This window comes from Pseudomonas sp. BF-R-01, from assembly GCF_019946615.1.
Lineage (GTDB): Bacteria > Pseudomonadota > Gammaproteobacteria > Pseudomonadales > Pseudomonadaceae > Aquipseudomonas > Aquipseudomonas migulae.
Map to the genome: position 1 here is coordinate 1 of NZ_JAGYFX010000044.1, position 51,608 is coordinate 51,608.

Annotated in this window: 48 protein-coding genes; 21 read left to right on the forward strand and 27 right to left on the reverse strand. The window is 61.3% G+C overall.

The window, feature by feature from the left end; translation table 11 throughout:
• Positions 1–78 precede the first annotated feature (78 nt).
• Complete coding sequence (locus KGB27_RS17315) at positions 79–951, reverse strand: LysR family transcriptional regulator (protein WP_008040483.1); 873 nt, start codon at positions 949–951, stop codon at positions 79–81.
• Positions 952–1,219: 268 nt separating this feature from the next.
• Between KGB27_RS17315 and KGB27_RS17320 the strand changes: the two genes are divergently transcribed.
• The gene (locus tag KGB27_RS17320) at positions 1,220–2,545 is read left to right on the forward strand and encodes an MFS transporter (protein ID WP_008029615.1); all 1,326 of its coding nucleotides are present in this window, start codon (positions 1,220–1,222) and stop codon (positions 2,543–2,545) included.
• A 4-nt stretch (positions 2,546–2,549) separates the two neighbouring features.
• Positions 2,550–3,947, forward strand: a complete 1,398-nt coding sequence (locus KGB27_RS17325) for an FAD-dependent oxidoreductase (RefSeq protein WP_223555496.1) — start codon at positions 2,550–2,552, stop codon at positions 3,945–3,947.
• Here KGB27_RS17325 and KGB27_RS17330 read toward each other — a convergent pair whose 3' ends face one another.
• Positions 3,948–5,276: a type VI secretion system Vgr family protein gene (locus KGB27_RS17330; RefSeq protein ID WP_223555471.1), complete on the reverse strand. Its 1,329-nt coding sequence runs from the start codon at positions 5,274–5,276 to the stop codon at positions 3,948–3,950.
• Positions 5,277–5,495: 219 nt separating this feature from the next.
• Between KGB27_RS17330 and KGB27_RS17335 the strand changes: the two genes are divergently transcribed.
• A complete protein-coding gene (locus tag KGB27_RS17335; RefSeq protein ID WP_008029612.1) occupies positions 5,496–6,200 on the forward strand; it encodes a YebC/PmpR family DNA-binding transcriptional regulator in 705 nt (234 codons plus the stop codon).
• 108 nt (positions 6,201–6,308) lie between these two features.
• On the opposite strand, the gene KGB27_RS17340 is transcribed toward KGB27_RS17335, so the two are convergent.
• Both KGB27_RS17340 and zapE read right to left on the reverse strand, forming a co-directional pair.
• Positions 6,309–7,610, reverse strand: a complete 1,302-nt coding sequence (locus KGB27_RS17340) for a protein kinase (protein WP_223450990.1) — start codon at positions 7,608–7,610, stop codon at positions 6,309–6,311.
• Between the two features lie 233 nt (positions 7,611–7,843).
• Complete coding sequence (zapE, locus tag KGB27_RS17345) at positions 7,844–8,974, reverse strand: cell division protein ZapE (RefSeq protein WP_032832538.1); 1,131 nt, start codon at positions 8,972–8,974, stop codon at positions 7,844–7,846.
• Positions 8,975–9,290: 316 nt separating this feature from the next.
• Between zapE and KGB27_RS17350 the strand changes: the two genes are divergently transcribed.
• The 7 genes from KGB27_RS17350 to KGB27_RS17380 all read left to right on the forward strand — a co-directional run bounded on the left by KGB27_RS17350 (position 9,291) and on the right by KGB27_RS17380 (position 15,687).
• On the forward strand, positions 9,291–9,779 hold the full coding sequence (locus KGB27_RS17350; protein ID WP_263290097.1) for a spore coat U domain-containing protein: 489 nt from the start codon (positions 9,291–9,293) through the stop codon (positions 9,777–9,779).
• Positions 9,780–9,885: 106 nt separating this feature from the next.
• The gene (locus KGB27_RS17355) at positions 9,886–10,410 is read left to right on the forward strand and encodes a spore coat U domain-containing protein (protein ID WP_008029609.1); all 525 of its coding nucleotides are present in this window, start codon (positions 9,886–9,888) and stop codon (positions 10,408–10,410) included.
• A gap of 20 nt (positions 10,411–10,430) precedes the next feature.
• Complete coding sequence (locus KGB27_RS17360) at positions 10,431–10,964, forward strand: spore coat U domain-containing protein (protein WP_008040468.1); 534 nt, start codon at positions 10,431–10,433, stop codon at positions 10,962–10,964.
• 4 nt (positions 10,965–10,968) lie between these two features.
• On the forward strand, positions 10,969–11,469 hold the full coding sequence (locus KGB27_RS17365) for a spore coat U domain-containing protein (protein WP_032832536.1): 501 nt from the start codon (positions 10,969–10,971) through the stop codon (positions 11,467–11,469).
• 44 nt (positions 11,470–11,513) lie between these two features.
• On the forward strand, positions 11,514–12,302 hold the full coding sequence (locus KGB27_RS17370) for a molecular chaperone (protein ID WP_008040464.1): 789 nt from the start codon (positions 11,514–11,516) through the stop codon (positions 12,300–12,302).
• A 53-nt stretch (positions 12,303–12,355) separates the two neighbouring features.
• The gene (locus tag KGB27_RS17375; protein ID WP_223555475.1) at positions 12,356–14,716 is read left to right on the forward strand and encodes a fimbria/pilus outer membrane usher protein; all 2,361 of its coding nucleotides are present in this window, start codon (positions 12,356–12,358) and stop codon (positions 14,714–14,716) included.
• A complete protein-coding gene (locus KGB27_RS17380; RefSeq protein ID WP_223555478.1) occupies positions 14,713–15,687 on the forward strand; it encodes a spore coat protein U domain-containing protein in 975 nt (324 codons plus the stop codon). Before KGB27_RS17375 ends, KGB27_RS17380 begins: the two co-directional genes overlap by 4 nt.
• Positions 15,688–15,822: 135 nt before the next feature.
• On the opposite strand, the gene KGB27_RS17385 is transcribed toward KGB27_RS17380, so the two are convergent.
• The 7 genes from KGB27_RS17385 to KGB27_RS17415 all read right to left on the reverse strand — a co-directional run bounded on the left by KGB27_RS17385 (position 15,823) and on the right by KGB27_RS17415 (position 23,823).
• Positions 15,823–16,869: an ABC transporter substrate-binding protein gene (locus KGB27_RS17385; protein ID WP_008029601.1), complete on the reverse strand. Its 1,047-nt coding sequence runs from the start codon at positions 16,867–16,869 to the stop codon at positions 15,823–15,825.
• An 18-nt stretch (positions 16,870–16,887) separates the two neighbouring features.
• Positions 16,888–18,003: an NAD(P)/FAD-dependent oxidoreductase gene (locus KGB27_RS17390; protein ID WP_223555480.1), complete on the reverse strand. Its 1,116-nt coding sequence runs from the start codon at positions 18,001–18,003 to the stop codon at positions 16,888–16,890.
• Entirely contained in the window at positions 18,000–19,355 is a 1,356-nt protein-coding gene (locus tag KGB27_RS17395) for an NAD(P)/FAD-dependent oxidoreductase (protein WP_207285989.1), read from the reverse strand. The genes KGB27_RS17390 and KGB27_RS17395 overlap by 4 nt, the downstream gene beginning before the upstream one ends.
• A gap of 1,483 nt (positions 19,356–20,838) precedes the next feature.
• A complete protein-coding gene (locus KGB27_RS17400; RefSeq protein ID WP_008041223.1) occupies positions 20,839–21,129 on the reverse strand; it encodes a (2Fe-2S)-binding protein in 291 nt (96 codons plus the stop codon).
• 7 nt (positions 21,130–21,136) lie between these two features.
• On the reverse strand, positions 21,137–21,931 hold the full coding sequence (locus KGB27_RS17405; RefSeq protein ID WP_223555482.1) for an ABC transporter permease: 795 nt from the start codon (positions 21,929–21,931) through the stop codon (positions 21,137–21,139).
• A 6-nt stretch (positions 21,932–21,937) separates the two neighbouring features.
• The gene (locus KGB27_RS17410) at positions 21,938–22,807 is read right to left on the reverse strand and encodes an ABC transporter permease (protein WP_008041222.1); all 870 of its coding nucleotides are present in this window, start codon (positions 22,805–22,807) and stop codon (positions 21,938–21,940) included.
• Complete coding sequence (locus KGB27_RS17415) at positions 22,804–23,823, reverse strand: ABC transporter ATP-binding protein (RefSeq protein WP_008041220.1); 1,020 nt, start codon at positions 23,821–23,823, stop codon at positions 22,804–22,806. Before KGB27_RS17415 ends, KGB27_RS17410 begins: the two co-directional genes overlap by 4 nt.
• A 242-nt stretch (positions 23,824–24,065) precedes the next feature.
• Between KGB27_RS17415 and KGB27_RS17420 the strand changes: the two genes are divergently transcribed.
• Entirely contained in the window at positions 24,066–24,902 is an 837-nt protein-coding gene (locus KGB27_RS17420; protein ID WP_008031920.1) for an IclR family transcriptional regulator, read from the forward strand.
• Between the two features lie 53 nt (positions 24,903–24,955).
• Here the strand turns inward: KGB27_RS17420 and KGB27_RS17425 are convergent, their stop codons facing one another.
• Together KGB27_RS17425 and KGB27_RS17430 are read right to left on the reverse strand one after the other, a co-directional pair.
• Positions 24,956–25,708: an anti-sigma factor family protein gene (locus KGB27_RS17425; protein ID WP_223555484.1), complete on the reverse strand. Its 753-nt coding sequence runs from the start codon at positions 25,706–25,708 to the stop codon at positions 24,956–24,958.
• Entirely contained in the window at positions 25,705–26,211 is a 507-nt protein-coding gene (locus KGB27_RS17430; RefSeq protein WP_032832617.1) for a sigma-70 family RNA polymerase sigma factor, read from the reverse strand. Before KGB27_RS17430 ends, KGB27_RS17425 begins: the two co-directional genes overlap by 4 nt.
• A gap of 158 nt (positions 26,212–26,369) precedes the next feature.
• On the opposite strand from KGB27_RS17430, the gene KGB27_RS17435 reads away from it, so the two are divergent.
• Both KGB27_RS17435 and KGB27_RS17440 read left to right on the forward strand, forming a co-directional pair.
• Complete coding sequence (locus tag KGB27_RS17435; protein WP_192229207.1) at positions 26,370–27,455, forward strand: catalase family peroxidase; 1,086 nt, start codon at positions 26,370–26,372, stop codon at positions 27,453–27,455.
• Positions 27,452–27,997, forward strand: a complete 546-nt coding sequence (locus KGB27_RS17440; RefSeq protein ID WP_207285992.1) for a cytochrome b — start codon at positions 27,452–27,454, stop codon at positions 27,995–27,997. Before KGB27_RS17435 ends, KGB27_RS17440 begins: the two co-directional genes overlap by 4 nt.
• A 117-nt stretch (positions 27,998–28,114) precedes the next feature.
• On the opposite strand, the gene KGB27_RS17445 is transcribed toward KGB27_RS17440, so the two are convergent.
• Positions 28,115–29,266 carry a M14-type cytosolic carboxypeptidase gene (locus KGB27_RS17445; RefSeq protein ID WP_223555486.1) on the reverse strand — a complete coding sequence of 384 codons (1,152 nt, stop codon included), beginning with the start codon at positions 29,264–29,266 and terminating at the stop codon, positions 28,115–28,117.
• 486 nt (positions 29,267–29,752) lie between these two features.
• The gene (locus KGB27_RS17450) at positions 29,753–30,094 is read right to left on the reverse strand and encodes a DUF6124 family protein (protein ID WP_223555498.1); all 342 of its coding nucleotides are present in this window, start codon (positions 30,092–30,094) and stop codon (positions 29,753–29,755) included.
• 130 nt (positions 30,095–30,224) lie between these two features.
• Between KGB27_RS17450 and KGB27_RS17455 the strand changes: the two genes are divergently transcribed.
• Positions 30,225–30,872 (forward strand): LexA family protein, encoded by a 648-nt coding sequence (locus tag KGB27_RS17455; protein WP_192229209.1) that lies wholly within the window; start codon positions 30,225–30,227, stop codon positions 30,870–30,872.
• A gap of 39 nt (positions 30,873–30,911) precedes the next feature.
• On the opposite strand, the gene KGB27_RS17460 is transcribed toward KGB27_RS17455, so the two are convergent.
• From KGB27_RS17460 to KGB27_RS17475, 4 genes are all read right to left on the reverse strand, one after another.
• Positions 30,912–32,861, reverse strand: coding sequence for an acetyl/propionyl/methylcrotonyl-CoA carboxylase subunit alpha (locus tag KGB27_RS17460; RefSeq protein ID WP_223555488.1), 1,950 nt, complete (start codon positions 32,859–32,861; stop codon positions 30,912–30,914).
• Positions 32,861–33,676, reverse strand: a complete 816-nt coding sequence (locus KGB27_RS17465; protein ID WP_008041207.1) for a gamma-carboxygeranoyl-CoA hydratase — start codon at positions 33,674–33,676, stop codon at positions 32,861–32,863. The genes KGB27_RS17460 and KGB27_RS17465 overlap by 1 nt, the downstream gene beginning before the upstream one ends.
• 135 nt (positions 33,677–33,811) lie before the next feature.
• Positions 33,812–35,419, reverse strand: a complete 1,608-nt coding sequence (locus tag KGB27_RS17470) for a carboxyl transferase domain-containing protein (RefSeq protein WP_192229211.1) — start codon at positions 35,417–35,419, stop codon at positions 33,812–33,814.
• Between the two features lie 12 nt (positions 35,420–35,431).
• Positions 35,432–36,595, reverse strand: a complete 1,164-nt coding sequence (locus KGB27_RS17475) for an isovaleryl-CoA dehydrogenase (protein ID WP_008031893.1) — start codon at positions 36,593–36,595, stop codon at positions 35,432–35,434.
• A gap of 295 nt (positions 36,596–36,890) precedes the next feature.
• Between KGB27_RS17475 and KGB27_RS17480 the strand changes: the two genes are divergently transcribed.
• A complete protein-coding gene (locus KGB27_RS17480; protein ID WP_008041200.1) occupies positions 36,891–38,588 on the forward strand; it encodes an AMP-binding protein in 1,698 nt (565 codons plus the stop codon).
• A gap of 58 nt (positions 38,589–38,646) precedes the next feature.
• On the opposite strand, the gene KGB27_RS17485 is transcribed toward KGB27_RS17480, so the two are convergent.
• From KGB27_RS17485 to KGB27_RS17500, 4 genes are all read right to left on the reverse strand, one after another.
• Positions 38,647–38,847 carry a hypothetical protein gene (locus KGB27_RS17485; protein WP_032828949.1) on the reverse strand — a complete coding sequence of 67 codons (201 nt, stop codon included), beginning with the start codon at positions 38,845–38,847 and terminating at the stop codon, positions 38,647–38,649.
• 419 nt (positions 38,848–39,266) lie between these two features.
• Positions 39,267–40,166 (reverse strand): hydroxymethylglutaryl-CoA lyase, encoded by a 900-nt coding sequence (locus tag KGB27_RS17490; RefSeq protein WP_192229214.1) that lies wholly within the window; start codon positions 40,164–40,166, stop codon positions 39,267–39,269.
• A gap of 147 nt (positions 40,167–40,313) precedes the next feature.
• The gene (locus KGB27_RS17495; protein ID WP_008041195.1) at positions 40,314–40,715 is read right to left on the reverse strand and encodes a MerR family transcriptional regulator; all 402 of its coding nucleotides are present in this window, start codon (positions 40,713–40,715) and stop codon (positions 40,314–40,316) included.
• 196 nt (positions 40,716–40,911) lie between these two features.
• Positions 40,912–41,841: a LysR family transcriptional regulator gene (locus tag KGB27_RS17500; RefSeq protein ID WP_008031887.1), complete on the reverse strand. Its 930-nt coding sequence runs from the start codon at positions 41,839–41,841 to the stop codon at positions 40,912–40,914.
• A 152-nt stretch (positions 41,842–41,993) separates the two neighbouring features.
• On the opposite strand from KGB27_RS17500, the gene KGB27_RS17505 reads away from it, so the two are divergent.
• Positions 41,994–43,220: an acyl-CoA dehydrogenase gene (locus tag KGB27_RS17505; RefSeq protein ID WP_192229216.1), complete on the forward strand. Its 1,227-nt coding sequence runs from the start codon at positions 41,994–41,996 to the stop codon at positions 43,218–43,220.
• A gap of 113 nt (positions 43,221–43,333) precedes the next feature.
• Here KGB27_RS17505 and KGB27_RS17510 read toward each other — a convergent pair whose 3' ends face one another.
• Positions 43,334–44,140 (reverse strand): TatD family hydrolase, encoded by an 807-nt coding sequence (locus tag KGB27_RS17510; RefSeq protein WP_192419003.1) that lies wholly within the window; start codon positions 44,138–44,140, stop codon positions 43,334–43,336.
• Positions 44,141–44,375: 235 nt separating this feature from the next.
• Between KGB27_RS17510 and KGB27_RS17515 the strand changes: the two genes are divergently transcribed.
• From KGB27_RS17515 to KGB27_RS17525, 3 genes are all read left to right on the forward strand, one after another.
• Entirely contained in the window at positions 44,376–45,797 is a 1,422-nt protein-coding gene (locus KGB27_RS17515) for a transglycosylase SLT domain-containing protein (protein ID WP_223555490.1), read from the forward strand.
• Between the two features lie 105 nt (positions 45,798–45,902).
• A complete protein-coding gene (locus KGB27_RS17520; protein ID WP_008031879.1) occupies positions 45,903–46,337 on the forward strand; it encodes a DoxX family protein in 435 nt (144 codons plus the stop codon).
• Between the two features lie 247 nt (positions 46,338–46,584).
• On the forward strand, positions 46,585–46,893 hold the full coding sequence (locus KGB27_RS17525) for a class I SAM-dependent methyltransferase (RefSeq protein WP_223437624.1): 309 nt from the start codon (positions 46,585–46,587) through the stop codon (positions 46,891–46,893).
• A 3-nt stretch (positions 46,894–46,896) separates the two neighbouring features.
• Here KGB27_RS17525 and greB read toward each other — a convergent pair whose 3' ends face one another.
• The 3 genes from greB to KGB27_RS17540 are packed head-to-tail and all read right to left on the reverse strand — an operon-like array spanning position 46,897 to position 50,616.
• Entirely contained in the window at positions 46,897–47,394 is a 498-nt protein-coding gene (gene greB / locus KGB27_RS17530; protein WP_008031876.1) for a transcription elongation factor GreB, read from the reverse strand.
• 34 nt (positions 47,395–47,428) lie between these two features.
• The gene (locus tag KGB27_RS17535; protein WP_223555493.1) at positions 47,429–49,933 is read right to left on the reverse strand and encodes an ABC transporter permease; all 2,505 of its coding nucleotides are present in this window, start codon (positions 49,931–49,933) and stop codon (positions 47,429–47,431) included.
• Positions 49,933–50,616, reverse strand: coding sequence for an ABC transporter ATP-binding protein (locus tag KGB27_RS17540; RefSeq protein ID WP_008041184.1), 684 nt, complete (start codon positions 50,614–50,616; stop codon positions 49,933–49,935). The genes KGB27_RS17535 and KGB27_RS17540 overlap by 1 nt, the downstream gene beginning before the upstream one ends.
• A gap of 10 nt (positions 50,617–50,626) precedes the next feature.
• Here KGB27_RS17540 and KGB27_RS17545 point away from each other — a divergent pair, with 10 nt between their 5' ends.
• A complete protein-coding gene (locus tag KGB27_RS17545; protein ID WP_008041183.1) occupies positions 50,627–51,232 on the forward strand; it encodes an arylesterase in 606 nt (201 codons plus the stop codon).
• Between the two features lie 56 nt (positions 51,233–51,288).
• Positions 51,289–51,582, forward strand: a complete 294-nt coding sequence (locus tag KGB27_RS17550) for a hypothetical protein (RefSeq protein WP_003226812.1) — start codon at positions 51,289–51,291, stop codon at positions 51,580–51,582.
• The last annotated feature ends 26 nt before the right edge of the window (positions 51,583–51,608 follow it).

The following is a 51,608-nucleotide window of genomic DNA, read 5'->3' on the forward strand; positions in this document are numbered from 1 at the left end:
TCGCGGGCAAGCCTCGCTCCTACAGATTGCATACGACCTTGTAGGAGCGAGGCTTGCCCGCGAAGGGGCCGGAAGGGCCTACACCAGACTCTCGCGCACCATCTCCAGAAACGTCGCCACCACCCGTCGCGAACTCTGCTCGCGCAAACACACCAGCGTTTCCGTCAACCGCCGCTTGCAGTCGGTAATGGGCAGCGCACACACCCGCGAATCCGCACCAAACTCCGCCGCCGAGACCACGCCCACCCCAATCCCCACGACCACCGCCTCACGCGCCGCCTCCCGGCCTTCGACCTGAATCGCCGGGCGAATCCGAAACCCGGCGCCGGCCATTTCCTCCTCCAGCGTCTGGCGCGTCACCGAGCCGATTTCCCGCAGCACCAGCGGCGTGTCATCAAGGTCCGCGAGGCAGATCGACTCGCGGTCGGCCCACGGATGATTGCGCGAAACAAACGCCACCATCGGGTCATTGCGCAGCGGCAGCGAGATCAATCGTTCATCGCTGACATCGCGCCCGAGCAACGCCAGGTCAGCCTGATAGTTGAACAGCCGAAACAGCGATTCATCAGTGTTGCCGGTTTCGATCTTCACGCTGATGCCGGGGTAGCGCTCGCAGAACCGCGCAATCTGCGGCAGCACGTGCACCGGGGCGTCCACCGCCAGAATCAGGCTGCCGGTCTGCAACGCCTGCGAGTCGTGAAGCAACTCCTGCGCCTCGGCTTCGATGACGAACAATCGCTGGGTAATGCTCAACAAGCGTTCACCCAGATCGGTCAGGCGCACCGACCGTTTGTTGCGGTGGAACAGCAATACCCCGAAGCGCTCTTCGAGCTTGCGCACCTGGTCGGAAATCGCCGGTTGCGTGAGAAAAAGCCGCTCGGCGGCTTTGGTGAAGCTTCCGTGAACCGCCACGGCATGGAAGGCTTTGAGCTGGGCGTGGGAAACCGACATCGAAACCTCCAGTAACAAGCTGAGCTTATATTGGAAATACGATAAATCGATTTCACTTATTAATCAGTAATTGTTTTTATCGGCTCCAGTCGCGGTGACTGGTCAGTCGAACAGCCTCCGTGACCATGAGCCTGCGCGTGCAATTGCAGGACTCATCTGACCGGTATCGCCAAAGGGACGCAGCGATATCGCAGTGCTCAACAATAAAAAACACAGGCGTTTTCTTCCAATTCTGCCGGCACACTCACACCCTGAGGTCAGAACCACAATGAACAAGCACATCGGCACCATCAAGCGTTGGCGCGTGCAGATCTTCGCGATCACCTGGCTCGCCTACGCCGCTTTCTACTTCACCCGCAAAGCCTTTTCCGTGGCCAAACTGGGGATCGCCGAAGACCCCACCTTCATGCTCGACAAAATGGCCATGGCCAACCTCGACGCCATCTACCTCGCGGCCTACGCCATCGGCCAATTCACCTGGGGCATCCTCGCCGACCGCTTTGGCCCAAGGGTCGTGGTGCTCGGCGGCTTGCTGATTTCCGCTGCGGCTGCGCTGGTGATGGGCAGCTTCGCAACGTTACCGATTTTCGCCACCTGCATGCTGATTCAAGGGCTGGCCCAGTCCACCGGATGGTCGGGGCTGTGCAAGAACATCGGCAGTTTCTTCCCCGCTGAACAGCGCGGGCGAGTGCTGGGTTTATGGAGTTCCTGCTATGCCTTTGGCGGGCTCGTGGCGTCGCCGTTTGCCGGTTGGTGGGCGTACACGCTCATCGGCAGCTGGCATGCGGCGTTCTTTTCCAGTGCGGCGGTGGTTGGGCTGGTCGCCGTGCTGTTTTTTATTTTGCAACGCAACAAACCGCAAGACGTTGGCTTGCCAGCGATCGAACCGGAACCAGAGATGACCGCCGAAGAGGCGCATGCGCAAAGCAAGATCAGCGTGCTGGAACCGCTGAAGGAAATCCTGCGCAACCGCACGGTACTGGTTCTCGGGCTCGCGTACTTCCTGCTGAAACCGGCGCGTTACGCGATTCTGTTGTGGGGGCCGGTGATCGTTTTCGAGCAGATGCCGACCGTGGGCAAGGTCGGTGCGGCGATCATCCCGACGGCGTTCGAACTGGCCGGGTTGCTCGGGCCGATCCTGCTCGGGCTGGCCTCGGACAAACTGTTCGGCGCCCGACGCATGCCGGCCTGCGTGATCAGTTTGCTTGCGTTGACCATTTCGCTGGCGTTGTTCATGGGCGCCTTGCACACCGGTAGTGTGATGCTGGTGGTGGCGCTGCTGTTCGTGATGGGCCTGACCCTGTACGGACCGGACTCGATGATCAGCGGCGCGGCGGCCATCGATTTCGGCACCGCCAAGGCCGGCGCCACGTCGGCGGGCTTCGTCAACGGTTGCGGCTCGGTCGGGGCGATTCTCGGCGGTTTGCTGCCGGGCTACTTCGACTCGGTCACCGTGTTCATTATCTTCGCCGGCTGCGCCTTGTTTTCAGCGCTGGTGCTGATCCCCTACTGGAATAGCCGCCCGGCTGGCCTGCGTGGCGAAACTGCATTCGTGCCGAACCGGCCGATGAGCGTCAAACCCCTGCGTACCTGAGGAAATACCGATGAGACCTTTCTGGCTGGAACAGGCGCTGGCGGCTGAGTCGTGCGCGCCGTGCGAACCTTTGCCCGGCGACACCCGCGCCGATGTCTGCATCGTCGGCGGTGGCTACACCGGTTTGTGGACTGCGATCATGCTCAAGGAGCAGAACCCGGAACTGGATGTGTTGCTGATCGAAGCCGACATCTGCGGTGCCGGCGCCAGCGGCCGCAACGGCGGTTGTGCGCTGTCGTGGTCGGCCAAGTATTTCACCCTGGAAAGGTTGTTCGGCGTCGAAGAGGCGGTGCGGCTGGTCAAGGAATCCGAGCGCAGTATTCATGCGATCGGCACCTTCTGCGAACAGTACGGCGTGGACGCCGATTACCGCCTCGACGGCACGCTCTACACCGCGACCAACCGCGCCCAATGCGGCTCGACCGACGCGGTGATCGCAGCGCTTGAGCGCCACGGCATCAACTCGTTCACGCAACGGCCGGTGGCGGATGTGCAGCGCATGGCCGGTTCCCGAAAACACCTGGAAGGCTGGTTCTCACCGGCCGCCGCCAGCGTGCAACCGGGCAAACTGGTGCGCGGTTTGCGCCGGGTGGCGTTGCAGTTGGGCGTGAGGATTCATGAGAACACCGCGATGACCGGGCTGGAGGAGGGCAAACCGGCAGGGATCCAGACCCCACACGGCACTGTCCGCGCGGACCGGGTGGTGCTGGCGATGAACGCGTGGATGGCCCGCGCGTTCCCGCAGTTCGAGCGCAGTGTGGCGATTGTCTCCAGTGACATGCTGATCACCGAACCACGGCCGGACCTGCTCGACCAGATCGGTTTGACCAGCGGTGTCACGGTGCTCGATTCACGGATTTTCGTGCACTACTACCACAACACCCCGGACGGCCGGATCATGCTCGGCAAGGGCGGCAACACGTTCGCCTACGGTGGCCGAATGCTGCCGGTGTTCGATCAGCCGTCGCCCTATGCAGGTCTGTTGCAGCACAGCCTCAGCGAGTTTTTTCCGGCGTTTGCCGAGGTCAGGGTCGAAGCGACGTGGAACGGTCCGTCGGATCGCTCGGTCACCGGTTTACCGTTCTTCGGCCAGATGAGCGCCCACGGGAATGTGTTCTACGGCTTCGGTTATTCCGGCAGCGGGGTCGGGCCCTGTCACATGGGCGGGCAGATTCTCGCTTCGATGGTTCAGGGGCTCGACAATGCCTGGACCCGTTCACCGCTGGTCAACGGTCCGTTGGGCTTCTTCCCGCCGGAGCCGATTCGCTACCTCGGTTCGCTGATGGTGCGCAACGCCATCCGCCGCAAGGAGCGCGCCGAAGATCACGGGCGTCGGCCACGGCATCTGGACGTGCGCCTGGCAAAATTTGCGGCGGCAGCGGGCAAGGCGGACAAGGGCTGATCAGGCCTGACGGTTGATCAGCCAATCGAGCAGCAGCCGGTCATCGCCGCGTGGTTGTCGGGTGGTTCGAGGCGCTGGCGGATGGCTCGCCGTCGCGCACAACACCGGACGGTCCGGATCGCTGTCGAGAAAACTGATGAGCACTTCGGTGCCGGCGACCGGCAGCTTCGACGGATCGATCCGACCGTCCGCTGTGGCGAGAGCCAGGGGCAGCCAAAGGCCGGGGGATTCATCGTCATCGGACTCCGGGGTGGGCCACAGCCTGACCTGTATCCGGCCTTGTTCATCCAGCACCGCAGGCTGGCCGACCGGGCCGAGCACCCGCGCGGTCTGGAAGCCCGGAATGCCGGGCCTGGCGTGTGTCAGCGCAGGGCGGAACACCGTTGACCACGCAATGGCGGTGAACTGATTGCTGTAACGCCGGCTCATGTCGGAGGTGGCCGGGGCGAGAATCGACGGTTGCTGTCCCTGATGACGGAGCTCGGTCAGCAGCCATTGATCGTTGAAGTTCTGCAACGGATGTTCCGACACTTGCACGATGCGTCCGCTGCGCAATTCGCTGTGATTGCTTTGACCCTGTATCTGCCGATGCAGACAGCGCAAGCGCTCGAGTATTCGGCGGCTGAGCCGTTCGCGATCGAGCGGTGGCGGGGCGGGGTGCGCGCAGAGTGGCGGCGAGGTATGCCGCTGGAACAGTTCGTTGATCACCGGCCCGTTCGCGTGCCCGGGTGTGTCGCCATGAAACGGCGTCAGCAGCGGTTCCTGGGGGAAACTCAGGCAGTCATCCGCGAGCACCAGCACATGGCCGTCGCATTGATGTTCGAAGTGATAGTGGATGCCTTCTTCTTCGCACAGACGTTGCAGGAACGTCAGGTCGCTCTCGTCAAACTGAATGCAAAACGGCCTGGCGGGATAACGCCCGTTCGGCAGCTCAAAACGATAGCTGTCTTCGGGCACTGAGTTTTCTGCGAGTAACTGGCGCAGGATCGCTGGCACATTGAGTTGATGAAACACCCGGCGGCAACGCTGCCGGTCGAGGTTTTGCAGCCAGGGCACCACCACCAGCCTGTACCCGATCCAGTGCGGGCCGCGATGTTCGTGGCTGGCGCTGTGGACGACGCCATGAATGCCAAGGCCTTGCGTCAGGCTGAGGAACACCGGTTGTTGCAACAGGCGATCAGGGCTCATCGCCGGTGACAGGCCGATCACTTCGATATCGAATCGATAGGGCTGGTTGAGCGCTTCATGGCCACTGAACTGAACCACCTGCCAACTCAAATCGGCGTCCAGCAGTGTCAGGGTGAAGGGACTTTCCTTGTCGTTGTGCATCGATCGCGCTTCTGCCAGGGAGTACGGGCACAGAGGGTACGAAACCGTGGCCCTTTATGGTCACCGCAAATCGACGTTTCAGAATCGCCCTACAACCAGCGGTGAAGAAGTCGATTCGACAGGATGGATTTTTTGGTCGATTGCCAACTTTAGGCCGTATAAACTTGCGCAAAGCGTCGGCCAATAGATGTCTCGGCGCCATAGATAAGAGAGTGAGTAATGGGCGCACAGTGGAAGGTTAAACACAAAGAAGCGGCAGCCAACGCCAAGGGCAAGATCTTCGGCAAACTGGTGAAAGAAATCACCATTGCTGCGCGTAACGGTGCCGATACCGCCACCAACGCACACCTGCGTCTGGTGGTCGAACAGGCAAAAAAGGCGTCGATGCCCCGCGAAACCCTGGAACGTGCGATCAAGAAGGGCTCCGGCCAGCTCGGCGAAACCGTGCAATACCATCGCGTGACCTACGAAGGGTTCGCGCCGCACCAGGTGCCGCTGATCGTTGAATGCGTGACCGACAACATCAACCGCACCGTCGCTGAAATCCGCGTCGCGTTCCGCAAGGGCCAGCTCGGCGCCTCCGGTTCCGTTGCGTGGGACTTTGACCATGTGGGCATGATCGAGGCGTCCCCGGACAGCCCGGATGCCGATCCGGAAATGGCCGCTATCGAAGCCGGCGCACAGGATTTCGAACCTGCCGATGACGGCGCCACCCTGTTCATCACCGAAGCGACCGATCTGGATTCGGTGCAGAAAGCCTTGCCTGAGCAGGGTTTCACCGTGTTGTCGGCGAAGCTGGGCTACAAGCCGAAAAACCCGGTCAGCGGCCTGAGCGACGAGCAGATGGCTGAGGTTGAAGCGTTCCTGGAAGGCCTCGACAACCACGATGATGTGCAGGACATGTTTGTCGGTCTGGCTGGGTAATTTGCTTCTTCAGTGATACCGCTTTCGCTAGCAGGCTAGCTCCCACACTGGATTGTGAACACCGGTCAATTGTGGGAGCTAGCCTGCTAGCGATTGACCGTGCAGCGGTCACCAGCCGTTCAATTCCCGCACAATCTCGCTGAACCCCGGCCGCGCCAGCACTTTCGGCTGGCAGCAACGTTGCTGCAAATCCTCCAGCTTCACACGCGCCTGATCACTCAACCCCGAGTCGATCCGTTCCAGCAATTCCCCCAACAGAACGCCAAACGCGCGCACCTCGATCCGCTGCAATGCACGGGTTTCAAGGCTGTCCTCGGTCGCGTGGAAAGACGCTGCGCCAAAGTCCCCCAACAGGCAATCGCCGTGCTCGTTCCATAGAATATTGTGGCCGTAGAGGTCGCCGTGGGTGATGCCCTGGCGGTGCAAATGCTCGGCCACCGAGGCGATGCCACAGGCGATCCGCAAGGCCACGTCGGCGCTGAACCGGGTATCGCTGGCGTAGACATCGCGGCTGCAGGATTCCAGGCTCGGCAACCCGGCGAGGTTGCGATAGCTCGGGTCGATCAACTCCATGACCAACCCGGCCTGGGCCTGCGGATGCTCGACAATCCGTCCTTCGACCCGGATCAGGTTGGGGTGAAGGCCGGCGGTGATGCAGGCGTTCATTTCATGCAGCGGCGAGCCATCGCTGGTCATTTCGCCCTTGTAGAGTTTGACCGCGACCGGCGTTGCCTGCTTCCACAACGCCTGATGAATGACGCCGGAAGCGCCTTCGCCCAGCTTCTGTTCAAGGCTCAGCTGAGACCAGGGAATCGTCGGCGTGGCATCGAGCGCGGCGGCATCGGCTTCGGTTTCCAGCGGATTGCCGGCATAGGCCAGCCAGGTCAGGCTCGGCAGGGTCAGCAACCAGGAGGGCAACTCGGTCAACTGGTTGGCGGCGATGCGGGTCAGCTCGAGGCGATGGCAATTGCTCAGGCTCTGGGGCAAGCACCGCAGGCGGTTACCGGCCAGCATCAGTTTTTGCAGATACGGGCGTTCGCCCAGCTCGGTCGGCAATTCGCTGATGCGGTTGTCGGTCAGGATCAACCAGCGCAACAACGGCGGCAGCGCGGCGCCCGGTACGGTTTCGATGCGGTTGGCCTTGAAACCGACCATGGTCAGTGCGGGGCACTGGCCGAGGCAGGCAGGCAGCTCGCTGAACTGGTTGCGGTCGCAGAACAACACGCGCAAACGGGTCAGGCGATGAAAGTCGTCCGGCAGGCTGCGCAACGCGTTGCCACTGAGGTTGAGCACCTCCAGCGAATCCGCCAGGTCGAGGATTTCCCGGGGGAACTCCGTCAGGTCGGCGGCCAGGTCCAGGCGAGTGGTGCCAGCCAGCAGGCCGGCGCGCAGTTGGGCAAGGGTATCCATGATCAGATTCGCTATTGATCGAAGGTAGGGCGCGAGGCCCGATGAAGGGCGACATGATAGCGGTAAAACCCGGGTGGCTGTCAGACCGCCATCGTCGGAACGCCGCCCGGAGCCGGCTCACTCCCACATTAGACCAAGTTATCTGGATGTACGCGGTCAACTGTGGGAGCGAGCCTGCTCGCGATGGCGGCGTTCCGACGAAAGCGATAGATGCTGCACCGCCAATCCGGTTTTCAGGCCGGTTCTCTGACTTCCATCAACTGTCCCAATCGACTGCGGGTGCGCGCCAGGTCAATGGCATCGCCGCCCAGGCTTTCGCGCAACGAGCGGTGGCCGAGCAGGATCAGGTGCTTGTCCTGGTCGTACAGAACGTCCACCAGATTGATGAACCGCTGCTGCGCGGCAATCGAGCAGTCGGCGAGGTTGGGCAGTTTGTCGATGATCCAGTGGTCGAAACGTCGGCACAGCTCCAGGTAATCCATGACCGCCGTTGGGTGGTCGCACAGATCGCCGAAGGTGAAACCGATGGTGCGTCCTGCGCAATATCGGGCTGGGAGATGCCGGTTGCCGACGGGCAAAGGAATGGACGGCGCATCGGGCTCGGGCAGGTTCAGTGCCTGACGTTGCGCCAGCGTAGCCGGCCAGACGTAGTGACCCTGGGTAAACAACTGCTGGGCGTGGGTTCTCGCCTGACTGCGATAGTCGTGCGGGCCGCCGACTTCCATGACTTGCATGCGCGCATTGATCAGGTCGATCACCGGTTTGAAGCGCGCGTGGTAGAGCGGGTTTGGCAGCAAGCCCTCAGGCGGGTAATTGGAGGTCACCAGCAGCAGAATGCCTCGGCGAAACAGAGCCTTGAACAGCCGCGCGATGAGCATCGCGTCGCCGATGTCGTGGACGTGAAACTCGTCGAAACACAGCACCCGGCAATCGTTCAGCAAGTCGTCGAGCGTCGTCGCCAGCGCATCCGGGTGATCGCGATGACTGAACATGCCTTGGTGCAGTCGAGCGAAAAACTCGTGGAAGTGCAGGCGCTGTTTTTCCGCGATCGGCAGCGCCTGGAAAAAGCCGTCGAGCAACCAGCTCTTGCCACGCCCCACGGCGCCGTACAGATACAGGCCCGGCAGCGTTTTCGCCGAAGTGCCGAGCAGTGCCGCGGCGTGCTGCGCCATGCAGTCGACCACGCGCTGCTGGCTGTGGCTGAGGGTGTAACCCTGTGCGTGGGCCTTGTGCCGGAAATAGTCGTGGACCACGCGCCCCATCGCTGAATGAGCGGCGGAGGTGGTCGATGCCTTGCCGAAGAGACGGCGCAGCGCGGGCCAGCGTGGTGTGAATCGCGAACGGTTGGGCGGTCGAACGGCCACTGTGTCACCCCGTAATCGTCAGGCAGGCTCCCCGAGCTGCGGCGGCCTAGTGTAACCAAATGGGGAAATTTGCTTCCAGTTGTGTCGACGGGCGTGGGGTGTAATTGGACAGAATTGTGCGGTGTGTACAGCTTGTAGGGCGTAGGGGTTGTGGGGTTTTGCCAGCAATTCGACATAAAAGCTCATTCCTTCGGCGGATCCAATTTTTTTCGGGCCACTGGAAAATCCTCGGGGCGTTGCTAACCTGCATTTTTAGAAGCCCCCCCACAAGGAATCGGCCGTGAATGGAATCATTGCATGTGCAGTCTTGGGCGTGATGCTCAGTGCGCAAGTGTCGGCCGCAGAACTACAGGTGCACGTGCGTGTCGACGTGCTGCGCGGTTGTCAGGTGGTTGGCCAGCAACGCACAGCGGGCATCGAGCAACTGGGGGTGCTGGACTTCGGCAATACCGCGCGCTTGGATGACCCCGCCGGGCCATTGGCGGCGGCGCTGATGAACGAGCGCCTGCCCCGTCTCGAATGCAATCCCGACACCCCTTATCAACTCCGGGTCGACGGCGGCCTGCACGGTGGCGTCGGTGACACGCGCTACATGGCCGGTTCCGCCGGCAGCAAACCCATTCCCTATCGGCTCTATCAGGACCCCGCGCGGTTGATCCCGCTGGCGGTGGACGTCCCGGTGAGCGGCCGTGTGCCGGATACCGGTTCAGTCGATTTACCGTTGTATGCACGCATCGAACCGCTGGCGGAAATTCCCCGGGTCAGTCGCTATTCCGACCTGTTGAAAGTGACCGTCATCTGGTAGCGGCAACTGTGTAACTGCGGCCAATGGATTCGGCTGGCGCAGGGAAGGGGGCGCTCCTCGTTGTGCGCCTGGGTTCTGGAGTCCTGATGGAATTGGGATTGGCGTTATGACAAGCAAACTCTGGATATTGATGGCCGTGGGTGCAGGGGTATTGCTGACGGGGGGCGCGCAAGCGGCGATCAGCGGGCAGATCCATGCGCGACTGACCATCATCGCCGGTTGTGAAGTGACCAATGGCGGCAGCCCGGTCAGTGATTTCGGCACGCTGGATTTCGGCCAGCAAGGCCCGACCTGGACCAACCCGATCAAAGCCCGCCTCGGTGCTGACGGTCGCGGCAGGTTGAACGTCGCCTGCACCCCTTCGGTCACCGGCTTCACCGTCACCATCGATGGCGGCACCCATGGTGACGGCACCACCCGGCGCCTGAGCAACGGCAGCCAGACCCTGCCTTATCAATTGTTCCTCGATGCATCCGGAAGCCAGAGCTACAGCATCGGCCAACAACACAACTTCGCCGTCACCAGCGGGGCCCAGATACCGATTCCGGTGTTTGGCTCGGTGGTGGCGAATACCCGCGCGATACCGGCCGGGGTCTATACCGACACCCTGACCGTGACGCTCGATTGGTAAACCCGTAGAGGACGGACACCATGCGCATGCTCGTATCAAGGATAGTTTTGTCACTGCTTGGCCTGACGCTGGTGTCCGGCGCGCAGGCGGCCACCACGGTCACCGGCCAGATCTCTGCCAGCCTGATTCTGATCAGCAGCTGTCAGGTAAATGGTGCGGGTGGCTCCAGCGGGCTGAACTTTGGTGCCTTGAACTTCGGCACCGACAACAGCCTGTTCACCACGAAAGATGCACAAGTCATGGGCGGTGGTGTGGCGCTGTCGATCCTTTGCTCCAGCGGCACCACGCCAACGGTCAAGGTGCGTGCCGGTGCCCATGACGGACTGTCGGCGGGCGGTTCTCGCGCGCTGTACGACGGTGTCGCCAACTACGTGCCGTACGACTTGTACACCGATTCCGGGCACTCGCAGCTTTTAGCCATTGACGGGGTGATCAACCTTGACCCCAGCACCGGCGTGGCGCAGACCGTGAACATCTACGGTCAGGCGAAGGGCAAGGCCGGGCTGCCGGCGGGTACTTACAGCGACACGATTTCCGTCGAACTGACGTTCTAGGGCGATGAACCGCCATGGATGGGCAGCGATGGCGCTGTTGTGCGCGGCCGGTGTGCCGTTGCCGCTGGCAGCGGTGACCAGCCAGAGTTTCCTGGTCAGCGCCACGGTCACTGCGGGTTGTCTGGTGGTCGGCGGGGTGTCGAACTACGGCAGCCTGAATTACGGCAGCCAATCGGCGCTGGCCACCGGCACGGTGCAAGTGGCCCTGACGGGGGATGTACAGCTGCAATGCACACCGGGCGTGACCATGAACATGACCGTCGATGGCGGTCAGTACAACAGCAGCGGGCGACACCTGCAGCTGACCACCGGCAGCAACCGCGTTTCGTACCAGCTGTTTCGCGACGCGGCTTACAGCCAAAGCCTGGGGATCGGCCAGAGCGTCGCGGTGGCGTACACGGACGCAAACAACATCCGCCTGCCGATTTACGGTCAGGTGCTGTTACCGGGCAATCAGCCTGGGGGGACCTACAGCGATGTGCTGCAAGTGCAGCTGTCGTGGTAACGCGGCGTTTTTGATCGGGCCTGACAGGCACAAGGAGTAGGCAAATGGATTTACCCGCGCGGCGGCATTCTGTTGTGCGTCAGGCAGTGTTGGCGATGCTGCTGTTGGGGGCGGTCAAGGTGCAGGCGGCCAGTTCGGTGCTGATCTGGCCGATCGATCCCGTGCTGGAGGCCGATCAGCAGGCCAGTGCCTTGTGGCTGGAAAACCGAGGCAACGAGACTGCGAATTTGCAGATCCGGGTGTTCGCCTGGAGCCAAAGCGGTTTCAACGACCAATACCAGAACCAGCGCGACGTGATCGGCAGCCCGCCGGTGGCGAAAATCGAACCGGGCCAGAAACAACTGGTGCGCCTGACCCGTACCCGGGAGATCCCACCGGGGCAGGAACTGGCTTATCGCATCATCATCGATGAAATCCCTTCGGCCACCCCGCCCTCCGGCGAAAGTGGCAAGACGGCGGCGGCCATTCGGTTCCAGATGCGTTATTCGGTGCCGTTGTTTGCTTACGGCGCGGGGTTGTGGAGCAAGGAAGACACCAGTCGCAAGCGTGATCCCAAAGGCGCGGGGCTGCCGGATTTGAGCTGGCGCACGGTGGCGGTGGACGGTCGCCCTTATGTGGAGGTGCGCAATCAGGGGGCGGTGCATGCGCGGTTGACGGACGTTGCGCTGAAGCAGGGAGGCCAGACAAAACCTCTGGTGGAAGGCCTGCTCGGTTATGTGCTGCCGGGCGCGATCATGCGCTGGCCGGCGCCCGGTCCGATGGCGCAAGACCCGGCGTTGCAGGTGCGGGTGAATGGTTCGCCGCAGGTACAAAGCATTACGCCCGCGCGCTGATCTGCAACTGACGGGAAAGGGAGGCAGGGTCCATCGACGGACGTAAAGCGGTAATGAGCCCGCATCGGGCCCGCAGTTTCCAGCGTCCGTTGATCTGCGCCATGAGCTGTGTGGGTTGCCTGGCGTTCGCTCACCCGTCCCAGGCCGGTGATTTGCCGCCGCCACCCGGCAGCATGGAGGCCGTGGCTGATGCGCAGTTGTTTCTGGAATTGGTGGTCAATCAGATGAATACCGGACACGTCGTGGCGGTGGAGCAACGCAACGGGCGGTTTTTCCTGTCGGCCAACGCGTTGCGTGACACCGGTATGAAACTGCCAGACACCCTCGGCGCCGAAGTCGACCTCGACAGCCTGTCGGGCCTGCACAGCGAGTACGACAGCGCCGGTCAGCGCCTGCTGCTCGACGTACCGCCCAGCTGGCTGCCGGAGCAATTCGTCGGCAATCGCGACGCCTACCCGCGCACTCCGGCCCTGAGCAGTTTCGGTGCCTTGTTCAACTACGACCTGTACCTCAACGACACCGATGATGCCGGCACTTACCTGGCGGCCTGGAACGAAGTGCGACTGTTCGACAGCTGGGGCACGCTGTCCAACACCGGGCAATACCGGCGCACGTTGTCCGGCGATTCGGTCAGTACGCTGAACAATGGCTACCTGCGTTACGACACCACCTGGCGCTACTCCGATGACGAGCGATTGCTGACCTACGAGGCCGGTGACCTGGTCAGCGGCGCATTGCCCTGGAGCAGTTCGGTGCGCCTGGGCGGGGTTCAGCTGTCGCGGGATTTCGGTGTGCGCCCGGACCTGGTGACTTATCCGTTGCCGCAGTTTGCCGGGGAAGCGGCAGTGCCATCCTCGGTCGACCTGTTCATCAACGGCTACAAATCCAGCAGCGCCGACCTGCAACCCGGCCCCTACACGCTGACCAATATTCCGTTCATCAACGGCGCCGGCGAAGCCGTGGTGGTCACCACCGATGCCCTCGGTCGGCAGGTCTCGACCACCGTGCCGTTTTACGTCACCAGCAGTTTGCTGCAAAAGGGCCTGAGCGACTTTTCCGTGGCGGCCGGTACCTTGCGCCGCGATTACGGCATCAGCGATTTCGGTTACGGTCCGGGTGTTTCGTCGGGCAGTCTGCGCTACGGCCTGAGCGACAACTTCACCCTGGAAAGCCACGCCGAAGCGTCGGACTCACTGACCCTCGGCGGTGTCGGCGGCAACCTGCGCCTGGGCAATTTCGGCGTGCTCAATACCGCACTCAGCCAAAGCCGGTTCGATGGCGACAGCGGTCAACAACTGAGCCTGGGTTATCAATACAGCAGCCAGCGCTACAGCTTCTCTTATCAACGCCTGCAACGTCGCGACCAATACGCCGATCTGACCGTGGTCGACAGTCCTTTCACTACCCTCAGCAAACGCAGCGAACAGGCGACCCTGAGCCTGAATCTCAATGCCTGGGGCAGCCTCGGCGTCGGGTATTTCGACGTGCGCGCGGCGGATGATTCACGCACTCGTTTGCTCAACCTGACCTGGAGCAAACCGCTGTGGCACAACAGCAGTTTCTACCTGTCGGCCAACCGCGAAATCGGCGACAGCAACTGGGCGGTGCAGGCGCAACTGGTGATCCCGTTCGACTTGCGCGGCAGCCTCGCGCTCAGCAGTGAACGGAGCAAAACCGGGCAGAGCCAGCAGCGGGTCAATTACAGTCGCGCCGTGCCGACTGAAGGCGGGGTGGGGTTCAACCTCGGTTACGCCCACGGCGACGGCCCGGCCTATCGTCAGGCCGACCTGACCTGGCGCTTGCAGTCGGTGCAATTGCAGGCCGGTGTGTACGGCAACAGCGACGCCGAAACCCGTTGGGCCGATGCCAGCGGATCGCTGGTGTGGATGGACCGCCAGGTGTTCGCCGCCAACCGCATCGACGATGCCTTTGTGGTGGTCAGCACCGATGGCTACGCCGACATTCCGGTGCGCTACGAAAACCAGCAGGTCGGCCAGACTGATCGCAATGGCCACCTGCTGGTGCCGTGGAGCAGCGCCTATTACCGCGGCAAGTACGAGATCGATCCACTGAACCTGCCGGCCAACGTGCGCAGCCCGAACGTCGAACAGCGGATTGCCGTGCGCCGTGGCAGCGGTTATTTGCTGACGTTTCCATTGAGCCGGGTGATCGCCGCGAGCATCGTCCTGGTGGATGCGCAGCAGCGAGAGCTGCCTCTGGGCAGCGGTGTCGTGCATGAGCAGAGCGGCACGCAAACGGTGGTCGGATGGGACGGTCTGGTGTACCTGGAAAATCTTCAGGCGCAGAACACATTGCAGGTGACGCTGGCCGACGGGAAAGCCTGCCGCGTCCAGTTCGCGGGGGACATGAATCAGGATCAGATTCCGCTGATCGGGCCGTTGGTGTGCCAATGAGTGCCGTGAAATGGCTGGTGCTGCTGGCGGTCTGGTTACCAGGCTCGGCATGGGCGTTGTGTTCGGTGGTGGTCCCTGCCACGGCGGTGGCATTCGGTTCGGTGAGCTCGATTGCGCTGCGTACCGCCGTGCAGAACAGTTCAAGCCTCAACGCCGGTTTGAGTTGCACCGGCTCATTGGTCTCGTTGCTGACCAACAATGACCATTTCTACGCCACGATTACCTCGACTCAAGCCGGACTGCTCGGGCCGACCGGAGACGTCATCGGTTACACGCTGTATGCCAACAACACCACCAGTTACCCGATCGAACGTGGCACGCCCTTCGACTTCGCGCGCAACGGGATCATTGATGCGCTGGGGCTACTGGGCAGCGTGGTGCCGAAAACCGCACCGATTTATCTGGGGACAATCACGGGCAGTAACGTGGCGGCGGGTATCTATACCGAGACCCTGAGCATTGCCTGGAGCTGGAATTATTGCTCCGGCATTGGCGCCGGCAGTGTTTGCCTGGGGCGCGATATCAGCAGCGGCACCACCAGCATGACCGTCACCCTGACGGTCGCCAATGACTGCACCATCACCGCCCCGAACATCAGTTTCGGCAGCGCGCCGGTCGTCAGTGCCTTTGCGCCGGTTACCGGCCAGACCATCAGCCTCGCCTGCACCAAGGGCAGCGCTTACACCGTAGGCCTGGGCGACGGTCTGCAGGCAGCCAGTGTTGGCGGGCGGCGACGGATGGCTTTCGGCGGCAATTACCTGGCGTATGACATCTTCAAAAGCGCCGGCACCACCCGCTGGGGCAGTGTCGGCAGTGCTCGCCGGGCCAGCTCCGATGCCGAGGTCAATCCCGGTAACGGTTTGGGCTCCGGGAGCCAGATCTTCAATTACAACGCGAAAATCTACACCGACCAGACCACGCCGCCGGCGGGCACGTATCAGGACAGTGTGATTCTGGATGTGGGGTTTTAACGATGCCAGTGGATCAGGCGCGGAACCCTGTGGGAGCGGGCTTGCCCGCGATAGCGTCGGAACAATCAACCATATGTTGAATGTACCGGCCTCATCGCGGGCAAGCCCGCTCCCACAGTTTTTTTGAGTATATAACTACCGCTCGATACTACGATTCCACCGCGCATTCCACGCCGGGCGCTGTTCGTTGACCTGGTCCCAGTCGATGGCAATCGCCGTCGTCAGATACTGCTTCATCGCTTCGACCTGGCCCCGTGTCTTGTCCGTGGTCGGGGTGTTCGGGTTGGACGGGATCTGATCGCCATCTTCAAGTGCAGCGGCTTGCGCCTCGGGGGTCAGCAGAAACGCGGCGAGTTTCTGCGCCAGTTCCGGCTGGGTGTTGTTGGCGATGGCGCACTCGGCAACGTTGAGCACCACTGCGCCTTCCTTCGGTTGCGCATATTCGACCGGCATGCCTTTGAGTTTCAGCGCGGTGACCTGGGTCGGCGTCAGCGGGAACAGCGCCGCTTCGTCGGTCTGGAGCATTTCGGAAATCTTCGCCGAGCTCGGAATGTATTCCAGCACGTTGCGCCCGACGGTGTTCGGCCATGCCTTGAAGCCAGGCTCCACGTCGGTTTCGCTGCCGCCCTGAATCCGGTTGAACATCAGGAAACCGTGCAGGCCGAAGGTCGAAGAAGCCATCGACTGGAACACCAGTTTGTCCTTGAAGCGCGGGTCGGCCATGTCCATCCACGAGGTCGGTGTCGCCCAGCCTTTTTCCTTGAACAACCGCGTGTTGTACGCCAGCCCCGTGACACCGAGGCTGACTGCCACGGCCTGGTCCTTGATACGACCCTTGGCCGGAATCTGCGCCAGGGTCGGGCTGTCTTCGAGTTTGTCGCACAGGCCCATGGCGATGGCGCGGTACATGATGCCGTCGTCGAGGAACATCACGTGCATTTGCGGGTTGCCTTTGCTGGCCTGGACCTTGGCCAGAATATCGGCGGACGTGCCGGGCACGATCACCACTTTGACGTTGTTGGCTTTCTCGAAAACCGGCAGCACCTTGTCGGCGTAGAGCCGTTCCATGGTCCCGCCGTTCATGCCGAGGTAAAGCGTCGGTTCGGCCTGGGCCTGGGTGACCGTGAGCAGGGCGCTCAGGCACGAAAGTCCGAGCAGTGCAGTGCGTTTGACGTTATTCATTGGCGCGACCTTCCTCTATCAAGCAACGGAGATGGAGTGAAACCGGGTGATGGAAAACGCATCCAGCGACGTGGTTGAGGCGCCGCTGCAGATGATCTCGGTGAGCGCCTGGCCCACCGCTGGACCGATCTGGAAACCTGCGCCGGCAAAGCCGAACGCGTGCAACAGACCGGGTTGAGTGCCACTGTGACCGATCACCGGTTGGCGATCGGGCAAGTAACCTTCGGTGCCGCTCCAGGTACGAATCGCCTGGGCGCCTTCAAGAAACGGATAAAGCTCTACGGCTTGGCGCAGGATTTCGATCACCGCGTGTTGACCGGGGCGGGCGCGCGCGCCGTCGAGGGCAAACCCCTGGCCGCCGCCCAACACGCAATTGCCGCGCGCGACCTGACGCGCATAAATACCGCCGCCCTCGACGCCGGTGCTGGCATCCATCACCCATGGCAAGGGTTCGGTGACCAACATCGCCGGGTGCCCGGCATGCATCGGCACCGCTTCGTCGAACTGCGCGGCAAGGCTGCCGGCCCATGCGCCAGCGCAGTTCAGCAGCCAGGGCGCTTGCAGTTGCAGGCCCTTTTGCGTGCTGACGCAAAAGCGCTGACCGTCATGCTCCACGGCGCTCACCGCGCATTGTTCGTGGACTTGCGCGCCGTGGCGCTTTGCTGCCCGGGCAAACGCGGGTGAAACCAGTCGTGGGTTGGCGTGACCGTCATCCGGGCAAAACGAGGCGCCGACCGCGACGTCGCCGACCCACGGAAAACGCGTGCGTAATTCACGGCGATCAAGCACCTGCAAATCGAGGCCGAAACCCTGACTGCTGGCGGCATAGTCCTGCAATGCGCGCAGGTCGTTGAGGCTGCGCGCCAGTTTCAAGTGACCGCTGCGCTGGTATTCACCGTCGATGCCGATCAACTGCGGCAACTGCCCCCAGATTTCGTGAGCCTGTTGCGACAGCGGCAGTTGCGACAACGGTCGGCCCTGACGCCGCACGCCGCCGTAGTTCACGCCGCTGGAGTGCGAACCGCAAAAATCGCGCTCCAACAGCGCCACACGACGACCGGCCTTGCTCAGGAAGAGCGCGGCGGAGGCGCCGACAATGCCGCCGCCAATGATCACTGCATCGACCTCGATCATGGCTCGACCTCCAGACCAAACGGCAACGGTTTGATCGGTGCCTGTGCCCGCAAGCGGCCGATGTCAGAGACGTTTCGCTGACTGGCGCAGGCAATGATTTCTGCGGCGGCAGCGCCACACATGCGCCCCTGACAGCGGCCCATGCCGACCCGGCAATGGGCCTTGACCCGGTTGATTTCCCAATGGCCCTCGCGCACGACGTCGCGGATGTCACCGGCGCGCACTTCTTCGCAGCGGCAGACCATCACGTCGTCCGGCGTATCGGCCGCCCAGTTTTGTGGAAACACGAAAGCGCGTTCCAGGCCTTGGCGAAAGCTATCGATTCGTTCAAGTGCCTGCTCCAGTTGCACGCCACGCTTGGGCGCAACCACGTGACCCATGTCTTCGAGCAAGGCGAGGGCGGCCCGTTCGCCGGCCATTTCCGCCGCGTCGGCGCCCATGATGCCGGCACCGTCGCCGGCCAGATAAACCTCGGCGACACTGCTGCGACCGGCGCTGTCACGCTGCGGCAGCCAGGCGCGGTTGAGCGGGTTCCAGGCGAATGCGCAGCCGAGCAAGTCGGCGAGTTGGGTTTCACTGCGCAGGCCATGGGCGAATGCCACGGCGTCGCAGTCCAGTTGATGTTCACCGTTTGAGTTGGCCCAACGCAGCGACTGCACGCGGTGTTCGCCATCGACGCGTTTCAAGGTTGCACCCTGATGCACCGGGATGCCGTGAGCGGTCAGCCAGCTGCGGTAATAAATGCCTTTGGCCAATGTGGCCGGTTGCGCCAACAGATCGGGCAGGGCGCGGGCCTGAGCGCTGAACGGCGAGCTGTCGAGCACCGCGACCACGTTCGCGCCGGCCTTGGCGTATTGATACGCCACCAGATACAGCAACGGTCCACTGCCGGCGAACACCACGCGCTCACCGATGGCGCAGCCCTGGAATTTCAGGGCGATCTGCGCAGCGCCGAGGCTATACACCCCCGGCAGCGTCCAGCCTTGCACCGGTAAAACCCGGTCGGTGGCGCCCGTGGCGACAATCACCCGAGAGAACTCCAAGCGTGCGGCGCGCTGCTCGTGCAAGGTGTCGAGCGCGCCGGCCTCGGCGTTCCACACCAGGGTTTCAGGACGGTAATCGAGCTGCTCGCGCAACTCATCAATCGTCTGGTGCAAGGCCTTCGCCTTGCGCGCTTCGAAGCCATACAGCTTGACCGCCGAGCGCTTGAAATTCGCCGGCTGCCGCCGATAAATCTGCCCGCCACCGCGCGCGGCTTCGTCCAGCAAAACCGGGCGCACACCATGCGCCACCAACGTCTGCGCCGCACGAATCCCGGCCGGCCCGGCACCCACAACAACCACCGACTTCATACCCACCCCCCTGTAGGAGCCGGCTTGCCGGCGATGAGGCCCTCACATCCAACATCGATTTCGGCTGATATACCGCCATCGCCAGCAAGCCGGCTCCTACAGTTGATTGGGGTTGGTCGCGAATTTTGTGCTCGACACAGATCCCCTGTAGGAGCTGGCTTGCTAGCGATCGGGGCCTCACATCCAACACCCATGTCGGCTGATACACCGCCATCGCCAGCAAGCCGGCTCCTACAGTTGATTGGTGTTGGTCGCGAATTTTGTGCCCGACACAGCTCCCTTGTAGGAGCTGGCTTGCCAGCGATGGGGGCCTCACATCCAACATTCATGTCGGCTGACACACCGCGATCGCCAGCAAGCTGGCTCCTACAGTTGATTGGGGTTGGTCGCGGATTTTGTGCTCGACACAGATCCCCTGTAGGAGCTGGCTTGCTAGCGATGAGGCCCTCACATTCAACATCCATGACGGCTGACACACCGCCATCGCCAGCAAGCTGGCTCCTACAGTTGATTGGGGTTGGTCGCGAATTTTGTGCTCGACACAGATCCCCTGTAGGAGCTGGCTTGCCGGCGATGGGGGCCTTACATCCAACATTCATGTCGGCTGACACACCGCGATCGCCAGCAAGCCGGCTCCTACAGTTGATTGGGGTTGGTCGCGAATTTTGTGCTCGGCACAGATCCCCTGTAGGCGCTGGCTTGCCGGCGATGGGGGCCTCGCATCCAACATCGATGTCGGCTGATACACCGCGATCGCCAGCAAGCTGGCTCCTACAGTTGATTGGGGTTGGTCGCGAATTTTGTGCTCGACACAGCTCCCCTGTAGGAGCTGGCTTGCCGGCGATGAGGCCCTCACATCCAACATCCATGTCGACAGATGCACCGCGATCGCCAGCAAGCCGGCTCCTACAGTTGATTGGGGTTGATCGCGAATTTTGTGCCCGACACAGATCCCCTGTAGGAGCTGGCTTGCTAGCGATCGCGGCCTCACACCCAGCACCCATGTCGGCTGACCCACCGCCATCGCCAGCAAGCCGGCTCCTACAGTGGATTGGGGTTGGTCGCGAATTTTGTGCTCGACGCAGCTCCCCTGTAGGAGCTGGCTTGCTAGCGATGGGGGCCTTACATCCAACATTCATGTCAGCTGACCCACCGCGATCGCCAGCAAGCCGGCTCCTACAGTTGATTGGGGTTGGTCGCGAATTTTGTGCCCGACACAGCTCCCCTGTAGGAGCTGGCTTGCCGGCGATGGGGCTCTCACATTCAACATCGATGTCGGCTGACCCACCGCGATCGCCAGCAAGCCGGCTCCTACAGTTGATTGGGGTTGGTCGCGAATTTTGTGCTCGGCACAGATCCCCTGTAGGAGCTGGCTTGCCAGCGATGGCGGCCTCACATCCAACATCGATGTTGGCTGATACGCCGCCATCGCGAGCAGGCTCGCTCCTACAGGGGATCCGGGTTGGGGAGATGTAATGTGTGTTCATAGCGATCGCCCCGGTTCGCGGCTGATTTGCTCGCCGGCTTCTAACAGCGTCGAACACGCGCGCACTCGCCGGCCATCGCCCAGGCGAACCCAGCAGTCCTGGCACGCGCCCATCAAGCAAAACCCGGCGCGGGGCTGTGCGCTGAAATCGCTGCCGCGCAAGTGTTCGCTACAGGTCAGCACGGCGGTCAGCACGGTGTCGCCGAGCAGCCCGCTGGCCGGTGCGCCGTCGAGGGTAAAGTTCACGGCCGGGCGGTCGCCTTCGGCCAGTCGTTTCAGCAGAGCCATGGCGCCCTCATTGTTTACCCACCAGAACCCGATCCAGGCCGTAGACCCGATCAAGCAGAATCATGGTCAGCGCAGTCAGCGCGATCACCAGGGCCGACACCGCCGCCATCATCGGATCGATGGACTCAGTGGCGTACACGTACATGCGCACCGGCAAGGTTTGCGTGGCCGGCGAGGTGACGAAAATCGACAGCGTCACCTCGTCAAAACTGTTGATGAACGCCAGCAGCCAGCCCCCGGCGACCCCCGGCAAAATCATCGGCAAGGTGATTTGGCGGAACATCGTGAAGCGCCCGGCACCCAGCGATTGCGCCGCGTGTTCGGCGCTGCGATCCAGGCCAATGGCCGAGGCCAGTACCAGTCGCAGCACATACGGTGTGATCACCAGCACGTGAGCAAAGATCAGCCAGGCGAAGCTGCCGTTGACGCCCATCAGCGCAAACAAGCGCAGCAGTGCCACGCCCAACACCAGATGCGGAATGATGATCGGCGACAGAAACAGGCCGTTGAAAAAGTCCCGCCCGGGAAACTCGAAACGGGTGATTGCCAGCGCCGCCGGCACCGCAATCAACGTCGCCAGGCTGGCCGCGCTAAACGCCAGGATCAGACTGTTGTAAAACGCATCGACAAAGTCGGCACGCTCGAACACTGCACGGAACCAGCGCAGGGAAAACTCCGTGGTCGGCAGGCTCAGGGTGTTTTCCGGGGTGAACGCCACGAGGCAGACCACCACCAGCGGCGCCAGCATGAACACCACCACCAGGGTATGGAAGAGCAGGGCGAAAGGACCGTTCTTGGACATGACGAGTTATCCCAATGACTTCTTGTAGCGGCCTTCGATCATCCGGTTCCACGACAGCATGATCAGCAGGTTGAGCAACAGCAGCGCGACGGCGATGGCGGCGCCCATCGGCCAGTTGAGCTCCGACAGGTACTGGTCGTAGATCAGCGTGGCGACCATCTTGATCCGCCGCCCGCCGAGCAGGCCGGGAATGGCAAAGGAGCTGGCCGCGAGACCGAACACGATCAACGTGCCGGACAGCACGCCGGGCATGATTTGCGGCAACACCACCTGGCGCATCACCGTGAAGTGACTGGCACCCAGCGACATCGCTGCTTGTTCGGCGGCCGGGTCGAGTTTTTGCAGTGAGGTCCAGACCGGAATGATCATGAACGGCAACATCACGTGAACCAGTGCAATCACCACCGCGAACGGCGTGTACAACAGCTTCATCGGTGAGCCGCCGAAGGCTTGCAGTGTCTGGTTGACCAGACCGTCGGCGCCGAGCAAGAGGCTCCAGCCGAAGGCGCGCACCACCACCGAAATCAGCAACGGCGTGAGGATCAGAATCAAGAAAATCGAACGCCATGGCGCGCCCATGCGGCTGAGGATGTAAGCCTCGGGCACGCCGATCACCACGCAGAGCAGGGTGGTCAGGGCGCTGATCCAGAACGTGCGCAAAAAGATTTCGTAGAAGTACGGATCACCCAGCAGGCTGCTGTAATGGTCGACGGTGTAGGCGTCGCCGTTGATGCCCGAGCTGTAGTCGAAGACGTTGAACGACAACACCAGCGTCAACAGCAGCGGGATCACCAGCAGGCAGACGTACAACGCCAGCGCCGGTGCCGACAATAAATATCCCTGACGTCCCTGGCGAACAGCCACGAGCGTACTCATGCCGACACCTCGTCGACACTCAGCACCCGCAACAGCGCCGCGTCCCAGTCGAGGCCGACTGGTGTGCCTTCGTTCAGCGGTGCCGAGCCGTCGTTGCGGCGCACCACGCTGAGTTCACCGAGGCTGGTCGAAACGCCGTACAACCATTGGCTGCCGAGAAAGAAGCGGCTGACGATCCTGCCTGGCAGACGGCCGTGATCCTTGTCCCGCAGATCGATTTTTTCCGGACGCAGGCTCAGGGTCAGTTCACCGCCGCTGCGCACCTGAACCACGCCCGCACTGTCTCGTTCGCCGGGCAGCAGGTTGGCCTTGCCGACGAAGCCGGAAATGAACTCGGTGCGCGGGTGTTCGTAAAGGGTGTAGGGCGCGTCGATCTGGGTGATGCGCCCGGCCTGCATCACCACCACGCGGTCGCTGATGGACAGCGCTTCGGACTGGTCGTGGGTGACCATCAACGTGGTGATCCCGACTTCGCGCTGGATGCGGCGGATTTCGAATTGCATCTCTTCGCGCAGGTTGGCGTCGAGGTTGGACAGCGGCTCGTCGAGCAGCAGCACCGGCGGCTCGATCACCAGGGCGCGGGCCAGCGCCACACGCTGGCGCTGGCCGCCGGACAGTTCGCGTGGGTAACGTTCTGCGTGCTGGTCCAGACGCACCAGTTTCAACACCCGATCCACGCGCTGCTGCAACTCGCCGTTGGGCACTTTGCGCATGCGCAGGCCGAAGGCGACGTTGTCTTTGACGGTCATGTGCGGAAACAACGCGTAACTCTGGAACACCACGCCCAAGCCACGGCTGGCGGGTTTGGCGTGGGTGATGTCGCGACCGTCCAGCAGAATGCGCCCGCTGGTGACTTCGACGAAGCCGGCGATCATTTGCAGGGTGGTGGTTTTGCCACAGCCGGAAGGGCCGAGCAGGGACACGAACTCGCCTTTCTCGACCGAGAGGTGGGTGGCGACGACGGCATCGATGTCGCCGTAACGTTTGCCGAGTCCTTCAAGTTGCACAAAAGCCATAACTGCGCTCCACCTGAGATTGTTATGCGCGGCCTGAGGTCGCGCTTTTTTGTATGGGCAGATACGAAAGGGTGTTGCGGGGTGCGTTGGCGCTCGACTTGAGTCGGCTGCCGCTGTTGTTCGAATCGCCCCTGTGGACGCAGATTAGGACGAAGACTAGGATGGGCTCAATGGCCTATTTCACTGAAGCGATGACTATTTTCAGTTTCATTCGGTGAGTAAATTAATTGTCGAGAAATGGCATGACTGATTCCATTGAGCGGAATGAAAACAAAAATGAAGTCGGCGTCGGTGCGGTCTCCCGACTGTTTGCGGTGCTGCGCAGTCTGGGTGACACCGTCGAGGGCGGGGAGCGCGTGACGCAACTGGCCCAGCGCATTGGTTTGTCGCAACCGACCACACACCGTTTGCTGCGCAGCCTGATGGACGAGGGCATGGTCGAGCAGGACGTTCGAAGCAAACGCTATCGCCTGAGCCTGGATTTTTTTGCGCTGGCGGCGCGTGCCGGCAATACCGGAAACCTGCGCGAACTGGTGCGGCCGTCGTTGCTGCGGTTGTCGGCTTCGCTGGGGGATTCATTGTTTCTACTGGCGCGCAGCGGGTTTGATGCGATCTGCCTGGACCGCAGTGAAGGGCCGTTTCCGATTCGCACCTTTACCGGCGACATCGGCGGGCGGGTGGCGCTGGGCGTGGGCCAGGGCAGTCTGGCGATCCTGGCGTTCCTGCCGGAAGAGGAGCGCGACACGGTGATCCATTACAACCTGCCGCGGCTGAAGGATTTTCACCTGTACGACGAGGTGTTCCTGCGTTCGGAAGTCGAGAACGTGCGCGCCCTCGGTTATGCCGGGCGCAACACCGGAGTGCTGCAAGGCATGGCCGGCGTGGCGGTGCCGATTCTGGATCGTGAGGGGCGTGCGGTGGCGGCGTTGAGTGTGGCCACTGTGAGTGACCGATTGGGCCCGGATCGCTTGCCGACGGTGGTGGAGATGCTCAAGCGCGAAGCAGCGCTGATCGGGCCGCGGATCAATCCGTTTGATCCGTTGTTGCGGCGGCCGTCCCAAGTCTTCGGCCAAAGCTGAATCCACCGCAAATCCCTTGCAGGAGCCGGCTTGCCGGCTCCTACAAGGGGTGGTCAGAATTGCACGGTTTGCTTGAGCATCTGCGCCGTCGGCGTATCGCTCGGGCTGACCATCGCGTAGTTGTAACCGCTGCCGGACCAGTACTCAGCCTGCAACCCGCCGTCACTGCGACTACCCCTCGGCAGCAGGAAGTTTTTCGGTCCTGGCGGGCGCACGTAGAAGCTGACTTTGTGCCCGCTGCGATCCTCATAAACCACCATCGCCGCCGGCCCTTGCTCGGTGCTGAGCAAGCGCCCGCTGACCGGTTTGAACCCCGCGCCTGAAAGGTCCGGCAAGCGATGGGCCTGCGTGAAATAGCGGTCGAGCCAGCCCTGCATATCGCCGTCATCGCTGACCTTGTAATCGGCTGGCAGCATGCCTTGCTGGGCAAACAGCCGATAAGCCTGAATCGCGTCGGCCATCGGTGCCGCCGCGCTGAGGAGGGTCATCTCCCGCGCCTTCCAACCGCTGAAGCCGCCGATGCTCACGGCAATCAGCAACACCGCGGCGCTGGCCAGATGGCGGCGTGATTGGCGTTTGAGGCGCTGGCGAATCAGCGCCGGGTCGAGGGCCGGGTTGGCGGGTTGCTGCAACGCACCGCTCAGGGCCGCGCGCAGTTGCTGGGCGTCCTGCTGCCAGGCGCGAACCTGTGCAGAGATTTCCACGTTGCCGGCCAGAAAAGTCTCTACCAGACGTCGGTCGTCATCATTGAGCTGGTGGTCCACATACGCGTGCAGGTCACGCTCGCTCGGGGGCATGCTGATCATTTGAGTCTCCGCAGGGAAGGGCGGGTGATTTCGCCGTCGCTGAGTTGGCGCAGGGCCTGGCGGGCGCGGGACAGGCGCGACATGACGGTGCCGACGGGGACGTCGAGAATCTCGGCGACTTCCTTGTAGCTCAGGCCTTCGACCGACACCCAGAGCAGCAGCGCACGCTGTTCGGTGCCGAGCTGATCGAAGGCTTGCAGGGTCGATTGGGCGATCACGGTGCGTTCTACCGACGGTTGGGTATCGTCCCGTCCGGTAAAGAATTCGAGCATCCGCGCATAACGCCGGGAGCGCCGGTGAGCGTCGAGAAATTGCCGATACAGAATCGAAAACAGCCAGGCGCGCAAGTCGCCTTCGGGGCGTTTGTCGCCCCAACTCGACAGCGCCCGCTCCAGACACGACTGCACCAGGTCGTCGGCGCTGCTGGGGTTGCGCGTCAACGACACGGCAAACCGGCGCAATCCGGGAATGATTTCTCTGAGTTGTTCGTCGATCTCGTTCATGAAGTTCTGGCTAGTCACTACGCTGTGGACTAGAGAGACGCCCGGCACTGAAGGTTATTCCACGCCTGAAAAAATAAATACCGCACGATGGAATAAACGTTCGCGGGGTTCGTCTGCTTGATCCTTCTCACTTGTGGCCGATGGCCCTGGAGTCTTTCATGGTAGATCGCTCATCACCGCCCACCCGGCCCCCCTTGAGTGCCGCGAGCCTGACGTTGCGTCTGGCCGGTATTGCCGTGGTGGTCGCTGCAGTGGCCGGGGCATTTGCCTACGTCAACGGCACCTTTGACCCACAGCGACTGACCCCGAAAAAGCTGATCAACGTGCTGGAAACCAACAACGGTGTGCACCCGGGCTTCCGGCGCAATCACTCCAAAGGCGTGTGCGTGATCGGACATTTCGAAAGCAGTGGCGAGGCGCGCAGCTATTCCAGCGCTCAGGTGTTCAACGAGGCGCGGACCCCGGTGGTCGGGCGTTTTGCCTTGCCGGCCGGCAACCCATATGCGCCGGACAGCGCCGTGCCGATCCGCAGCCTGGCGCTGCGCTTCACCCAGGCCAACGGCCAACAGTGGCGCACCGGGATGAACAGCATGCCGGTGTTCCCGGTGGGCACGCCCGAAGCGTTCTATCAATTGCAGCAAGCCCAGTCGCCGGACCCGGCCACCGGTAAACCGAACCCGGCAGCGGTGCCGGCGTTCTTTGGGGCGCACCCGGAAGCCGGGCCGTTCCTGGCATGGATCAAAACCGCCAAGCCGTCCGCCAGTTACGTGACGGAAACCTATAACAGCGTCAATGCGTTTTACCTGGTCAACGCCGCCGGGCAAAAGCAAGCGGTGCGCTGGAGCATGGTGCCGTTGGTGCAGGACGCGGCAGGTGCCACGGCGCCGGAGGGTGGCGATTTCCTCGAGAAAGACCTGCTTCAACGGATTGCCTTGGGGCCGCTGCGTTGGCAGTTGAACATTACGCTGGCCAACCCCGGTGATCCGGTCAACGACGCCAGCAAGGCCTGGCCCGACGGTCGCAAAGTGGTGAATGCCGGCACGCTGGTGCTCGAAAGCACCCAGCCGCAGCTCAATGGCGAATGCCGGGACATCAACTACGACCCGCTGGTATTGCCCGCCGGTATCGAAGGTTCCGACGACCCGTTGCTCGCCGCTCGCTCCGCCGGTTACGCCAGTTCCTACTTGCGCCGCACCAGTGAAGTCAGCCAGTTGCCCGCCGCCAAACAGGAGGCTCAACAATGAGCAACCAACCGAACCACTTCGCGCCGCTGGCGCGGCTGCTGCACTGGCTGATGGCGCTGATGATCATTGCCATGCTGTTTATCGGCGCGGGCATGGTCGCTTCCGTGTCTGAGCGGCACGAGTGGCTGATCCATCTGCACAAACCGTTGGGCATCGCCATTCTGTTGCTGGTGATCGTGCGCCTCGCTGTGCGCTTTTCCACCCGGCAACCTCCTTTGCCGGCAGACTTGCCGGGCTGGCAAGCGCTGGCGGCCAAGGCTTCGCATGTCTTGCTGTACGCCTTGATGTTGATCCTGCCGCTGCTCGGCTGGGCGATGATTTCGGCGGCGGGCGACCCGGTGATGCTCAGCAGTTCGTTGCAGTTGCCGTCGATTGTGCCGGCGAATGCGCAGGTGTTTGCGTTCCTGCGCAAGGCGCACGGGTATCTGGCATACCTGCTGTTTTTGACCGTGCTGCTGCATCTGGCGGCGGCGTTGTTTCACGGTTGGGTACGGCGTGATGAGGTGCTCGACAGCATGTTGCGGGGCAAAGACCGCGGTTAACCGGCTTTGCGCTTTGGGGCGCACGCTGTAGATCAAGCTTTGCGGCCGGAGGATTGTGTGCGAGTGGCGGCCGAATGAGGCGTGGCTGCATGCCTGGCATGCAGCCATTGCGCAGGATCAGCGCAAGGTATCGACCATGTCCGCCACGGTCGTCAGCACATCCTTGCCCAGTTGCTTCGAGCGCTTGCCGGACCAGCCAGTCAACGGATCCGGTTTGTCGTTGTTGTCCTTGAACGGCATCTCCAGGGTCAACGACAGGCAGTCGAATTTCTGACCGACGCTGTTGCACGCCAGGGTCATGTTGGCTTTGCCTGGTTCGTCGCGGGTGTAGCCGTGCTTGGTCTGGAAGTCCTTGGTCAGGTGTTTCAGATGACTGCGGAAATGCTCTTCGAGTTTTTCGATCCGCGGCGTGTAGCCTGGGTTGCCTTCGCAGCCGGCAGTGAACACGTAGGGGATTTCTTCATCGCCATGGATGTCGAGGAACAGGTCGACGCCGTACTTTTCCATCTGTTGCTGAGCGAACAGCACTTCCGGACTGATCTCCTGACTGGCGCTCTGCCAGGCGCGGTTGAGGTCCTGGCCCATGGCGTTGGTGCGCAGGTGACCGTGAAAGGCACCGTCCGGGTTCATGTTCGGCACCAGGTACAGGTCGGCGCTGGCCAGCAGTTTGTTCAGCACTGGATCGTCGTGTCTTTCCAGGCGTTCGATCACACCTTCCATGAACCACTCGGCCATGTGTTCGCCGGGGTGTTGCTGGGCAATCATCCAGACCTTGCGCCGGCCTTCGGCGCCGGGGCCTTTGCGCAGCAACTGAATGTCACGACCTTCGACACTCTTGCCGGTGGCCAGCAGTTCAGTGCCGGCCTTGGTCAGCGCCTGTTCGATCAACCAGTCATGGCGACCACGGCTGTAGGGTTCGAAGTAGGCAAACCAGGCGTGGGTGGCCGTGGCTTCGAGGCTGAAACGCAGGCAGTCGCCTTCGAAGATGGTCGGCACCCGGAACCAGTTGACGTGGTCGTAGGACGCCACTGCCTGATAGCCGTCCCAGGCTTTGTTGTACGAGGATTTGCTGGCATTGTTCAGACGAAACCAGTGTTCCTGTCCGACGTGCAAACCGCTGGCCTTGAAGTGAAACCACTGAAAATGCTGGCTGCGGGTGTCTGGCTTGATGGCCAGCAGGGCTTGCAACGGATTGCTGATGTCCAGCACTTCAATGTTGCCGCTGTCGAAGTTGGCGCTGATGTCGAAAGAAGATCTAGCCACGGTCATAGTCGATTCCTGAATATGATTTTTATGGCTGATACTTTACACGCTGGGAAGGGAAAAACCGGGGGAAATTGCGGGGGTAAAAGGGGGGCGTCCTCCTTGACGCCGTCGCAGCTTAGAGACTGTGCGATTGATTCTCAAGTGCTATTTTCCATTAGTTTGGCCCAATGTTGCCGGGCTTCTCTTGCCAACAGATATTCTTTTGATATTATCCGCGCCATCGAATTTGCAGCACCCAAAGACTTCATTAGCCTGAAGGTAAAGCCAGAATAACTGGCAAAAAAAAGACCCGGCAAAAAGCCGGGTCAAAAACCGTGATTAGCCTGATGAGGAGATAGTCCAGGAGACCGACCTAAGGTCACTTGGACAATCGACTGATCTCGCGACCAGCTGCATGCAATAATAATCATTCTCGTTTGCAAGTCAAACGATTTTATCTGCGCGATTGGAAAATTCTTTCCCGCGCCCCGCGAAATATACCTGCCTGCCTTATGCGTGATGATCCCCGTCGAGGGATCGGTCCAGCAACGCCTTGGCCATATCGATCATATGCACCGTCGAAAACGCCAGGTCCCGGTGCACGCCCTGCAGATTGTTCGCCGACTCGTACGCCGTGGCGGCGGCGCAGCGCAACAGGTCTGAAGCTCGCACCAGTGCTTCCTCGCAGCTGACATTGCGGTTCACATCAAAAAAACGCTCCTCTTCCACCACTTCGGACACAGCTGGTTTCAAGTAATAGTCCAGGGCGCGCTGCGCGGCGGCCGAGCCTTTTGGCGAGGTGAGGGAGGTGTCGATCTGCATGTCTGGCAAGTCATTGCTGGGGATGGTCATGGCGATGGCAAAGCTCCGTGTTAGATTCAAATCCGTGATCCAATCGTAGTACGAACTGTATTTGTGACGAGAATTTAAATACTACAAGTTGTGTTTTGCTGGCCGGAGGCGCCCACGTATCGTGCCGCACATGGATAAATGGATTGAATTGGTCAAGGCCAAGATGAGTGAACTCAAAGTCACTCAGGAAATACTCGCCGACCGCCTGGGGATGTCCCAGGGCGGCGTCGGCCATTGGCTGAACAAACGTCGCCAACCGGGCATCGATGACATGAACCGTGTGCTGCACGCACTGGGCATGGAGTTTCTCGAGGTGGCGCTGGTGATCCGCGAGCCGGACATTGCGAAGGAGGAAAGCCAGGATCTGGTGCGCAAGTACAACCCGTACTTCCGTTACCCGGTCAGTGACTGGCGCGAATCCTGCGAGGTGCGTGACGGTGAGCCGACGGTCTATGACACGGCGCGATTCGAACTGACTGACTACCACGCTCAGGGCGCGGCGTTTTGGTTGACCGTGGTGGGCGATGCGATGACTGCACCGAGCGGCGTCAGTATCGCCGAGGGCATGATGATCCTGGTGGACCCGGCCATTGTGCCGGAGCCCGGGAAACTGGTGATCGCCCAATGGCCGGACAGCACTGAAGCGACGTTTCGCAAACTGATCGAAGAGGGCGGGCAGCGTTACCTGGTCCCGCTCAATCCGACGTATCCGAAAGCCCTTTACACCGAGGCCTGCCGAATCATCGGCGTAGTGGTTCAGGCAACGGCCAGGTTCTGATCAGATCGGTCCTCGCAAGGCGTAGGACCGATCCGCATTTCAGGCTTCTTCCAGCTCGACCAATGCACTGCCTTCGCTGACCATCTCGCCTTCCTGGCAATACAGCGCCTTGATCACCCCAGCGTGTGGTGCACGAATGCTGTGCTCCATCTTCATCGCCTCCAGCACCACCAGTTGCGCCCCGGCTTCGACCGTTTGCCCGGCCTCCACCAGCACTCGCACGATGCTGCCGTTCATGGGCGCAGTGAGCCCACCATGATGGCTGTGACTGGCTTCGACGGCGCTGATCGGGTCGTAGGACTCGATGCGGCGCAATTCACCATCCCATTGCAGATACACAACGCCGCCGCGACGGATTGCCCGATGCTGGCGGCGCACGCCATTGTGTTCGGTCAGCAGTTGCTCGCCCGCGAGTTGCGCCGATCGGGTAGCGCCCAACGTCAGCGCACGGTCCTGACCTTCGCAGCTCAAATGCAGGGTGATTTCTGTCGGCAATCCGGCACGGAACCCAGTGCCGATACCCCAAGGCGAACTCAGGTCATCAGCGCGGGTCGTGTCCGGTTGGCTTTGGGAAAACGCCTGCGCCGCGGCTTGCCAGAACTCATCACTGAGCGGCGAGGGCTCTGGCAGCAGTTGCTCCTGGTAACGCGGAATGAACCCGGTATCCAGCTCAGCCGCCGCAAACGCCGGATGACCAACGATTCGACGCAAGAAGTTGATGTTGGTCTTGAGACCGCCAATCGCGAACTCATCGAGCATGCTCAGCAAGCGCAGGCGCGCCTGTTCGCGGTCCTCGCCCCAGGCAATCAGCTTGCCGAGCATTGGGTCATAGAACGGCGAAATCTCGTCGCCTTCTTCCACGCCGCTGTCTACCCGACGTCCCGGACCTTCGGCCGATTCACGGTACAACTCCAGGCGCCCGGTAGCCGGCAGGAAATCATTGCCCGGGTCTTCGGCGTACAGCCGCACTTCGATCGCATGGCCGATCAGGGGCACTTGATCCTGAGTCATCGGCAGCGCTTCACCGCGTGCCACGCGAATCTGCCAGGCCACCAGATCAAGGCCGGTGATGGCTTCGGTGACCGGGTGTTCGACTTGCAGGCGCGTGTTCATCTCCATGAAGAAGAACTCGCCGCGCGCATCCAGCAAGAACTCCACGGTGCCGGCGCCGACATAACCGATGGCCTGCGCCGAACGCACGGCCGCTTCGCCCATGGCGCGACGCAGTTCCGGGCTCAAGCCTGGTGCGGGCGCTTCTTCGACGACTTTCTGGTGCCGACGCTGAATCGAGCAGTCACGTTCGTTGAGGTACAGGCAATTGCCGTGCTGGTCGGCGAAAACCTGGATTTCCACGTGGCGCGGCTTCAGCAGATATTTTTCGACCAGCATCCGCGAATCGCCGAACGAGGATTGCGCTTCACGCTGGGCCGAGGCGAGGGCTTCGGCCAGCTGGCTGACGTCCTCGACCACTTTCATGCCTTTGCCGCCACCGCCCGCCGTCGCCTTGAGCAGCACCGGATAACCGATGCGTTCGCAAGCGTCGCGGAAGGTGTCGAGGTCTTGAGCTTCGCCGTGATAACCGGGCACCAGTGGCACGCCAGCGGTTTCCATCAAGGCTTTGGCGGCGGATTTGCTGCCCATGGCATCGATGGCCGAGGCGGGCGGACCGAGGAAGATCAGGCCTGCTTGTTCGATGGCGCGGGCGAACCCGGCATTCTCGGACAGAAAACCATAACCCGGATGGATCGCCTGCGCGCCGCAGGCCTTGGCGGCGGCGATCAGTTTGTCGATTTGCAGGTAGCTGTCGGCGGCTTTGCTGCCACCGAGGTCAACGCGAATGTCCGCTTCGCGGCTGTGCCGCGCTTCGCGGTCGGTGGCGCTGTGCACGGCGACGGTGGTCAGGCCCAGGGCCTTGGCGGTGCGCATGACCCGGCACGCGATTTCGCCACGGTTGGCCACCAGCAGAGAGGTAATGACAGGTGCGCTCATCAACGCGGCTCCTTGGGGGTGGTTTCGGCCTGCCAGCTCGGCGGACGTTTTTGCAGAAAGGCGCGCAGGCCTTCCTGGCCTTCGGGGCTGACGCGGATACGCGCGATGGCATTTTCGGTGTAGCGACGCAGCGCCGGGGTCAGCGCGCCGTTGCCGACTTCACGCAGCAAATCCTTGCTGACGCGCATGGCTGCGGGGCTGTTGAGCAGCAGGTTGTCGATCCATTGCTCGACTTTCTGCTCCAGCTCATTGCCCGGATAACTCTCCGACAACAAGCCGATTTCCCGAGCGCGTTGCCCACCGAATCGCTCGGCGGTCAGCGCATAACGGCGTGCCGCGCGTTCGCCGATGGCTTGCACCACGAACGGGCTGATCACCGCCGGTGCCAGGCCGATGCGTACTTCCGACAGGCAGAACTGAGCGTCGTCGGCGCCGATGGCCATGTCGCAGCAACTGATCAGGCCCAGCGCGCCGCCGAAAGCCGCGCCTTGAACCACGGCCAGCGTCGGAACTTTCAGCTTGGCCAGGTTGTACATCAACTCCGCCAGTTCTCGGGCGTCGTCGAGATTGGTGTGGTAATCGAGCTCGGCCGATTGCTGCATCCACGCCAGGTCGGCGCCGGCGCTGAAATGCTTGCCACGTCCGCGCACCAGCAAAAAGCGCAGGCTGGCGTCGGTCGAGACCTTGTCCAGCGCGAGGATCAGCTCACGGATCATCTCGGCGTTGAACGCGTTGTTCTTTTCTTCCCGGCTGAGCCACAGGGTCGCGAAACCACGAGGGTCGGTCTGCAGTTCGAGGGTGTTGAAGTCGCTCATGTTCATCCGTCTCCACGGTACTTGTAGGAGCGAGGCTTGCCCGCGAAGGCGTCGGTACATCCAACATCGATGTGACAGACAAACCGCTTTCGCGGGCAAGTCGGATCGCCGCCCGCTCGCTCCTACAGGATCAAATCACATCCGGAACACGCCGAAGCGGCTCGGTTCGATTGGCGCGTTCAGCGACGCGGACAAGGCCAGGGCCAGCACGTCGCGGGTCTGCGCCGGGTCAATGACGCCGTCGTCCCACAGCCGTGCGCTGGAGTAGTAAGGGTGGCCCTGTTCTTCGTATTGATCGAGGATCGGTTGCTTGATTTCGGCTTCCTGCTCGGCGCTGAAACCATGGCCACCGCGCTCGGCCTGCTCGCGCTTGACCTGCACCAACACGCCCGCCGCTTGCTCGGCGCCCATCACGCCGATGCGTGCATTCGGCCACATCCACAGGAAACGTGGATCGTAGGCCCGCCCGCACATGCCGTAGTTACCGGCGCCGAAGCTGCCACCAATGATCACGGTGAATTTCGGCACCTTGGCGCACGCCACGGCGGTCACCAGTTTTGCGCCGTGCTTGGCGATGCCGCCGGCCTCGTATTTCTGGCCGACCATGAAGCCGGTGATGTTTTGCAGGAACAGCAACGGAATGCCGCGTTGGCAGGCCAGTTCGATGAAGTGCGCGCCTTTCTGCGCGGCCTCGGCGAAGAGGATGCCGTTGTTGGCGAGGATCGCGATCGGGTAACCGTGCAAGTGAGCAAAACCGCACACCAGCGTGGTCCCGAACAGCGCCTTGAATTCGTCGAACACCGAACCGTCCACCAGCCGCGCGATCACTTCGCGCACATCGAACGGCTGCTTGGCGTCGGCCGACACCACGCCATACAACTCGTCGCTGCTGTAGAGCGGGGCGATGGGCGTGCGTTGTTGCAGTTCGCCGAGCTTGCGCCAGTTAAGGTTGGCGATGCTGCGTCGGGCAATGGCCAAGGCGTGTTCATCGCTCTCGGCATAATGGTCGGCAACCCCGGAAATCTTGCAGTGCACATCGGCACCGCCCAGATCTTCGGCGCTGACCACTTCACCGGTCGCGGCTTTCACCAGCGGTGGGCCGGCGAGGAAAATAGTTGCCTGCTCGCGAACCATGATCGCTTCGTCGGCCATCGCCGGCACGTAAGCGCCGCCGGCAGTGCACGAGCCCATGACCACCGCGATTTGCGGAATACCCATGGCGCTCATGTTGGCCTGGTTGAAAAAGATCCGCCCGAAGTGCTCGCGGTCCGGGAACACTTCATCCTGACGCGGCAGGTTGGCGCCGCCGGAGTCCACCAGATAAATGCACGGCAAGCGGTTCTGCTGAGCGATGGTCTGGGCGCGCAGGTGTTTTTTTACGGTCAGCGGGTAATACGAGCCGCCTTTCACCGTGGCATCGTTGGCCACGATCATGCACTCGACGCCTTCCACTCGACCGATCCCGGCAATCACGCCCGCGGCCGGCACGTCTTCGCCATACACCTCGTAGGCCGCCAATTGGCTGATTTCGAGAAACGGCGAGCCCGGATCGAGCAGGCGATTGATCCGCTCGCGGGGCAGCAATTTGCCCCGCGAAGTGTGGCGTTCTTGCGCTTTCGGACCGCCACCTTGCTGCACTTGCGCGAGCAGGGTGTGCAAGGCGTCGACCTGGGTGAGCATCGCCGCGCTGTTCGCGGCAAACTCCGCGGAACGGGGGTTGAGCTGGGTATGCAGGATAGCCATGGACAGCTCCGTTTAGCGGGTTTCGTTGAACAGTTCGCGACCGATCAGCATGCGACGGATCTCACTGGTGCCGGCGCCGATTTCGTACAGCTTGGCGTCACGCAGCAGACGACCGGCCGGGAATTCATTGATGTAACCGTTGCCGCCGAGAATCTGGATCGCGTCGAGGGCCATTTGCGTGGCGCGCTCGGCGCTGTAGAGGATCACGCCGGCAGCGTCCTTGCGTGTGGTTTCGCCGCGCTCGCAGGCCTGGGCCACCGCATAAAGGTAGGCGCGGCTGGCGTTGAGTTGGGTGTACATGTCGGCGACTTTGCCCTGGATCAGCTGGAATTCGCCGATGCTTTGCCCGAACTGCTTGCGGTCGTGGATGTACGGCACGATCAGGTCCATGCACGCCTGCATGATCCCGGTCGGGCCGCCGGACAGGACGACACGTTCGTAGTCGAGGCCGCTCATCAGCACTTTCACGCCGCCGTTGAGCACGCCGAGGATGTTTTCTTCCGGCACTTCGACGTCATCGAAGAACAGCTCGCAGGTGTTGGAGCCGCGCATGCCGAGCTTGTCGAACTTGTTGCTGCGGCTGAAGCCTTTCCAGTCGCGCTCGACGATGAACGCGGTGATGCCGTGCGGGCCTTTTTCCAGGTCGGTCTTGGCGTAGATCACGTAGGTGTTGGCGTCGGGGCCGTTGGTGATCCAGGTTTTGCTGCCGTTGAGCACGTAGTGATCACCACGTTTGTCGGCGCGCAATTTCATCGAGACCACGTCGGAACCGGCATTCGGTTCACTCATGGCCAGGGCGCCGATGTGCTCGCCGCTGATCAGCTTCGGCAGGTATTTGCTTTTCTGTTCGTGATTGCCGTTGCGGTTGATCTGGTTCACGCAAAGGTTGGAGTGCGCGCCGTAGGACAGGGCGACCGACGCCGAACCGCGGCTGATTTCTTCCATGGCCACCACGTGCGCCAGGTAACCCAGGCCAGCACCGCCGTATTCTTCCGGGACGGTAATGCCGAGCAGGCCCATGTCGCCGAACTTGCGCCACAGGTCGGCGGGGAACAGGTTGTCGATGTCGATCTGAGCGGCGCGCGGGGCGATCTCTTTGGCGACGAAGGACTGGACCTGATCGCGCAGCATGTCGATGGTTTCACCGAGGGCAAAGTTCAGGGATGGATAGCTCATGGGTCACCTTTTGGCTTTTTTGTAGGGCGGGGAGGGTCGTGATTTGGCTCTCACCTTTACGTTAACGTAAGCCTGTGACGAAAGGCTGTCAATCACCCTTTACGTTAACGTCAACTTGAGCGAGAGTAGAGCCAGTTCAAGATAGAAAGCGGACCCAACTTGTAGGAGCGATGCTTGCTCGCGAAAGCGTCAGATCAGTCGACATAAATGTTGAATGTAGAGGCCTCTTCGCGAGCAAGCATCGCTCCTGCAGGTATCCGTTGGTAGCCCATTAATAAAGACAATAGGGGTCGTCATGGATCAACCCAGTGCAAGCCCGCAGCGCAGCTATACCCGTGGTTCTCAGGACAAAGCCTTGCTGGCGATGACCATCGGTCAGGCATTTGATAACACCGTCGCGCAGTATCCGACGGGCGAGGCGCTGGTCGTGCGCCATCAACAGTTGCGCTACACCTGGCAGCAACTGTCCGACGCCGTGGACCTTCATGCCCGGGCGCTGCTCGCGCTGGGGTTGCAGACCGGTGATCGCCTCGGCATCTGGGCGCCGAATTGTGCGCAGTGGTGCATCAGCCAGTTCGCCAGCGCGAAGATCGGCGTGATCCTGGTCAACATCAATCCGGCGTATCGCAGCTCGGAACTCGAATACGTGTTGAAGCAGTCAGGCTGCAAATGGCTGGTCTGTGCGGGCGCGTTCAAGACCTCCAACTACCACGGCATGTTGCAAGGCCTGGTGCCCGAGCTGGCAGAACAATCCATCGGCCAGTTGCAGAGCGAGCGTCTGCCGGACTTGCGCGGCGTGATCAGCCTGGATGCGCAGCCGCCATCAGGTTTTCTGCCGTGGTCGCAACTGAGCGATCTCGCAGCGGGTGTATCCAGCGAGCAGTTACGCGAGCGGGGCGACAGCCTGCATTTCGACCAGGCCGTGAACATCCAGTACACCTCCGGCACCACCGGTTTTCCGAAGGGCGCGACCCTCAGCCACTACAACATTCTCAACAACGGTTACATGGTGGGCGAAAGCCTCGGCCTGACCGCCAATGATCGGCTGGTGATCCCGGTGCCGCTGTATCACTGCTTCGGCATGGTCATGGGCAACCTTGGCTGCATCACCCACGGCAGCACCATGATTTACCCCAACGATGCCTTCGATCCGCTGCTGACCCTGACCACCGTCGCCGAAGAAAAGGCCACCGCACTGTATGGCGTGCCGACCATGTTCATCGCCATGCTCGATCAGCCGCAACGTGCGCAATTCGATCTGTCGAGCCTGCGTACCGGGATCATGGCCGGCGCGACCTGTCCGATCGAAGTGATGCGTCGGGTGATCAGCGAAATGCACATGAACGAAGTGCAGATTGCCTACGGCATGACGGAAACAAGTCCGGTGTCGTTGCAGACCGGTCCTTCAGACGAACTGGAATTGCGCGTCACCACGGTCGGTCGCACCCAACCGCAGCTTGAAAGCAAAATCATCGACGAGGCGGGCAACCTGGTACCTCGCGGCACCATCGGCGAACTCTGCACCCGTGGCTACAGCGTGATGCTCGGCTACTGGAACAACCCGCAAGGCACCGCCGAAGCCATCGATCAGGCCGGCTGGATGCACACCGGTGATCTGGCGAGCATGAATGATGAAGGCTACGTGTGCATTGCCGGACGCAACAAGGACATGATCATCCGTGGTGGTGAGAATATTTACCCGCGGGAGCTGGAAGAATTCTTTTTCACTCACCCGGCCGTGGCGGACGTGCAAGTGATCGGCATCCCGTGTTCGCGTTATGGCGAAGAGATCGTCGCCTGGATCAAATTCCACCCCGGTCACAGTGCCACCGAGCAAGAGCTGCAAACCTGGTGCAAGGAGCGCATCGCGCACTTCAAGACACCGCGCTACTTCAAGTTTGTGGAAGAGTTTCCGATGACGGTGACCGGCAAGATCCAGAAATTCCGGATGCGCGAGATCAGCATCGAGGAATTGCGCATCAACAAGGCGTGACAAATTTCCCCTTGTGGGAGCCAGCCTGCTGGCGATAGCGGAGTGTCAGTCAACATACCTATGTCTGAACCACCGCAATCGCCAGCAGGCTGGCTCCCACAGGGGCGATGGTGAAAACCTGAATCGCAGAAAGCACAAAGGGGAGCCGAAGCTCCCCTTTAATTTTTCGTTGCGCATGCTCTTTTTTTATTATTGAGGGGCGGTCTGTTTTTGTTTTTGGCAACCGTGACCCTTTACCGCTGTTTTTGTCGATCCCCATCCGGGATCAAGAGCAAACGTATTTTTTTGAGCGCTGATCTACTTTTTCGCTAAGCGATCCAACCAGTTCGGGAGCTACCTGAAGGTAGTTTTATTGTTCTCTGCCCGGTTGCGGGTTACTCCGAAAAGCACCCTGAAAAGCACACCTTCTCCAAAAAAATCTGTTAGCTGCGTCTCTGCCGTGTTGTTCTTGTTATGTCAGAGTCGTTACGTCTTATTTTTATTGGTTTGCTGCTTTTTATTCTTGTTATGCCATAGAGATAGCAGAAGCCGTGCCAACTTTTAAAAACACTTTAAAATCAATGGCTTGAGTTTTTGTAGGATTTTTCGCTCAGGTAAACCCCTACAATTTGTTTCCGTGTTACTCGCTTATCCCCCACGTTCCAGACGCAGCGGTAACACCTGGACACATCAGCGCACTTATTGCGCGCTGCGAGCCTTGGCCACGCGCGAACCGGTTGGGCGCCCCAGCACCGTGCAAATCTGCTGACCGGCGAGAATCAAGGCGTCCAGGTCGATACCTGTTTCGATGCCGAGGCCATTGAGCAGGTAAACCACGTCTTCGGTGGCGACGTTACCGCTGGCGCCTTTGGCGTAGGGGCAGCCGCCGAGGCCGGCGATGGAGCTGTCAAACACCGAGATGCCTTCGAGCAGGCTGGCATAGATGTTGGCCATGGCCTGGCCGTAGGTATCGTGGAAGTGCCCGGCCAGTTTCTCCCGCGGCACGTCGGCCGAAACCACTTCGAACATCTTGCGCGTCGCGCCCGCCGTGCCGGTGCCGATGGTGTCCCCCAGCGATACTTCGTAGCAGCCCATGGCATAGAGCTCGCGGGCGACCAGGGCAACTTGTTCGGGTTTGACGTGACCTTCATAAGGACAGCCCAGCACGCAGGACACGTAACCGCGCACGGTAACGCCGTGCTGCCTGGCGGCTTCCATGATCGGCGCAAAACGCTCGAGACTTTCGCTGATCGAGCAATTGATGTTGCGCTGGGAAAACGCTTCGGACGCTGCGGCGAACACTGCGACTTCCTTGACCCCGGCGGCGATCGCATCTTCGAAGCCGCGCAGGTTGGGGGCGAGGGCGCCATAGGTCACGCCCGGTTTGCGCTGGATTTGCGCGAAGACTTCGGCGGATCCGGCCATCTGCGGCACCCATTTGGGCGAAACGAAACTGCCGACTTCTATATAGCCGAGGCCCGCGGCCGTAAGTGCATCGACCAGTTGCACCTTATCGGCAACGCTGATCGGTTGAGCTTCGTTTTGCAGACCGTCGCGAGGGCCGACTTCGACCAGGCGTACGTGGGAAGGAAGGGACATGGGAATCGACCTGTGCTGTCTGTCTGAATGTTCATGGAACCCTGTAGGAGTGAGCCTGCTCGCGATGGCGGACGATCAGTCAACATCCATATTGAATGTCACGCCCTCATCGCGAGCAGGCTCGCTCCTACAGGGGACGGTGTAAACCTATTGAACCACCGGCTGGCTTTTCATCGTTAGTTCCAGCGCCTGGGTGCAGCGCTCCTGTGCGGTGTCCAGTTCCAGCTTCATCTGCTCGATGTCGAGCATCTGCTGCTCCAACTGTTCGCGGCGCTCGGCGATTTTGCTCAGCATGGTTTGCAGCTGTTTCTGATTACCGCCGGTGGGGTCGTAGAGTTCGATCAGCTCGCGGCATTCGGCGAGTGAGAAGCCAATGCGCTTGCCCCGCAGGATCAGTTTCAGGCTGACCTTGTCACGGGGCGAATAGATGCGCTCCTGGCCGCGTCGCTCGGGGCTGAGCAGGCCTTGCTCTTCATAGAAGCGAATGGCCCGCGTGGTGATGTCGAGCTCGCGGGCGAGGTCGGAAATGCTATAGGTCTGGCTGCTCATGGAAGCGCTCAAAAAAAGGTCATGGCGCTAAGCTAATGGCAGGTTGACGTTTACGTCAAGGGGCGGGGTTTTTCATCGTCATTGCGGGCCTCTTCGCGGGCAAGTCGGATCGCCGCACCGCTCGCTCCTACAGGTACTGTGTAAATCCTGTAGGAGCGAGGCTTGCCCGCGAAGAACGATAACCCGGTGTAATGCCCTACACCTTATCGAGCTTCTTCTCATGCGCCGTCACCTGCTGGCACAACTCGATCATCTGCTCGCGCATCCAGCGGTTGGCCGGGTCCTGGTCGGTGCTTTCGTGCCAGTAAAGGTGAGTTTCCACCGGCGGCACATCGTTGACCGGCAGGTTCACCGAATACAAATCATGGCGGCGGGCGAAGCGCTCCGGCACGGTCATGACCATGTCGGTCTGCTGCAATACCTGCGATGCCATCAAGTAATGCTGGGAGCGCAGGGCAATCTTGCGCTGGATGCCCATCTTGCCCAGAGCCAGGTCGACATGGCCCAGACCACTGCGGCGGCTGGAAATATGGATGTGCGTCAGTGACAGATAGTCATCGAGGGTGAATTTCTCCTTGGTCGCCAGCGGATGGCCCTTGCGCATGGCGCACACGTAACGGTCTTCCATCAACTTGACGTGACGCACTTGCGGGTCGGTGTTGAGCGGCGCGTCCACCGCAAAGTCGAGTCGCCCGGCCGCCAGTTCCTTGGTGGTCTCGCGGCGCTTGGACAGAAAGCTTTCGATGATCACCGTTGGCGCCAGGCGGCGCAGGCGCTGGAACAGTGGCGGCAGGATCACCGCTTCGGTGAGGTCGGTCATGCTGATGCGGTACGTCTTGACCGCCTGCAACGGGTTGAAGATGCGGCTTTCCTGCACCGACACCCGCAGCAGCGAGAGGGCGTTGCGCACCGGGCCGATGATGTTTTGCGCCATCGGCGTTGGCACCATGCCTTGGGCCGTACGCACGAACAAAGGATCGTTGAACGTCTCGCGCAGGCGGGCCAGAGCGTTCGAAACAGCCGGTTGAGTAATGCCGACAATCTGTCCGGCGCGGGTCAGGTTGGCTTCGGTGTAGATCGCGTCGAAGACGATGAAAAGGTTGAGGTCGACCTTGCTCAGATTCATTGCGCTGCACTCTTATTGTTGGTTCTCAATCAGCCGATCATATATCGGTGATGAATGTTAATACACGCCGAGAATAGGCTAGGTAAATTTTCGTAGCTGTTCTAGCATCGATTGCATGACCTAAACAACCTCCCCCCAGAAGGTAGCTGCTCATGGATTTCGCTTATTCGCCCAAGGTGCAAGAACTGCGTGAGCGCGTGACCGCGTTCATGGACACCTACGTTTATCCCGCCGAAGCCGTGTTCGAGCGCCAGGTTGCCGAGGGCGACCGCTGGCAGCCGACTGCGATCATGGAAGAACTGAAACTCAAGGCCAAGGCTGAAGGCCTGTGGAATTTGTTTCTGCCTGAGTCCGAACTCGGCGCCGGCCTGACCAACCTCGAATACGCGCCATTGGCAGAGATCATGGGCCGCTCGCTGCTGGGGCCTGAGCCATTCAACTGCTCGGCGCCCGACACCGGCAACATGGAAGTGCTGGTGCGCTACGCCAACGAAGAACAGAAACAACGCTGGCTCGAACCGCTGCTACGCGGTGAGATCCGCTCGGCGTTCGCCATGACCGAACCGGATGTGGCTTCGTCCGACGCCACCAACATGGCCGCCCGGGCCGTGCGTGACGGTGATGAGTGGGTGATCAACGGCAAAAAGTGGTGGACCTCGGGTGCCTGCGATCCGCGCTGCAAGATTCTGATCTTCATGGGCCTGAGCAATCCTGATGCGCCCCGCCACGCCCAGCACTCGATGATTCTGGTGCCGGTGGATGCACCGGGCGTGAAGATCGTTCGTCCGCTGCCGGTGTTCGGTTACGACGACGCGCCTCACGGCCATGCCGAAGTGCTGTTCGAAAACGTCCGGGTGCCGTACGAAAACGTCCTGTTGGGCGAAGGACGCGGCTTCGAAATCGCCCAGGGTCGCCTTGGCCCGGGCCGGATTCACCACTGCATGCGTTCGATCGGCATGGCTGAGCGTGCGCTGGAACTGATGTGCAAACGTTCGGTGAATCGCACTGCGTTCGGCAAACCCCTGGCGCGCCTGGGCGGTAACATCGACAAAATCGCCGACTCGCGGATGGAGATCGACATGGCACGCCTACTGACTTTGAAAGCGGCGTACATGATGGACACCGTCGGCAACAAAGTGGCGAAAAGCGAAATCGCGCAGATCAAGGTGGTGGCACCGAACGTGGCGTTGCGCGTTATCGACCGGGCGATCCAGATCCATGGCGGGGCAGGGGTTTCCAACGATTTCCCGCTGGCCTACATGTATGCGATGCAACGCACGCTGCGCCTGGCCGACGGCCCGGATGAAGTGCACCGCGCGGCGATCGGCAAGTTCGAGATCGGCAAGTATGTGCCGAAGGAAATGATGCGCAGCCATTAATTGTAGGAGCGAGCCTGCTCGCGATGGTCGCCAACGATAACGCGTGTTTATTGGATAAACACGGTGTTCATTAGTCCATCGCGAGCGGGCTCGCTCCTACAGTTGATTGCGTTTCAGTCGATCACTGGCAGTCCGTAAAAGGCCCGCGCACAGGCGGTGCTGTGGGCCGCCAGCTCTTCCTCGCTTTCCCCGCGATGCAACGCCACTTCCCGCAACACTTCAGTCAGGTACGCCGGTTCGTTGCGACCATTTTTCGGCTTTGGCCGCAAGCTGCGCGGCAGCAGATACGGTGCATCGCTCTCCAGCATCAACCGCCCGCGTTTGATTTCTTTCACCAACGGATGCAAATGCGTGCCCCGACGCTCGTCGCAGATCCAGCCGGTGATGCCGATGTGCAAGTCCAGGTCGAGGTAGCTGAACAGCGCCTTCTTTTCGCCGGTGAAGCAATGCACCACGGCGGCCGGCAATTGGTCGCGGTAATCGCGCAGGATTTCCAGCAAGCGCTGACTGGCATCACGTTCGTGGAGAAACACCGGCAGTTGCAGATCGACCGCCATCGCCAAGTGTTCTTCGAGGACTTTTTCCTGTTGCGGACGCGGCGAGAAATCGCGATTGAAATCCAGCCCGCATTCACCCACCGCCACTACGTTCGGCTCTTTGAGCAAACTGCGCAGACGCTGGGCGCTGTCGGCGTTCCAGTCGCTGGCTGCGTGAGGGTGAATGCCGGCGGTGGCGAACAGCCGTTGCGCCGTTTCATCCAATTGCCGGCACAGCTCCAGCGCCTGTTCGCTGCCTTCGACATTGGTGCCGGTGAGCACCAATTGGCAGACTCCGGCGGCATAGGCGCGGTCGAGTACAGCCTGGTGTTTGTCGGCAAAACTGGGGTTGGTCAGGTTGACGCCGATATCGATGAGTTGCATGGTGCTACCTCGGACCAAAGGCCGGAAAGCATATCAGAGCTGTAGATTTATAAGAAAAGCCAAGAACTACAACGAGTTAAAGCTGTCTTTTGATGCCGCGAGACAAGCTGGGGTGGTCAGCATGCCATCACTGTGCCAGTCTTTCGCACTTTGCCAGCGCTCAAGGCGCTCTGTTTCTGTCGTTCGATTTCAAACATTTTTTTGAAATTGGCCCAGTATTCTTTCCGGAGAGTGGATGACACGTCCCTCGATTTTGTTACTGCTGTGTGGTTCGTTGCTGCTGCCGATGCCGGCGGTTGCGCGGCTGGCCGGCCCGCTGCAAGCCGTGCCGGCGGCCCAGGTGCGTGACCTGCAGGAAATCCGCAGCAGCCGTGTGCTGAAGGTGCTGGTCAACCAGAGCCGCAACAGCTCCGGCGAAGTCCAGGGCCAGGCCATCGGCGTCGAATACCATCGCTTGCGTGCCTTCGAGCAATACCTCAATGGTCATGCCCGTGACGGTCAGGAAGTGACGCTCAAGATCATTCCCAAAGCCAAGGATCAACTGCTCGGCGCGTTGCAGCGCGGGGAGGGGGATCTGGTTGCACCGGGTGAGTTGCTCGATCTGCAACCGGGCTACGCCGTCAGCACCAGCGAACCGATTTCCAGCGACATTCCTCTGGTCCTGGTCGGAATCAAGGGCGAGAAACGCTACACCCGCCTCGAACAACTGTCCGGTAAAACCCTGGCACTACCCACCGGCAGCGCCGCCGGGGAGGCGATCAGTCAGATCAATCAAAAGCTTGCCTTGCACAAGCTGGCACCGGTGAAGATCGAGTGGGTCGATCCGAGCCTGGCGGTCGAAGACGTGCTGGAAATGGTTCAGGGCGGGATTTTTCACCTGACCATCGTCGAGCAGCCGATTGCCGAACGCTGGGGCAAGATCCTGCCCAAGTTGCGTTTCGATCGGCAGGTGCTGATCAGCGAGCCGGGGGAAGAATTCTGGTTCGTGCGTCGCGATGCCTCGATGCTGCGGGCGAGCATCGATCGCTTCCTGATCGGGTACAAAAAGCCTTCGGATCAGGACGCGGCGTTCCTGCGCATCTATCGACGTCTCTATCAAGTGCATTACCCACTGGCCAAGACTGATCGCCAGCGCCTGGAAAAACTCAGACCGGTATTGCAGAAACACGCCGATGCCCAAGGCATGGATTGGTTGAATCTAGCGGCATTGGCCTTCAAGGAGTCCGCGTTGCAACCCCGCGCACGAAGCGGCGGTGGCCCCACTGGCCTGATGCAGATCACTCCGTCCGCGGCCCAGCGGGTAGGGGTCAACAACATTCAGGACCTCGATGCCAATGTGCAGGCCGGGGCCAAATACCTGGCGATGATCCGCCGCAAGTTTTTCGCCAGCCCCAAACTCAACGAGCGTGAGCGCATGGCGTTCGTTCTGGCGGCTTACAACATCGGGCCGGAGCGGGTTCAGGGCATGCGCGCCGAGGCGCGTCGGCGAGGCTTGAATCCCAATCAATGGTTCTTCCAGGTCGAGCGCATCGCCATGGAGCAGGTGGGAATGGGACCTGTCAGCTATGTTAATAGCGTGAACAAGTATTACTTGGCGTTCGATCGGGAGCGGGAGTCGTTGGAGCCCCAGGGGCAGAAAGTAGCCTTAAGGAAGTGATCGAATAAACTGATTGTTATGGCGAAAAATTTGCGCTTTTAGCATTTAATTTATTGATTAATATAGCGGCCAACCAACACACAAACACACAATGGATGACACAGCATGAGCTCACTGATCAACAAGGTACTGTTTACCCGCGCTGGCTACGGCCTGACTGTCCTGCGGATCTTCGTCGGCATCATCTTCGCTGCCCACGGTTCGCAGAAACTCTTCGGCGCTTTTGGCGGCTACGGCCTGGCGGGCACCGCGCAGTACATGGAAAGCATCGGCCTGGCACCGGGTTACCTGATGGCCACGTTGGCCGGTGGTACCGAGTTCTTCGCCGGTCTGGCCTTGATCATCGGCTTGCTGGTCCGCCCGGCGGCACTTGGCCTGACGTTCCTGTCGCTGGTCGCGATTTTCAGCGTGCATATCAGCAACGGTCTGTTCATGGCCAACAACGGTTATGAATTCGCCCTGGCCCTGCTGGGTGGCAGCATCGCGGTGCTGTTCGAAGGCGCCGGCAAGCTGTCGGTTGATCGCGCCATCGCTGGTTGATCGCTCTGGCTCAACGAAAAGGCCCGCATTGCGCGGGCCTTTTTTGTTGTGCGTCATTCTTGACACTGTCCGGTCAGCTTCTCTAGGATGCTGCCATGCGCCGATTTAAACAGCTACTTGCGGGGCGCCAGGTGACTCATTCAGTTGCCGATAGAAGCTTGAAACAGGCTTCGAAATACCGCTAAAGCGCTGGTTCGGTGTTGCCTCTCACCTGCCATGCAGACTTTTGAGGCAGAGACACGACACGATGAATGCACTAAACCCCGTTGTACGCCCCGCGCCGATCACGGCACATCTGACCCAGCGCAATCCAAAAATCCTGCTTGGCGGCAAACATCAGCCGACGCTCCTGCGTTACCTCGATGGTTGGCCACGTCGCACCGGTGGGCCCGCAGCTTTCCTGATCCAGTTTGTCGAAGACGGTGAGTCACTGGCGCGTTTTGCCAGCGACAGTTTCGACCTGGCGGTGATTCAGTCGCCCGCCCTTGAAGACGCGCCAGAGATGATCAAGCAACTAACGCGCGTCGCCCGGCAAGGGCTGATCACCCGCCGTTAAGGCTTATGGGTAATCAATCGCCACGATATACACGCACTGTTCGCCGGTAGGCGTCTGGACCCGAACTTCGGCGTCCAGTGCCTTGCCGATCAGGGCGCGTGCCAGCGGTGAGTCGATGCTGATCAGGCCCAGTTTCAAGTCCAGCTCATCCGGCCCGACGATGCGGTAGCGCGACTCTTTGCCGTCCTCGTCTTCGATGGTGACCCAGGCCCCGAAGTAGACTTTGTTCGGATCGCTGGGTTTTTCGCTGACCACCTTGAGCGCTTCCAGGCGCTTGGTGAGAAAGCGCACGCGACTGTCGATTTCGCGCAGCATCTTTTTGCCGTAGGTGTATTCGGCGTTCTCGGAGCGATCACCCTGCGCCGCGGCCTCGCTGACCGATTGCGTGACCTGCGGTCGGCGCACATGCCAGAGCTCATGGAACTCGGCCCGCATCCGCGCTTCACCTTCAGGGGTGATCAGCGCGGTGCCAGCGGTGCGGGGAGGGCGATAACGGCTCATGGCAACTTCTTGTGGTTGAGAAGAGTTGAGTCTATCAACCCTCGCGCAAGACTGTCAGGGGGCTGGCGTTCAAGGCACGTCGGGTGCCAAACACGCCGGCACCGCCGATCAGCAAGGCGCCGATCAGTGGCAACACCAACAGCCACGGATGCGGGTGCCACGGCAAGTCGAAGGCGTAACGGTAGAGCACCAGGCTTACCAGCTCCGAGCCCAGTGCCGCCAGCAACCCGCTGACCGCGCCAAGCAGGCCGAACTCGATCCGTCGGGCCTTGACCAGCAACTGGCGCTCGGCTCCCAGTGCCCGCAACAATGCGCCTTGGCGAATGCGTTCATCCAGCGTGGCTTGCAGGCCCGAGAACAACACCGCCATCCCCGCCGCCAACACAAACAACAGCACGTATTCCACTGCCAGGGTGACCTGGGCGAGGATGCTGCGCAGCTGCGCCAGCAAGGCTTCGACTTGCAGAATGGTCACCGCCGGGAAGGCGCGGGACAGGTCGACGATCTGCTGGTCGTGGCCCGCCGCCAGATAGAAACTGGTCAGGTAGGTCGCTGGCAGATCCTTCAATGTGCCGGGCTGGAAAATCATGAAGAAGTTCGGCTGGAAGTTGTCCCAGTTGATCTCCCGCAGGCTGGTGACCTTCGCTTCGCGATTGACCCCGCCGACAGTAAAGACCAAGTGATCGCCGAGCTTGAGCTTCAGGCTCTCGGCGACTTTGCCTTCCACCGACACGCCGGGAACGTCGTCCGGCGCCTGATCGCCCCACCAGTTGCCGGCGGTGAGATTGTTGCCGGCCGGCAGGTCTGCCGCCCAGGTGAGGCTGAGGTCGCGCTGAATCGCCCGATCACCGGCCGAGTCCTTGCTGACGATGTCCTGCACCGGTTCGCCATTGATGCTGATCAATCGCCCCGGCACCACCGGGTACAACGGCGCCGATTGTGCCGACAGTTCGATCAGGCGATCGGTGAATGCCTGTTTTTCCGCCGGCAGGATGTTCAGCGCGAAGTAATTCGGCGCGTTTTTCGGCAACTGGTTTTGCCAGGTGTCCAGTAATTCGCCGCGCAGCAAAGCGATCAGCGCCATGGACAGCAGGATCAGACCGAAGGCCAGCGATTGGCCGGCTGCTGCCAGTGGATGACGCAGCAATTGACCCAGGCCTAGACGCCACGGCAACGAAGCGCGCGCGAGCATCCGGCGCAGGCTCTTCAGTAGCAGCAACAGCAGGCCGCCCAGCACCAGCGCCGCGATCACGCCGCCGCCGAGCAGGGCGAAGGTCAGTACCAAATCCAGGCTCAGGCGCCACATGATCAGCCCGAGAGCGCCCAGTGCAGCGCCGTAGACCATCCAGGTGCTGGAAGGAATCGGCAGCATGTCGCGGCGCAATACCCGTAATGGCGGGACCCGCCCCAATGCAGCCAGTGGCGGCAAGGCAAAACCGGCCAGCGCTACCAGTCCGGTGCCGATCCCGGCGATGGCCGGAAGCAGGCCGCCCGGTGGAACATCGGTCGGCAACAAATCATGCAGCAGCGCGAACAGCCCGAGTTGCGCCAGCCAGCCGAGCAAGGCGCCGCTGATGCTGGCCAACAGTCCGAGAACCGTCAGCTGCAAACTGAACAGCACCATGGTTTCCCGACGGGACAGCCCGAGACAGCGCAAAAGTGCACTGGCATCGAAGCGGCGGGTGGCGAAGCGCGTCGCCGACAGCGCCACCGCGACGCCGGACAACAGCACCGCGACCAGACTCGCCATGTTCAAGTAGCGCTCGGCTTTGCCCAGTGCGCCGCCGATCTGCCGGTTGCCATCGCGGGCGTCTTGAATGCGTTGATTGGCGGCGAGGCCGGGTTTGATCAATTGACGGTAGGTTTCCAGCGCTTCGGCCTTGCCGCGCCAGAGTTCGCGGTAGCTGACGCGGCTGCCGGGCTGCACCACGCCGGTCGCCGCGAGATCGCTGAGGTTGATCAGCACCCGTGGCGTCAGGCTGTAGAAGTTGCCGGCACGATCCGGTTCATAGGTCAGGACGCGTGCCAGTTTCAGGGTGCGCATGCCGACGTCGATGCTGTCGCCGATCTTCAAGTCCAGCGCGGTCAGCAGTCGCGCTTCAACCCAGGCTTCGCCGGGTTTCGGTCCGCCTCCGGATTCTTCCGCAGCGAAGGGCGCGGCGGCACTTTTCAGCTCGCCGCGCAGTGGATAGGCGTCGTCGGCGGCTTTGATGCTGGACAGCTGAATGCCATTGTCGGTGGCGATTACGCTGGAGAACTCCACCACCTGCGCATGTTCGAGGCCCAGATCCGTGCCGCTTTTGATCTGTTCGGGTCGCGCCGGCGAACTGCCTTCGAGCAGCAGGTCGGCGCCGAGAAACTCGGTGGCGCGCAGCATCATGGCGCCATTCAGGCGGGCGCCGAAGTAACCGATGGCGGTACTCGCCGCCACCGCCACCAGCAAAGCGAAGAACAACACCCGCAACTCGCCGGCGCGGGCATCGCGCAGCAGTTGGCGGATGGCGAGACTGAACAGGCGCAACAGCGGCAGGCGTGCCATCAAGGCTCCAGAGGGGCGACCAGCAGGCCGGCTTCAAGGCGGATCAGGCGCCGGCAACGATGTGCCAGGCGTTCATCGTGGGTCACCAGCACCAGGGTCGTGCCGCGTTCCTTGTTCAGTTCGAACAACAGGTCGCTGATACGCTCACCGGTGTGGCTGTCGAGATTGCCGGTGGGTTCGTCGGCGAACAGCACATCGGGCTCGGCGGCAAACGCACGGGCAATCGCCACACGCTGCTGCTCGCCACCGGAGAGCTGGCGGGGCGAGTGGGTCAGGCGCTGGCCCAGACCGACCCGTTGCAGCAATTCGGTGGCGCGCTCACGGGCGTCTTTGCGGCCATCGAGCTCCAGCGGCAGCATGACGTTTTCCAGGGCGTTGAGGCTGTCGAGCAGCTGGAATGATTGAAAGACAAAACCGACGTGTTCGGCGCGAATGCGTGCGCGTTGGTCTTCATCGAGATTGCTCAGGCCCTGGCCTGCGAGGGTGACTTCACCGCTGCTCGGCAAGTCGAGGCCGGCGAGCAGGCCGAGGAGGGTGGATTTTCCCGAGCCGGACGCGCCAACGATGGCCAGGCTGTCGCCCTTGTTCAGTTCCAGGCTGAGTTCGTGCAGGATAGTCAGATCACCTTCCGCGCTGGGAACCACTTTGCTGAGGTCCTTCGCGGTGAGAATGCTTGCGCCCATGGAGAATCCGATGCGAGTGTGGTTTTTGAGTGCTGGCCTGGCCTTGATGTGCATGGCCCAGAACGCAGCGGCGGGTACTGTCCTGATCGTTGGCGATAGTATCAGCGCCGGTTTCGGACTGGATACCCGCGAGGGGTGGGTGTCGCTGCTTGAGCAACGGCTCAAGCGCGAAGGTTTCGACGATAAGGTGGTCAATGCGTCCATCAGCGGCGACACCAGCGCCGGAGGCCGGGCGCGCCTGCCTGCGCTGCTTGCAGAGCATAAACCGGAGTTGGTGATCCTCGAGTTGGGCGGCAATGACGGGCTGCGCGGAATGCTGCCAACACAATTGCAACAAAACCTTGCAGCGATGATCAACAGCTCCAAGGCCAGTGGTGCCAAAGTGCTGCTACTCGGCATGCAATTGCCACCCAACTACGGTGCGCGCTACAACAAGGTCTTCGCTGAGGCTTTCAGCAACGTCGCCGCCGAGAAAAAAATCCCGCTGGTGCCGTTTTTCCTCGAGGGCGTGGGCGGGCATCCTGAGCTGATGCAGTCAGACGGCCTGCACCCGGCTGCGGGCGCTCAGGACAAGTTGCTGGAAAATGTCTGGCCGACACTGAAACCGCTGCTTTGACGCTTTTCTAGCGGCGGTGTTTCGGCTAAGGTGGCGCCCCCGATTTGGAGCCCCCGATGCCGCGTCCCGCCTGGTCACTTTTTGCCTATCAACTGATCGAGCCTGACGAACAGCTGGATCTGTTCGCCTGCCAGGAAGTGCGGGTACATCTGGTGACCCGTCAGCTGGAGCTGGGCGGCTCGGCCGATCGCACCTTGTGCGGAAGTCTGCTGCCCGCGCAGCCGCGCTGGTCGAGCGTTGATCGACGGGTGTTCCAGGACCAGCGGCTGTGTTCGTTGTGCCGGGCCATTCTGGAGTCGCAAAAGCGCGGTACTTCGCCGATCTGGCCGGAGCTGCGGTTCGAGCTTTGATGGCTTGATGTGGGGTTGGGTTGGGT

What these genes read in the sequence shown, in the direction of transcription:
- KGB27_RS17315 (WP_008040483.1), bottom strand. Translation starts at nt 951, where the DNA reads ATGTCGGTTTCCCACGCCCAGCTCAAAGCCTTCCATGCCGTGGCGGTT.
- KGB27_RS17320 (WP_008029615.1), top strand. Translation starts at nt 1,220, where the DNA reads ATGAACAAGCACATCGGCACCATCAAGCGTTGGCGCGTGCAGATCTTC.
- KGB27_RS17330 (WP_223555471.1), bottom strand. Translation starts at nt 5,276, where the DNA reads ATGCACAACGACAAGGAAAGTCCCTTCACCCTGACACTGCTGGACGCC.
- KGB27_RS17335 (WP_008029612.1), top strand. Translation starts at nt 5,496, where the DNA reads ATGGGCGCACAGTGGAAGGTTAAACACAAAGAAGCGGCAGCCAACGCC.
- KGB27_RS17340 (WP_223450990.1), bottom strand. Translation starts at nt 7,610, where the DNA reads ATGGATACCCTTGCCCAACTGCGCGCCGGCCTGCTGGCTGGCACCACT.
- KGB27_RS17350 (WP_263290097.1), top strand. Translation starts at nt 9,291, where the DNA reads ATGCTCAGTGCGCAAGTGTCGGCCGCAGAACTACAGGTGCACGTGCGT.
- KGB27_RS17355 (WP_008029609.1), top strand. Translation starts at nt 9,886, where the DNA reads ATGACAAGCAAACTCTGGATATTGATGGCCGTGGGTGCAGGGGTATTG.
- KGB27_RS17360 (WP_008040468.1), top strand. Translation starts at nt 10,431, where the DNA reads ATGCGCATGCTCGTATCAAGGATAGTTTTGTCACTGCTTGGCCTGACG.
- KGB27_RS17365 (WP_032832536.1), top strand. Translation starts at nt 10,969, where the DNA reads ATGAACCGCCATGGATGGGCAGCGATGGCGCTGTTGTGCGCGGCCGGT.
- KGB27_RS17370 (WP_008040464.1), top strand. Translation starts at nt 11,514, where the DNA reads ATGGATTTACCCGCGCGGCGGCATTCTGTTGTGCGTCAGGCAGTGTTG.
- KGB27_RS17375 (WP_223555475.1), top strand. Translation starts at nt 12,356, where the DNA reads ATGAGCCCGCATCGGGCCCGCAGTTTCCAGCGTCCGTTGATCTGCGCC.
- KGB27_RS17380 (WP_223555478.1), top strand. Translation starts at nt 14,713, where the DNA reads ATGAGTGCCGTGAAATGGCTGGTGCTGCTGGCGGTCTGGTTACCAGGC.
- KGB27_RS17385 (WP_008029601.1), bottom strand. Translation starts at nt 16,869, where the DNA reads ATGAATAACGTCAAACGCACTGCACTGCTCGGACTTTCGTGCCTGAGC.
- KGB27_RS17390 (WP_223555480.1), bottom strand. Translation starts at nt 18,003, where the DNA reads ATGATCGAGGTCGATGCAGTGATCATTGGCGGCGGCATTGTCGGCGCC.
- KGB27_RS17395 (WP_207285989.1), bottom strand. Translation starts at nt 19,355, where the DNA reads ATGAAGTCGGTGGTTGTTGTGGGTGCCGGGCCGGCCGGGATTCGTGCG.
- KGB27_RS17400 (WP_008041223.1), bottom strand. Translation starts at nt 21,129, where the DNA reads ATGGCTCTGCTGAAACGACTGGCCGAAGGCGACCGCCCGGCCGTGAAC.
- KGB27_RS17405 (WP_223555482.1), bottom strand. Translation starts at nt 21,931, where the DNA reads ATGTCCAAGAACGGTCCTTTCGCCCTGCTCTTCCATACCCTGGTGGTG.
- KGB27_RS17410 (WP_008041222.1), bottom strand. Translation starts at nt 22,807, where the DNA reads ATGAGTACGCTCGTGGCTGTTCGCCAGGGACGTCAGGGATATTTATTG.
- KGB27_RS17415 (WP_008041220.1), bottom strand. Translation starts at nt 23,823, where the DNA reads ATGGCTTTTGTGCAACTTGAAGGACTCGGCAAACGTTACGGCGACATC.
- KGB27_RS17420 (WP_008031920.1), top strand. Translation starts at nt 24,066, where the DNA reads ATGACTGATTCCATTGAGCGGAATGAAAACAAAAATGAAGTCGGCGTC.
- KGB27_RS17425 (WP_223555484.1), bottom strand. Translation starts at nt 25,708, where the DNA reads ATGATCAGCATGCCCCCGAGCGAGCGTGACCTGCACGCGTATGTGGAC.
- KGB27_RS17430 (WP_032832617.1), bottom strand. Translation starts at nt 26,211, where the DNA reads ATGAACGAGATCGACGAACAACTCAGAGAAATCATTCCCGGATTGCGC.
- KGB27_RS17435 (WP_192229207.1), top strand. Translation starts at nt 26,370, where the DNA reads ATGGTAGATCGCTCATCACCGCCCACCCGGCCCCCCTTGAGTGCCGCG.
- KGB27_RS17440 (WP_207285992.1), top strand. Translation starts at nt 27,452, where the DNA reads ATGAGCAACCAACCGAACCACTTCGCGCCGCTGGCGCGGCTGCTGCAC.
- KGB27_RS17445 (WP_223555486.1), bottom strand. Translation starts at nt 29,266, where the DNA reads ATGACCGTGGCTAGATCTTCTTTCGACATCAGCGCCAACTTCGACAGC.
- KGB27_RS17450 (WP_223555498.1), bottom strand. Translation starts at nt 30,094, where the DNA reads ATGACCATCCCCAGCAATGACTTGCCAGACATGCAGATCGACACCTCC.
- KGB27_RS17455 (WP_192229209.1), top strand. Translation starts at nt 30,225, where the DNA reads ATGGATAAATGGATTGAATTGGTCAAGGCCAAGATGAGTGAACTCAAA.
- KGB27_RS17460 (WP_223555488.1), bottom strand. Translation starts at nt 32,861, where the DNA reads ATGAGCGCACCTGTCATTACCTCTCTGCTGGTGGCCAACCGTGGCGAA.
- KGB27_RS17465 (WP_008041207.1), bottom strand. Translation starts at nt 33,676, where the DNA reads ATGAGCGACTTCAACACCCTCGAACTGCAGACCGACCCTCGTGGTTTC.
- KGB27_RS17470 (WP_192229211.1), bottom strand. Translation starts at nt 35,419, where the DNA reads ATGGCTATCCTGCATACCCAGCTCAACCCCCGTTCCGCGGAGTTTGCC.
- KGB27_RS17475 (WP_008031893.1), bottom strand. Translation starts at nt 36,595, where the DNA reads ATGAGCTATCCATCCCTGAACTTTGCCCTCGGTGAAACCATCGACATG.
- KGB27_RS17480 (WP_008041200.1), top strand. Translation starts at nt 36,891, where the DNA reads ATGGATCAACCCAGTGCAAGCCCGCAGCGCAGCTATACCCGTGGTTCT.
- KGB27_RS17485 (WP_032828949.1), bottom strand. Translation starts at nt 38,847, where the DNA reads ATGGGGATCGACAAAAACAGCGGTAAAGGGTCACGGTTGCCAAAAACA.
- KGB27_RS17490 (WP_192229214.1), bottom strand. Translation starts at nt 40,166, where the DNA reads ATGTCCCTTCCTTCCCACGTACGCCTGGTCGAAGTCGGCCCTCGCGAC.
- KGB27_RS17495 (WP_008041195.1), bottom strand. Translation starts at nt 40,715, where the DNA reads ATGAGCAGCCAGACCTATAGCATTTCCGACCTCGCCCGCGAGCTCGAC.
- KGB27_RS17500 (WP_008031887.1), bottom strand. Translation starts at nt 41,841, where the DNA reads ATGAATCTGAGCAAGGTCGACCTCAACCTTTTCATCGTCTTCGACGCG.
- KGB27_RS17505 (WP_192229216.1), top strand. Translation starts at nt 41,994, where the DNA reads ATGGATTTCGCTTATTCGCCCAAGGTGCAAGAACTGCGTGAGCGCGTG.
- KGB27_RS17510 (WP_192419003.1), bottom strand. Translation starts at nt 44,140, where the DNA reads ATGCAACTCATCGATATCGGCGTCAACCTGACCAACCCCAGTTTTGCC.
- KGB27_RS17515 (WP_223555490.1), top strand. Translation starts at nt 44,376, where the DNA reads ATGACACGTCCCTCGATTTTGTTACTGCTGTGTGGTTCGTTGCTGCTG.
- KGB27_RS17520 (WP_008031879.1), top strand. Translation starts at nt 45,903, where the DNA reads ATGAGCTCACTGATCAACAAGGTACTGTTTACCCGCGCTGGCTACGGC.
- KGB27_RS17525 (WP_223437624.1), top strand. Translation starts at nt 46,585, where the DNA reads ATGAATGCACTAAACCCCGTTGTACGCCCCGCGCCGATCACGGCACAT.
- greB (WP_008031876.1), bottom strand. Translation starts at nt 47,394, where the DNA reads ATGAGCCGTTATCGCCCTCCCCGCACCGCTGGCACCGCGCTGATCACC.
- KGB27_RS17535 (WP_223555493.1), bottom strand. Translation starts at nt 49,933, where the DNA reads ATGGCACGCCTGCCGCTGTTGCGCCTGTTCAGTCTCGCCATCCGCCAA.
- KGB27_RS17540 (WP_008041184.1), bottom strand. Translation starts at nt 50,616, where the DNA reads ATGGGCGCAAGCATTCTCACCGCGAAGGACCTCAGCAAAGTGGTTCCC.
- KGB27_RS17545 (WP_008041183.1), top strand. Translation starts at nt 50,627, where the DNA reads ATGCGAGTGTGGTTTTTGAGTGCTGGCCTGGCCTTGATGTGCATGGCC.
- KGB27_RS17550 (WP_003226812.1), top strand. Translation starts at nt 51,289, where the DNA reads ATGCCGCGTCCCGCCTGGTCACTTTTTGCCTATCAACTGATCGAGCCT.